This is a genomic window from Ekhidna sp. (genome assembly GCF_040220215.1).
Classification (GTDB): domain Bacteria; phylum Bacteroidota; class Bacteroidia; order Cytophagales; family Cyclobacteriaceae; genus Ekhidna.
On record NZ_JAVJTR010000016.1, the window covers coordinates 633,783 to 691,453 of the forward strand.

At 40.0% G+C, this 57,671-nt stretch carries 56 protein-coding genes (2 of these 56 cut by a window edge); 18 read left to right on the forward strand and 38 right to left on the reverse strand.

Going from position 1 to position 57,671, the window contains the following annotated elements; genetic code table 11:
- Positions 1–813 carry the 3' portion of a lysine--tRNA ligase gene (lysS, locus tag RIC88_RS11550; protein ID WP_350217687.1) on the forward strand. The gene continues 906 nt to the left of window position 1, outside the view, so 813 of the gene's 1,719 nt are visible here — the last part of the coding sequence; the start codon falls outside the window, past its left edge; the stop codon is at positions 811–813.
- 461 nt (positions 814–1,274) lie between these two features.
- On the opposite strand, the gene RIC88_RS11555 is transcribed toward lysS, so the two are convergent.
- The gene (locus tag RIC88_RS11555) at positions 1,275–1,691 is read right to left on the reverse strand and encodes a DUF1801 domain-containing protein (RefSeq protein ID WP_350217688.1); all 417 of its coding nucleotides are present in this window, start codon (positions 1,689–1,691) and stop codon (positions 1,275–1,277) included.
- A 74-nt stretch (positions 1,692–1,765) separates the two neighbouring features.
- Positions 1,766–2,143 (reverse strand): nuclear transport factor 2 family protein, encoded by a 378-nt coding sequence (locus RIC88_RS11560; RefSeq protein ID WP_089356895.1) that lies wholly within the window; start codon positions 2,141–2,143, stop codon positions 1,766–1,768.
- 238 nt (positions 2,144–2,381) lie between these two features.
- Between RIC88_RS11560 and RIC88_RS11565 the strand changes: the two genes are divergently transcribed.
- Positions 2,382–3,254 carry a DUF6268 family outer membrane beta-barrel protein gene (locus tag RIC88_RS11565; protein ID WP_350217689.1) on the forward strand — a complete coding sequence of 291 codons (873 nt, stop codon included), beginning with the start codon at positions 2,382–2,384 and terminating at the stop codon, positions 3,252–3,254.
- Positions 3,255–3,390: 136 nt separating this feature from the next.
- Here the strand turns inward: RIC88_RS11565 and RIC88_RS11570 are convergent, their stop codons facing one another.
- The 3 genes from RIC88_RS11570 to RIC88_RS11580 form a co-directional block, all read right to left on the reverse strand.
- The gene (locus tag RIC88_RS11570; RefSeq protein ID WP_350217690.1) at positions 3,391–4,530 is read right to left on the reverse strand and encodes a lycopene cyclase family protein; all 1,140 of its coding nucleotides are present in this window, start codon (positions 4,528–4,530) and stop codon (positions 3,391–3,393) included.
- Between the two features lie 71 nt (positions 4,531–4,601).
- Positions 4,602–4,847, reverse strand: coding sequence for a hypothetical protein (locus RIC88_RS11575; protein WP_350217691.1), 246 nt, complete (start codon positions 4,845–4,847; stop codon positions 4,602–4,604).
- Positions 4,848–4,851: 4 nt separating this feature from the next.
- Positions 4,852–7,254 carry a TonB-dependent receptor gene (locus RIC88_RS11580; RefSeq protein WP_350217692.1) on the reverse strand — a complete coding sequence of 801 codons (2,403 nt, stop codon included), beginning with the start codon at positions 7,252–7,254 and terminating at the stop codon, positions 4,852–4,854.
- Between the two features lie 242 nt (positions 7,255–7,496).
- On the opposite strand from RIC88_RS11580, the gene RIC88_RS11585 reads away from it, so the two are divergent.
- Both RIC88_RS11585 and RIC88_RS11590 read left to right on the forward strand, forming a co-directional pair.
- Entirely contained in the window at positions 7,497–8,537 is a 1,041-nt protein-coding gene (locus RIC88_RS11585; RefSeq protein ID WP_350217693.1) for a sensor histidine kinase, read from the forward strand.
- Positions 8,534–9,295, forward strand: a complete 762-nt coding sequence (locus RIC88_RS11590; RefSeq protein ID WP_350217694.1) for a LytR/AlgR family response regulator transcription factor — start codon at positions 8,534–8,536, stop codon at positions 9,293–9,295. The genes RIC88_RS11585 and RIC88_RS11590 overlap by 4 nt, the downstream gene beginning before the upstream one ends.
- 17 nt (positions 9,296–9,312) lie before the next feature.
- Here RIC88_RS11590 and RIC88_RS11595 read toward each other — a convergent pair whose 3' ends face one another.
- Complete coding sequence (locus tag RIC88_RS11595) at positions 9,313–9,795, reverse strand: lycopene cyclase family protein (protein ID WP_350217695.1); 483 nt, start codon at positions 9,793–9,795, stop codon at positions 9,313–9,315.
- 74 nt (positions 9,796–9,869) lie between these two features.
- On the opposite strand from RIC88_RS11595, the gene RIC88_RS11600 reads away from it, so the two are divergent.
- Complete coding sequence (locus tag RIC88_RS11600) at positions 9,870–10,568, forward strand: DUF3667 domain-containing protein (RefSeq protein WP_350217696.1); 699 nt, start codon at positions 9,870–9,872, stop codon at positions 10,566–10,568.
- Here RIC88_RS11600 and RIC88_RS11605 read toward each other — a convergent pair.
- From RIC88_RS11605 to RIC88_RS11620, 4 genes are all read right to left on the reverse strand, one after another.
- A complete protein-coding gene (locus RIC88_RS11605) occupies positions 10,565–11,311 on the reverse strand; it encodes a LytR/AlgR family response regulator transcription factor (RefSeq protein WP_350217697.1) in 747 nt (248 codons plus the stop codon). The genes RIC88_RS11600 and RIC88_RS11605 overlap by 4 nt on opposite strands.
- Entirely contained in the window at positions 11,308–12,327 is a 1,020-nt protein-coding gene (locus tag RIC88_RS11610; RefSeq protein ID WP_350217698.1) for a sensor histidine kinase, read from the reverse strand. The genes RIC88_RS11605 and RIC88_RS11610 overlap by 4 nt, the downstream gene beginning before the upstream one ends.
- Positions 12,328–12,336: 9 nt before the next feature.
- On the reverse strand, positions 12,337–12,750 hold the full coding sequence (locus RIC88_RS11615; RefSeq protein WP_350217699.1) for a hypothetical protein: 414 nt from the start codon (positions 12,748–12,750) through the stop codon (positions 12,337–12,339).
- A gap of 115 nt (positions 12,751–12,865) precedes the next feature.
- Entirely contained in the window at positions 12,866–13,546 is a 681-nt protein-coding gene (locus tag RIC88_RS11620; protein ID WP_350217700.1) for a hypothetical protein, read from the reverse strand.
- A gap of 148 nt (positions 13,547–13,694) precedes the next feature.
- Between RIC88_RS11620 and RIC88_RS11625 the strand changes: the two genes are divergently transcribed.
- From RIC88_RS11625 to RIC88_RS11640, 4 genes are all read left to right on the forward strand, one after another.
- Positions 13,695–14,027 carry a PadR family transcriptional regulator gene (locus RIC88_RS11625; protein ID WP_350217701.1) on the forward strand — a complete coding sequence of 111 codons (333 nt, stop codon included), beginning with the start codon at positions 13,695–13,697 and terminating at the stop codon, positions 14,025–14,027.
- A complete protein-coding gene (locus RIC88_RS11630; RefSeq protein WP_350217702.1) occupies positions 14,027–16,669 on the forward strand; it encodes an ABC transporter permease in 2,643 nt (880 codons plus the stop codon). Before RIC88_RS11625 ends, RIC88_RS11630 begins: the two co-directional genes overlap by 1 nt.
- 126 nt (positions 16,670–16,795) lie before the next feature.
- Positions 16,796–17,350: an HD domain-containing protein gene (locus RIC88_RS11635; RefSeq protein WP_350217703.1), complete on the forward strand. Its 555-nt coding sequence runs from the start codon at positions 16,796–16,798 to the stop codon at positions 17,348–17,350.
- A gap of 12 nt (positions 17,351–17,362) precedes the next feature.
- Positions 17,363–17,908, forward strand: a complete 546-nt coding sequence (locus tag RIC88_RS11640) for a DUF2911 domain-containing protein (protein WP_350217704.1) — start codon at positions 17,363–17,365, stop codon at positions 17,906–17,908.
- 47 nt (positions 17,909–17,955) lie between these two features.
- Here the strand turns inward: RIC88_RS11640 and RIC88_RS11645 are convergent, their stop codons facing one another.
- Both RIC88_RS11645 and RIC88_RS11650 read right to left on the reverse strand, forming a co-directional pair.
- A complete protein-coding gene (locus tag RIC88_RS11645; RefSeq protein ID WP_350217705.1) occupies positions 17,956–18,672 on the reverse strand; it encodes a DUF2490 domain-containing protein in 717 nt (238 codons plus the stop codon).
- Positions 18,673–18,716: 44 nt separating this feature from the next.
- On the reverse strand, positions 18,717–19,364 hold the full coding sequence (locus tag RIC88_RS11650) for an RNA polymerase sigma factor (RefSeq protein ID WP_350217706.1): 648 nt from the start codon (positions 19,362–19,364) through the stop codon (positions 18,717–18,719).
- Positions 19,365–19,366: 2 nt separating this feature from the next.
- On the opposite strand from RIC88_RS11650, the gene RIC88_RS11655 reads away from it, so the two are divergent.
- On the forward strand, positions 19,367–19,822 hold the full coding sequence (locus RIC88_RS11655) for a hypothetical protein (RefSeq protein WP_350217707.1): 456 nt from the start codon (positions 19,367–19,369) through the stop codon (positions 19,820–19,822).
- Between the two features lie 356 nt (positions 19,823–20,178).
- Here RIC88_RS11655 and ispE read toward each other — a convergent pair whose 3' ends face one another.
- The 9 genes from ispE to RIC88_RS11700 all read right to left on the reverse strand — a co-directional run bounded on the left by ispE (position 20,179) and on the right by RIC88_RS11700 (position 29,627).
- On the reverse strand, positions 20,179–20,967 hold the full coding sequence (ispE, locus tag RIC88_RS11660) for a 4-(cytidine 5'-diphospho)-2-C-methyl-D-erythritol kinase (RefSeq protein WP_350217708.1): 789 nt from the start codon (positions 20,965–20,967) through the stop codon (positions 20,179–20,181).
- 98 nt (positions 20,968–21,065) lie between these two features.
- Positions 21,066–21,878, reverse strand: a complete 813-nt coding sequence (locus tag RIC88_RS11665; protein WP_350217709.1) for an enoyl-ACP reductase FabI — start codon at positions 21,876–21,878, stop codon at positions 21,066–21,068.
- 130 nt (positions 21,879–22,008) lie between these two features.
- A complete protein-coding gene (recN, locus tag RIC88_RS11670; protein WP_350217710.1) occupies positions 22,009–23,679 on the reverse strand; it encodes a DNA repair protein RecN in 1,671 nt (556 codons plus the stop codon).
- Between the two features lie 26 nt (positions 23,680–23,705).
- On the reverse strand, positions 23,706–24,596 hold the full coding sequence (gene porD / locus RIC88_RS11675) for a type IX secretion system protein PorD (RefSeq protein WP_350217711.1): 891 nt from the start codon (positions 24,594–24,596) through the stop codon (positions 23,706–23,708).
- The gene (locus RIC88_RS11680) at positions 24,596–25,576 is read right to left on the reverse strand and encodes an alpha/beta hydrolase family protein (RefSeq protein ID WP_350217712.1); all 981 of its coding nucleotides are present in this window, start codon (positions 25,574–25,576) and stop codon (positions 24,596–24,598) included. The genes porD and RIC88_RS11680 overlap by 1 nt, the downstream gene beginning before the upstream one ends.
- A complete protein-coding gene (gene coaBC / locus RIC88_RS11685) occupies positions 25,573–26,763 on the reverse strand; it encodes a bifunctional phosphopantothenoylcysteine decarboxylase/phosphopantothenate--cysteine ligase CoaBC (RefSeq protein ID WP_350217713.1) in 1,191 nt (396 codons plus the stop codon). The genes RIC88_RS11680 and coaBC overlap by 4 nt, the downstream gene beginning before the upstream one ends.
- A 10-nt stretch (positions 26,764–26,773) precedes the next feature.
- Positions 26,774–27,106, reverse strand: coding sequence for a DNA-directed RNA polymerase subunit omega (locus RIC88_RS11690; RefSeq protein ID WP_350217714.1), 333 nt, complete (start codon positions 27,104–27,106; stop codon positions 26,774–26,776).
- Between the two features lie 11 nt (positions 27,107–27,117).
- A complete protein-coding gene (locus RIC88_RS11695; protein WP_350217715.1) occupies positions 27,118–27,933 on the reverse strand; it encodes an outer membrane protein assembly factor BamD in 816 nt (271 codons plus the stop codon).
- Between the two features lie 59 nt (positions 27,934–27,992).
- Positions 27,993–29,627 (reverse strand): OstA-like protein, encoded by a 1,635-nt coding sequence (locus RIC88_RS11700; protein WP_350217716.1) that lies wholly within the window; start codon positions 29,625–29,627, stop codon positions 27,993–27,995.
- A gap of 24 nt (positions 29,628–29,651) precedes the next feature.
- Here RIC88_RS11700 and tilS point away from each other — a divergent pair, with 24 nt between their 5' ends.
- On the forward strand, positions 29,652–30,953 hold the full coding sequence (tilS, locus tag RIC88_RS11705; protein ID WP_350217717.1) for a tRNA lysidine(34) synthetase TilS: 1,302 nt from the start codon (positions 29,652–29,654) through the stop codon (positions 30,951–30,953).
- Here the strand turns inward: tilS and RIC88_RS11710 are convergent.
- The 17 genes from RIC88_RS11710 to RIC88_RS11790 all read right to left on the reverse strand — a co-directional run bounded on the left by RIC88_RS11710 (position 30,946) and on the right by RIC88_RS11790 (position 49,299).
- A complete protein-coding gene (locus RIC88_RS11710; protein ID WP_350217718.1) occupies positions 30,946–32,877 on the reverse strand; it encodes a cation:proton antiporter domain-containing protein in 1,932 nt (643 codons plus the stop codon). The two genes, tilS and RIC88_RS11710, sit on opposite strands and share 8 nt — an antisense overlap.
- A gap of 80 nt (positions 32,878–32,957) precedes the next feature.
- Positions 32,958–34,682, reverse strand: a complete 1,725-nt coding sequence (locus RIC88_RS11715; protein WP_350217719.1) for a tetratricopeptide repeat-containing sensor histidine kinase — start codon at positions 34,680–34,682, stop codon at positions 32,958–32,960.
- 21 nt (positions 34,683–34,703) lie between these two features.
- On the reverse strand, positions 34,704–36,422 hold the full coding sequence (locus tag RIC88_RS11720) for an OmpL47-type beta-barrel domain-containing protein (protein ID WP_350217720.1): 1,719 nt from the start codon (positions 36,420–36,422) through the stop codon (positions 34,704–34,706).
- Between the two features lie 145 nt (positions 36,423–36,567).
- Entirely contained in the window at positions 36,568–36,759 is a 192-nt protein-coding gene (locus tag RIC88_RS11725; RefSeq protein WP_350217721.1) for a YwbE family protein, read from the reverse strand.
- On the reverse strand, positions 36,759–36,998 hold the full coding sequence (locus RIC88_RS11730) for a CBU_0592 family membrane protein (RefSeq protein ID WP_350217722.1): 240 nt from the start codon (positions 36,996–36,998) through the stop codon (positions 36,759–36,761). Before RIC88_RS11730 ends, RIC88_RS11725 begins: the two co-directional genes overlap by 1 nt.
- A gap of 48 nt (positions 36,999–37,046) precedes the next feature.
- On the reverse strand, positions 37,047–39,623 hold the full coding sequence (locus RIC88_RS11735) for an ABC transporter permease (protein ID WP_350217723.1): 2,577 nt from the start codon (positions 39,621–39,623) through the stop codon (positions 37,047–37,049).
- Entirely contained in the window at positions 39,610–39,939 is a 330-nt protein-coding gene (locus RIC88_RS11740) for a PadR family transcriptional regulator (protein WP_350217724.1), read from the reverse strand. The genes RIC88_RS11735 and RIC88_RS11740 overlap by 14 nt, the downstream gene beginning before the upstream one ends.
- Before the next feature lie 194 nt (positions 39,940–40,133).
- On the reverse strand, positions 40,134–40,556 hold the full coding sequence (locus RIC88_RS11745; RefSeq protein ID WP_350217725.1) for a hypothetical protein: 423 nt from the start codon (positions 40,554–40,556) through the stop codon (positions 40,134–40,136).
- Positions 40,557–40,841: 285 nt separating this feature from the next.
- On the reverse strand, positions 40,842–41,153 hold the full coding sequence (locus RIC88_RS11750) for a helix-turn-helix domain-containing protein (RefSeq protein ID WP_350217726.1): 312 nt from the start codon (positions 41,151–41,153) through the stop codon (positions 40,842–40,844).
- Positions 41,150–41,491 (reverse strand): type II toxin-antitoxin system RelE/ParE family toxin, encoded by a 342-nt coding sequence (locus tag RIC88_RS11755; RefSeq protein ID WP_350217727.1) that lies wholly within the window; start codon positions 41,489–41,491, stop codon positions 41,150–41,152. Before RIC88_RS11755 ends, RIC88_RS11750 begins: the two co-directional genes overlap by 4 nt.
- 343 nt (positions 41,492–41,834) lie before the next feature.
- Complete coding sequence (locus tag RIC88_RS11760) at positions 41,835–42,311, reverse strand: hypothetical protein (RefSeq protein ID WP_350217728.1); 477 nt, start codon at positions 42,309–42,311, stop codon at positions 41,835–41,837.
- A 361-nt stretch (positions 42,312–42,672) separates the two neighbouring features.
- A complete protein-coding gene (locus RIC88_RS11765; RefSeq protein ID WP_350217729.1) occupies positions 42,673–44,208 on the reverse strand; it encodes an NFACT RNA binding domain-containing protein in 1,536 nt (511 codons plus the stop codon).
- Between the two features lie 50 nt (positions 44,209–44,258).
- Complete coding sequence (locus RIC88_RS11770) at positions 44,259–44,621, reverse strand: four helix bundle protein (RefSeq protein WP_350217730.1); 363 nt, start codon at positions 44,619–44,621, stop codon at positions 44,259–44,261.
- Positions 44,622–44,648: 27 nt separating this feature from the next.
- The gene (locus tag RIC88_RS11775; protein ID WP_350217731.1) at positions 44,649–45,410 is read right to left on the reverse strand and encodes an MBL fold metallo-hydrolase; all 762 of its coding nucleotides are present in this window, start codon (positions 45,408–45,410) and stop codon (positions 44,649–44,651) included.
- Positions 45,407–45,682: a hypothetical protein gene (locus RIC88_RS11780; RefSeq protein ID WP_350217732.1), complete on the reverse strand. Its 276-nt coding sequence runs from the start codon at positions 45,680–45,682 to the stop codon at positions 45,407–45,409. The genes RIC88_RS11775 and RIC88_RS11780 overlap by 4 nt, the downstream gene beginning before the upstream one ends.
- Positions 45,672–46,046, reverse strand: a complete 375-nt coding sequence (locus RIC88_RS11785) for a response regulator (protein WP_350217733.1) — start codon at positions 46,044–46,046, stop codon at positions 45,672–45,674. The genes RIC88_RS11780 and RIC88_RS11785 overlap by 11 nt, the downstream gene beginning before the upstream one ends.
- Positions 46,039–49,299 (reverse strand): PAS domain S-box protein, encoded by a 3,261-nt coding sequence (locus tag RIC88_RS11790; protein ID WP_350217734.1) that lies wholly within the window; start codon positions 49,297–49,299, stop codon positions 46,039–46,041. Before RIC88_RS11790 ends, RIC88_RS11785 begins: the two co-directional genes overlap by 8 nt.
- Before the next feature lie 129 nt (positions 49,300–49,428).
- Between RIC88_RS11790 and miaA the strand changes: the two genes are divergently transcribed.
- From miaA to RIC88_RS11825, 7 genes are all read left to right on the forward strand, one after another.
- Positions 49,429–50,343 (forward strand): tRNA (adenosine(37)-N6)-dimethylallyltransferase MiaA, encoded by a 915-nt coding sequence (miaA, locus tag RIC88_RS11795; RefSeq protein WP_350217735.1) that lies wholly within the window; start codon positions 49,429–49,431, stop codon positions 50,341–50,343.
- 35 nt (positions 50,344–50,378) lie between these two features.
- Positions 50,379–51,662, forward strand: a complete 1,284-nt coding sequence (locus RIC88_RS11800) for a glycosyltransferase family protein (protein ID WP_350217736.1) — start codon at positions 50,379–50,381, stop codon at positions 51,660–51,662.
- Positions 51,655–52,662 (forward strand): Gfo/Idh/MocA family protein, encoded by a 1,008-nt coding sequence (locus RIC88_RS11805; RefSeq protein ID WP_350217737.1) that lies wholly within the window; start codon positions 51,655–51,657, stop codon positions 52,660–52,662. Before RIC88_RS11800 ends, RIC88_RS11805 begins: the two co-directional genes overlap by 8 nt.
- Positions 52,655–53,497 carry an N-acetylglucosamine kinase gene (locus RIC88_RS11810; protein WP_350217738.1) on the forward strand — a complete coding sequence of 281 codons (843 nt, stop codon included), beginning with the start codon at positions 52,655–52,657 and terminating at the stop codon, positions 53,495–53,497. The genes RIC88_RS11805 and RIC88_RS11810 overlap by 8 nt, the downstream gene beginning before the upstream one ends.
- A complete protein-coding gene (murQ, locus tag RIC88_RS11815) occupies positions 53,490–54,302 on the forward strand; it encodes an N-acetylmuramic acid 6-phosphate etherase (RefSeq protein WP_350217739.1) in 813 nt (270 codons plus the stop codon). The genes RIC88_RS11810 and murQ overlap by 8 nt, the downstream gene beginning before the upstream one ends.
- A gap of 198 nt (positions 54,303–54,500) precedes the next feature.
- On the forward strand, positions 54,501–57,236 hold the full coding sequence (locus RIC88_RS11820) for a TonB-dependent receptor (RefSeq protein ID WP_350217740.1): 2,736 nt from the start codon (positions 54,501–54,503) through the stop codon (positions 57,234–57,236).
- Positions 57,237–57,319: 83 nt separating this feature from the next.
- Positions 57,320–57,671: the 5' portion of a hypothetical protein gene (locus RIC88_RS11825; protein ID WP_350217741.1), read on the forward strand. 218 nt of this gene lie beyond the right edge of the window; 352 of the gene's 570 nt are visible here — the first part of the coding sequence; its start codon is at positions 57,320–57,322; its stop codon lies beyond the right edge, outside the window.

The following is a 57,671-nucleotide window of genomic DNA, read 5'->3' on the forward strand; positions in this document are numbered from 1 at the left end:
GTGGCGATGGATTTGCACGGAGATACGAAAGTGCAGGTAGGGGACAATGTGATCAATTTCCAAAGACCATGGAAGCGATTCACTATGTTTGAGGCGATCGAGCATTTCACAGGGATTGATATCTCTGAAATGGATGAAGCGGAGCTTCGAGCGACAGCAAAAAAATTAGAGGTGCCTTTGGATGAAACTATGGCTAAAGGCAAAATTATTGATGAGATCTTCGGTGAGAAATGTGAGCCATTATTGATCCAGCCGACATTCATCACGGATTATCCGGTGGAGATGTCTCCGCTGACCAAGAAGCACCGATCCAAGGAAGGGTTAGTTGAGCGTTTTGAAGCAATCTGTAACGGAAAGGAGATCATGAACTCCTACTCGGAACTGAATGATCCGGTGGATCAGCGTGAGCGCTTTGAAGAGCAACTGGAGCTTGGAAAACGGGGAGACGATGAGGCCATGACGTTAGATGAAGATTTCCTTCGTGCGTTGGAGTTCGGAATGCCACCAACGGCTGGCGTTGGTTTGGGTATCGATCGACTCTCAATGATCATGACCAATTCGAATTCTATTCAGGATGTATTGTTCTTCCCGCAGATGCGACCGGAAGTGAAATCCAAAGCAGTGGAGCTTGAAGGTGATGAAAAGGCTGTGTTCGAAATGCTGGAGAAGGAGGGAAAAGTTGAGTTGAATACGCTAAAAGAACAATCAGGTTTATCCAACAAGAAGTGGGATAAGGCAATGAAAAAACTGACTCAGGGAGGGTTCGCAAATGTGAACAAGACGGAGGAAGGCTTGTTTGTGGAGGTGGTTTAAACCAGTGCACTTTCTAGTAGAGTCATTCCCGAAGGTAATCTATTGTCTTATTGATGATCCTGTTTATTTGTCATAGACTCCCTTCGGGAGTGACTTTATCTTTTACTATGTCATTTCGAACCTGAGGAACGAGGGTGAGAAATCTCCCATTTTGAGATTCCGGTCTTTGTCGTTCCTCCAAAATCTGAATGACGGTAGTAGGGCAGAATCATAGAGAAGCTGAAAGAATTTTCTTGCTCATGGGGACTCTTACTAGACCATATTCCCTTGCGAACGACCTCAGGAGTGAGACTTGGGAATCTCTTTCGACTTATTATATTCATTTAATAGATTCCCATGACTCGGATAGCTGCGCTATCCTCCCAAGGGAATACAGAGTATAGGGTAGCTGATATCTTTAATGGAAGTAAATCCCCCTTTGAAGGGGGGGTGCAGGGGGAAATGTGGAAGGCAGGGGGATGTCACACTCCCAACCCCAACAGCGGCAACTTCTTCACTTTATGGTAAGTCAGGGCTGCTTTGATGCATTGCTTCAATTCCTTTTCAGGTACTTCGTCATCTAACTTAAAAACGATGGCACGGGTAGTTTCATAATTGAATAGGTCACCATACGCCAGTTGAAAGGACGGAACCAACTTGCTAGTACACTTAAAGTACATGGCATACTGATCAGGCTTCTTCTCTTTCCAGTCGATGCGGATGGTGCTGCCATGTTTGGTGAGGTAGCTAGGCTCTCCCCATTTCAACGTTTCTTCCAGATCGGTGATCTCGATTTCTTTGGCCGTTTCCAGGATGAGTTTGCGTAGATAAGCTACTTTTTCTCTGGCTTGGGGAGGATAGGAGGAGAAGGTGGATTGGACAGTGGATTTGTTGGTCATTTCATCAAATATAAAGAGCAAACAAAAACCGCCATCCCTGACGGTTCATGTCTTATGATTCTTTCGCTGCGAGATTATGCAAACTCAGGCATAGGTGTGTAGAAGAATTGCTCCTTCACCACCTTTCCATCGTTCACCTCATACACGCAAATCTCATCCATATTGATTGGTTGATCCATGCCTTTTAAAGTCACTTTGGATTTCATGGTCATGGAGAAGAAATTTTCAGCTACGATAGGATCTGAAATTTCACTCTCATGAAATTCAGTTACCATACCATGCCATTCTTCTGCTTTTTTGGCAATGGCATCCAGTCCCTGAACAGTGCCCCAGGCACCACCTTCCGGTTCTATGCTTTTGATATCAGGTGAATAAAACTTTTTGATGCATTCTTCCCACTTCCCCACTTTGCACATGGCTACAAATTCGTTGGCTACTTCTTGAGTTGTCATGATTTTTATCTGTTAGAGTTAAACATGACCCAAAGAAATTAGTTAGAGTGACAGCCCTATGTCACTGGTGTTAAAATATATCGTCACTCCGAGGTTTGAGATGAAAATCGAAAACTGAAGGAGTCCCCTGATCTGGGGATTCCTTCAGCTTCGTCCTGCCTTTTGAGGCAGGCAAGATCAGATTTCGGAATGACGTTTACATCCTGTTTATTTTAATTTTGCGATCTTGGCGGATTCTATGCGAAAACTGCTGGTAATACTCGCTTTAATTACTTTCCATTTTGGTCAGTGTCAGTACCTGGATTTGGCAAAGATCGAATATGCCTATTTACCTGGAGACAATGCAAACTTCGAGTATCAGCGGCAAAGGGTATTATTCAACATTCCCTTCAAGCTTAAAAAGAATTCTTACTTTTTTGCGGGGCTTGATTATAGCAGTATCCAATTCAAGCATAGAGAAGAACAGGATTCGTATAATAAAAACAACGCTGAGAATTTCAAATCACTCGGCCTGAACTTATCATATACTTTTCAAATTAATGATGACTGGATTTTTGGTGCTCAAATCTCTCCATCATTCAACAGCAACCTTGAAGGCAGCCTGAAAAGAGAAGACTTGCTTGTCTCGGGCCTTATCGTTTTTGTGAAGGATAAGAAAGATTCAGCAAGCGTGAGGAAACCTTTTCGGATCATTACAGGAGTATATTACAACACCAATACACGTTTGCCATTCCCGTTACCATTTATCAGCTATTATCGAAAGTTTCGTCCAAAGTGGTCATACACGATAGGTGCACCATATTCGAATCTTCAATATCATTTAACTGAAAAGCATCGATTAAAAATTTACGCTGAAGGAGATGGGTTTAATACCAGTTTACAAAATGGTGTTATCATCAATGATAACCAATTGGCAAATCGGTTAAGGATGTTTTTGATTTTGACAGGCGTGCGATACGAGTACAATATTGCTAAGCATGTAGAATCGTATATAAACATCACCCGAACCGTATTTTCGGATGTTCAATTGCGGGACGGAAAGGAAAATGTCTTTATCCCGGCCATCGATGATGCGATGCTTTATCGTATTGGGGTGAGGTGTAAGATTTGAATATGCCCTTGAGGGGTTCGGAGAATATAAACATCCCCCTTCCATCTCACAGTCCTGCGCACCCCCGAAACGCCGGACCGCCTTCAAAGGGGAATTAGGTACAGGCATTCGATATCAAATATTTTAGATTCTGCCTTTATTTGAATAAAGTATTCATAAACGCTTTCCAAAACTGTGGTCGGTTAAGTGAAAACATCACTTTCATATCTTCAGTCAAGCTACTTTCTTCATCCAGGAATCGGAAAACAGACTGAATATCAGGCTTGGTGTAGAGTCTGGTAAAAATCTCCTCTCCCAAATCATTGCGAGAAGAAAGAACGTTCAGAAAAATGGAATCATACATTCGGAACCTTGAGTTGGCAATTCCTTTCTCCGGTCGCTTTCCTTTCTTTATGTTTTCTACCATCATCGTCGAGTACCGGTCTGCATTCTTAAAGGAGTATCCTGAAGAGGGGCGAACCCAGCCTCCTGCTGTTCCGATCTTGGTTAAGTGTTTTTCATGATATTTATGAAATGGAAAATCTGACATGGGGATTAGTCCCTGTTCTACTTCTTCTACTTTATATTCAAACAAGTTTAAATAGGTTGCAATGTATCTTCTAAGGAATTTGTCATATTCATCGTCCATCAAAAGTTGATCGTTGAACAACGTGAACTCTACCAGTGCTTCCGTTTCAGAGATAGGAAGAACGTAAGTGAAACTGGTGCTGTCCTGCCATTTCAAACGATAGTCCATCATGGTGAAAGTCTCAGGATCAAACGTTGGTTTTTTGGTTTTCACAAACCAACCCTTGAAATGCTGAATGAGTGAGTGATAGTCATCCTGCTTTACATGAAAAGCTGGCGGAATCCGACTGTCAAAAATGTGATCAGCATGATAGTTTACAGAAGACCCTTTTATGTCCTGATCGTTTACTTCAACCACCTCATCCTTCACCCACTTTACATTTTCGGCTTTTGCAAGCTCACCTTTCGCGTGCGAATAGAAATTAGCCGATCTCACCATCTTATAGCGATACGGCTCCAAGTCAAAATCAATGGTTTGCTCCAGGTTTATAAATAGACCCTGACCCCATGTTTTAGTAGCCAGCTGATCCCACATGGTTTCTCCCTGCTCCCAAAAGCACCACGTCCGATCATTTGTGGACTTTTCATCTTTGTCCAAAACCAAAATGGATTTCTCTTTAAAAAACGGATCGCGAATCATCTTTAGTAGTAGCTGGAGCCCGGCAGCTCCTGCACCTATGATCGCATAATCGTATTGTTTTTGATGCATTTGGGATAAAGATAAAGAGCCTTGCAGAAGCAAGGCCCTAAATCCACCAAACTATACTTCAATGAAAAAGTTTAATGATCTAACTCTGAGCACTCATAGCCTATTCTGTCCAGTAGCACAGCAATGTTCTTATACGAAAGCATATATACCTCTACCTTGAGTACGTGTTCCCAATCATCAATATCCACAGTCCATCTTTTGATGCAATTTAATTTGCTGAATGCCTGACTGACCTTTTCAACATCTGCAGTTGTCCTGATGTTAGTTTTAAGAATCAAAGTATTTATTGAATGTCTTGAGCGGGTAAGCGTTTCCATATTCCTAAAATTGAATTCTGTACATAACATCCGGGAAGAAGCCGATCTGTTCAACCGTATTGACCTGATCTGTGACTTCATTGTATCTTCTCACGAATTCGTTTTGTCGATTAGTCACATTTTGGAAGTCCACAAAGAACTGATGAGAGACTTTTCTTCGGTTTAATCGAACACCAAATTTCACATCCCATCTAAAGTACTCACCGTATCGCTGGCTATATGCGATATCGTCCATTCGAACTTCACGTCCGGCATTGCTTCTGGTCGCTTCAATATCGATAGGAGTGAAAGGACGACCTCCCGAAGTGGTAAGCTTGGTATCAAACGTCCATGCATTTTGACTGTTGGAACCGAACTTCCACTCTTTACCGAAGAGCATGTTTAAGACGTAATTGCTATTGAATCCAGTGCTGCGCTGAATACCGTCACTTCCTTTGTATTGGGATTCAAATAATGATCCTGTCAACAGTAAATAATAACTGTTACTGAAAAATTTTTCAAGGGTGATCTCCGTGCCGTAATTAAAGCCCGATCCTTCATTAACGAGTGAGCCTTCTTGCTCGAAGATGAAATCTGAGCCTTCATTAATGATGCTGTAGCTGCCCGGACTGGAAGTGACAGGTACATCAAATAATGACTGGTAATAAAATTCCGTTTTCAGTCTCCAACTAGGTCCTAAGTTGCGATCCAGGCCTAATACATAGTGATGGGCTTTCATAAAGTCCAGACCGACGTTTGTGGCCTCAGTAACACCGGGAGAAGTTTCTTCTCTATAGAAGAGGATAGGCGCAGGAATGGCTTGAGCGTGAAGCCCGTAAGCGAAGCTGATGCGCTGCACATCTGACTGTTGCCAGCTAATTGCTGCACGCGGCTCAGCTATGAATTTCTCTGTAAACTCATGATACTGGGTGTGAACGCCGAAAGTAGTTGATAGCTCATCTGTGATTTTGTATTCTGCCTGAGCATAATTCTGTAGCAAATTGTATTGCTCTTCTAAACCTACCTCTAGCAAGAAGTAATCTGGAATGGAGTCATTGTTATTATCCGGAATCTCAGCTCGGTCATCACGATTTTCACTGAACAGGTTCATGTCATATGTTTCATTCAGAAACCCGACACACAAAGTCCAATGCGAGTTGAATTTGTGGTTGAGGGTTGAGGTAATTGTGTACCGGTTTTCACGGTTGTCTACATTGATTGATCTATATGATTTAATAAGCTCTTCATTTTCATCCAGTATGCGGTTGTCCTGGGTATAAGTGTGCGCGTTTGTAGAAGCTGCCAGCGAGGTTTTTAAGTAAGTGTTTTGGCCAAATCTCAGCGTATTACTTACGCCCAGCAATCCAATTTCACTATCTACGAAAGCATCTACTGCCGGATCGGCAAAAAGATCATCTTCCTGGATTTCATCTCCTAAGAAATCAATACTGCTTTTGCCGCTAAATCCGAATAGTTCAAACCTTCCTAACTTGCTCTCACCCAGGTTCGCTTTGAAAGACAAATCCTGATAAAGTGGAACGGCAGATGTGCCAGTGGCTGCCAGACTTGCAATCCCGTATCGATAGGAGGTGACGAAAGAAGAATTATTTTCCTTATTGATCGGTCCTTCTGCCATAAATTCCAATCCTGAAAATGCTGACATCTGTCCGGTAAACTCAAATTTATCAGTGTTTCCGTTTCTAAACATAACATCAAATACAGCTGCATTTGCGTTTCCATATTCCGCCGGAAAAGCACCTGTTAGAAAGTCAGAGGTACGAAGCATGTTGGTATTTAGGGCATTCACAGGGCCACCAGTGGTTCCTAAGGTGTTGAAGTGGTTAGTTGTGGCAATGGGGATTCCTTCTATTCTCCACAGAAGACCCACAGGTGAGTTTCCGCGAACCACTATGTCATTTCGAGAATCATTTGTGGCACTTACACCTGCAAAAGAGGTTGCAAGTTTTGCCACGTCATTTCTTCCTCCGGAAAAGCGAGTGACCTCTTCTATGCTAAACGTTCGAGCACTCACCTTTGCCATTTCATTTATAGGTAAGTCTTTATCTGCATCTGTAGTGACAACCACCTCCTGAAGTCGCTCCACAGATTCTTCCAGTAAAAGATTGAGAATTACTTCTTTGCCGGAGGTTACAAGTACGTTTGGAACAGTTATGCTTTTATATCCTACATAGGTCACCGCAAAAGTTTGCCTACCTATAGGTACATCATCTATTCTGAATGATCCATCTACTTCAGTTATGGCCCCTTTGATAGGATCAGAATCAACCAACTGAATGGTGGCACCTATTAAAGGATACTCAGCCTGTGCATCTAAAATTGTACCTTTTACTGTTTGTTTTTGAGCCAGACTGACAATCGAGGTTAGGATGCCCAGTATCGTGATAATAATAGCTTTTAAGTTTTTCATTATTTTTTGAGTATTGGTTTTGATGCTAACCTACGGGGGAGGCGTAAGTCCGGAAATGCTTTTCGGCATGATACAGCGGATTACTTGGTTCAAATAGGTTAATGGAGGTCTGAACCGTATTTCTTTATTATTCATTAATTATATCGGGTTCGGTAAGGTTTATTCCCATTTCATCCCAGGTTTTATCTGGTTCACATGATTATCATTTTGCAGAGTGGTGTTCACTATCTTAATTCACGATAATGGGAAAACTGAGAGAAATACATATCCGCTGGATTGGAATTTTAATAGTGGCTGGACTTGCCACCTTAAATGATGGCGAGGATCATATGGCCGGTGAACCATTCTGGTTTCATTATTTCGTTTCACTTTGCTTTACTGCTGTTTACTGGAATGGGGCATGGGCTATTATCTATTTTTTTAGAAGAAAGTTTCCCGAGATCAGCAAAACCAAAAGAAGACTTTCGTTTTCGGGTTTAGGGGTCATTATTTGGATGTCCGTTGGAGGGATCCCCTTAAAAATGATATTTAATGTGGTAACATGGAAAGAAGTGTTGACCATCGAGGAGCATTTAAGATACTTGCCATTCAATTTTGTAATTGCTGCTGTGGTTTCCCTTTCTTATGAAGCATTCTATTTTTTCGAGAAGTGGAAAGAGCAGTTTCGTCTCTATGAACAATTAAAGAATCAGCAGGTGCGCACACAATATGAGGTACTACAGAACCAGATGAGTCCTCATTTTCTTTTTAATAGTTTAAATACCCTTACCACGATTATTCCTGAAGATCCAAATGCTGCGGTAGCATTTACAGAAAAGCTCTCTGAGGTTTACAGATACATTCTTCAAAATAAGGATCGTGAGCTGGTGAGCCTGAAAGAGGAACTTGATTTTGCGGAATCTTATCTTTTTCTGCTTCGGATGCGGTATCCGCACAACCTCAGTTTTCAATTCAATATTGACAAGAAGTACCTGGAACTGACTATCCCTCCGCTTACCCTTCAAATGTTGGTAGAGAATGCCATAAAGCACAATGTGGTCTCAAAAGCCAAACCTCTCCACATTGATATTTACATTGAGAATGGACAATCTGTGATCGTAAAAAATAATTTGCAGTTAAAAGGTTCACTGGAAAAATCGACAAAGACCGGGCTGGAAAATATTCGTAAGCGGTACAGTATTTTGGGAAACCGAAAAATAGATGTGATAACAAGTGCCAACAATTTTATGGTAGCTGTTCCTTTGATTGATCTATTGGAAGAAAAAGATTTACATCTGGTATGAGGGTACTAATCATCGAAGACGAAGCACCGGCATTTCGACGCTTGGAAAAGATTCTGGCGGAAATAGACCCAACAATTGAAATAGTTGAGGTGCTGGACAGTGTAGAGGATACTGTAAAGTGGCTCAAAAACCATCAACGTCCTGACCTTGCGTTGATGGACATTCAAATCAGCGATGGAATCAGTTTTCAAATTTTTGATGAGATTGAAGTAAAGTGTCCTGTTATTTTCACAACAGCCTTTGATGAATATTTGCTAAAAGCGTTCAAGGTCAACAGCATTGACTATCTATTAAAGCCTATCAAAAAAGAGGAGCTGGAAAAATCACTGGTTAAATACAAAAACCTACAAAACAGCTTCAGTCAGAATGGGCTGGATATGGCTGCTTTATTGAGTCAAATCAACCTCACCGAAACAAAATATAAATCGCGATTTCTGGTTAAACAGGGGGATAAAATGATGGCCATTCGGTCTGAAGACATTGTTTGCTTTCAAAGAAAACACGGAGTGGTACATATATTCACCAAAAATGATAAATCTTATTTGTCAGATTTCACCCTCGATGAGTTAATACAGCAATTGGATCCTCAGGTTTTCTGTAGGGCCAACCGACAGTTTATTCTTAATGCAAACTACATTTCCATTGTTCATAAATATTTTAAAGGCAAGCTTCTGATAGATCTGGATCATTTCAATGGTGAACAGATCCTAGTAAGTAGTGAAAAATCCACTGCCTTTAAACAGTGGCTGGATCAGTAATTCTCGAGAGGTTGGTATTACCTATCCAACCAACCCTTGAAATGCTGAATGAGTGAGTGATAGTCATCCTGCTTGACATGAAAAGTCGGCGGAATCCGACTGTCAAAAATGTGATCAGCATGATAATTTACAGAAGACCCCTTTATGTCCTGATCGTTTACTTCAACCATCTCATCCTTCACCCACTTTACATTTTCGGCTTTTGCAAGCTCACCTTTCGTGTGCAAGTAGAAATTGGCCGATCTCACCATTTTGTAGCGATACGGTTCCAAGTCAAAATCAAGGGTTTGCTCCGGGTTTATGAAAAGACCCTGACTCCATGTTTTAGTAGCAATCTGACCCCACTTGGTTTCATCCAGCTCCCAAAAGCACCACACCCGATCATTTGTAGACTTTTCATCTTTGTCCAAAACCAAAATGGATTTCTCTTTAAAAAACGGATCGCGAATCATCTTAAGTAAAAGCTGTAGGCCGGCAGCTCCTGCACCGATGGATCGCATAAACGTATCTTGTGTCCATTGACAGATAAAGCTACAATTAGTTTTATTTGTTCAATAGCTTATAAATTGAGGTTGTGAAATACCCCATCGAATCAGAAGAAAAACGAACCATTAATAGGATCACATTTCGTCAGTCTTTGAATGACTTTCTAAATGCCTTTAATGTGGAACGAGGATTGATTTATACTCTCAGGAATCTCTTTACAAACCCGGGTGAATTGATTCGAAATTACCTGGGTGAGGGCCGATACAAAGTAGTAAATCCATTTCGACTACTCATTCTGACCACAGCAGTCAGCCTTTTGGTAATGTATATAAGCGATTTTCAGGCAGTTTTCAACGAAATGGAAGAGGGGTTTAGTAAAGGGTTTGACAAATCAGAAACAGGCTATATCAATGAGATAATGTTTGACTGGTACAATCTTTTGCTTTGGATTTCGATACCCATTTTCGCACTCTGTACATTTCTTTTAAATAGAAAATCACAATACAATTACGCAGAGAATCTCGTTTTACAGGCATTTTATTTCAGCGGGATCAATTTACTCATGACTATCCTGATGCCGTTAAATTGGGTGATTGATAATGGAGTGGTATTTCTAATTGTCTTTGTACCAAGTATTGCCTTCTACTTTTATTTGATTTCATCGTTCTATCAACGAAAAGGAGTCTTGTTTTTGATCAAGAACATCTTGGGCTATTTATTGGCCTACCTTATTTATTCAGTTGTTTTAACGGCCATTCTTGGGTTACTTATTTTGAATACAAACTAACGATCCAGCCAATCTTTAAATGCCCGAACTTTTTCTCTACTCACAATGACTTGCTCACCGAATTCAGGTTTTAGTGAGATCAAAAGACGGTTGTTGAAGTACGAATCAATGGAGACGATGTGATCATCGCAAACCATCATGTGTCTGTTGATTCGGAAATAGCGATCCGGGTTCAATATTTTCTGCAAGTCATCCAATGAATGATCTATAATGAGCGATTCTCCTGTCAATGTTCTGAGATATGTAGTACTTGATTCACTGTAGAAATATGCAATTTCTTCTACCGGGACAGACTTAAACTTATGCCCCGTTTTTACAAGAAACTTCTTTTTAAACTCGCCTTGCAACTGCGATTTTAAGTTGCTCATTATGGTGTCAATATCACCCTGACTTCTAACCTTCCTCAGTTTTTCAATTGCAGATATCAGTTCTTCACTTTTTACAGGCTTTAACAAATAATCAACGCTGTTGTATTTAAATGCATCCAAAACATACTTATCAAATGCCGTAGTGAAAATCACATGCGGATATGTCTTCAACGAATCGAGCACATCAAACCCTATACCGTCACCTAATTGAATGTCAAGGAAAAGAAGTTCGGGACATTCATTTTTTTGAAGCCATTGAATGGAAGATTTAACCGAGTAGAAGGTTTGAACAACAGAAATAGAAGTATGCTCCTGAATCAGTTTGTTGAGCCTGTCAGCGGTTAACTTTTCGTCTTCAATGATGAGGGCATTCATGTGCTGGTCAAAGGTAGTCTTACTTGAAATATTTCATCATTGTCGGTGATCTCCAGCGTCCTGCCGGAAGCAAGTTGAAGTCTGTTGGATAAATTTTTCAATCCAATTTTTGTCCCCGGTGCAAGATTTTCCTTTTTCCTTTTAGGGTTAGAAACGATAATCGCTTTTTCTCCATCATTTGAAATGCAAATTTCCAGCGGATCATCCATCGAGAAATGATTGTGCTTAACCGCGTTCTCAACTAGCACCTGGATCGACATAGGAGGGAGTTGAAGATTTGAGTTTTTGATTGTCAGTTCATTTTTTATCAAGATTCCAGATTGATGTCTCATTTTCAATAAAAAGACATAGCTGTCAAGAAAATCCAGCTCCTCTTTGAGGTCTACAACACTTTTTTCATCGTTTTCCAGAATGTATCGATACATATCCGAAAGCTTTGAAATGAACTGAATGGCTTGTTTTGAATCATCTTCTACGAGTGAGGAGAGAACACTAAAGCTGTTGAATAGAAAGTGTGGATTTACTTGATTCTTCAGGCTTTCTAACTTGGCGGCAGCCAACTCCTTCTGAATCTGCTCTTTCTCCATGGCGCTTTTAATGGCATTTCTTACATACAGAATGATGATTTCATAAGCGATGATCAAAAGGGAAATAACGAAACCCTGAGCAGCATTGATCAGAAAACTTCCATAATAGTGTTCCGGGCAACAACTAATATATTGAAGGATATTGTCATAAATGTATGCGAATAAAAACACCAAAGGCAACATCAGAAGTGTTGCCTTTGTAGAAAGGATGTATAATCCTTTATTAGAATTTATACTTGTTTTATTGCTGGTAGCATAAATATAGCGAGCCACTATTTCCCATAGCGCAAGAATGACAATAACAGTATAGGCAAGCGAGATCCATGTTCCCTGATCCCAGTGAAATAACTCATTTCTGAAATCATCCCTTGTCAGCTTAAAAAAGAAGAAGACAAAGACAGCAATTGTAAACCTAAATCGGTACTTCATTCAGTAAAATTACTCTCCATCTTTCGATGCAACCGTTTTTGTCGGAGTAATATTAAAAGACAAAGTAGTCCCTGTAACCTGATGAGTTCCATTGGTTTTGGAAGAAACAATCGTGGTGTATTGACCCGGATCAACATCTTTTGCTGAAACAGTAACCACATAATGATCAACATTTTCAGTATCCTGTTTTACCTCAAAAGCTAAACCGGAGCTACTTCGAAGAGTAGGAATTAAAAATTCTGCTTTTTTTGCCATTCGGGACCTTACAATCCAAAGATCAAAGGTTGTCTCACTCTCTGCTTCGAGAGATATAGAATACTCTTGTGCAAAGATTTTAGCACCCTTTCTTGGTGCTTCAAAATTTTGGGCCATAGCTAATGTACCTAATAGAAGAAGGGTAAGGAATGTAATATGCTTTTTCATAATCGTGATCAGTTTGATTGTACAAATGACACGCTTATTCCTCATGATAGTGCTACTATTTTAGCTGGATTGACATGTTTTCTATTGAGTTGTGGTTTTTTCTAATTGAAATGGATCAGTCTTTTGATTTTATGCTTTCTAACAGGCTAAGAACCTGGATATTAATAGATTTTTTGCTTGCCTCCTTAAGTGATTCAATCATATGTCCAGGAATATTTTCATTTTTTTCCAATTTAGATGTGATTTCTAAGATAAGATTAGATAGATCAATTAAATCTCTATAGTTTTCGTATTCATTTTGACATCCTTGATTATATTCTTGGACGATTTGGCCTAAATCTGTCACACCAAATTCTTTGTCAAGAATGCGATTGGATAAAGTTTCACAGTCTCCCACAAACTCAGCTACTTTTTTCCTAAAACCTATATTTGGTACAATTAAAGTTTCGCCACCAACTTTAATCAAAACATTTGTATCAAAAGTATTTCCACCATCTTGTTTGATAGCGTAATGGCTAAGAAATCCTTTGTTAAGAAGTTTACCTATTATTTTTTTGTTATTGAATGTAATTGGTTGGTATATATCACCAGTAAGTGTAGCGCTAATTATTTGGTACGCTTTAAAATTCTCTTTTCCAGATTGTGTTCTGATAACCACTTCATCATAGTACCTTTCTTGAGTAAAGCTGATTTGTCCATAGATCGTATCCCTTTCCAATGTTACTAAAAAATCGCTCTGCGCCCTGGAGGTAAGGGGAATGATTAAAAAAGTTGTGATAAATATGATTGCTTTCATGAAATTATATACTTGTTATGGACGTGAAATTATAATATTTCAAATTGAATTAAATTTTTCATACAAAACATAAAAAAATAAAACCTTACGATCTTTCATTGCGTATTGATTTTTCATACATTTAATGAATTAATCAATTTTTGTAGAAATGAAAGGAACCAATCTTGGTGAATTTGAAGAGATAGTGCTACTCACAATCGCATCATTGATGTCCGAAGCATACAGTGTCAACATCGTAGATGAAATTGAGGATGTAACTGGTCGAAAGACAAAGCTTGGTGTTGTTCACGCTGTGCTCAAAAGAATGGAGGATAAAGGACTAATTACCTCCGAACTAGGTGAACCGACCAAAGAGCGAGGAGGGAGAAGGAAACGATTCTTTACGATTTCCCACACCGGCAAAGTGGCTTTATTGAAAGCCAAAGAGCAACGAGATAAACTGTGGGGCAAAATTCCTGAACTTGTTTTTCAAGGTTCCTAATGAAGGAGGAATTGAAAGGCCCACCTCGATGGATGGATAGAATCATTGAATTCTATTGCCGCAAAGATCTGCTTGAAGATTTGCAGGGGGACTTACATGAGTATTATTTCAGAAACCTTGAGAAGAGTCGGAAAAGGGCTAATCTGATTTTCCTTCTGGATGTGTTCAAATTCTGCAGACTATACACCATTCGAAAACCCAAACTAATAGGACAAATGACATATTTTAATTTATTGGGCAACTACTTCAAAACCAGTGTGCGAAGCATTGCCAGAAACAAGCTCTTTTCTTCAATAAATATTGTCGGGCTGGCAGTATCTATGTCAGTAGGGCTGCTCATGATCACTTACATAGGTGAAACACTCACTTTTGATGAGTTTCATGAAAAGAAGGATCGGATTTACCGGGTAACATCAACATATCAAAGTGTATCCAACGACGATCCATTTGACCTGGCATCAACCTCCGTTTTTATTGGGGAAAAACTGCGAGAGCAGTATACCGGATTTGAAAAGGTGCTGATCATGCGACGTAACTTCTATGCAGATATTGCCAAAGGGGAGAACATCATCAATGTGAAGGGGATTTATTCAACTCCCGAATTTTTTGATGTCTTTTCTTTCGATTTAAAATCCGGAGATCCTGCTACTGCATTAAAGGAGCCTAACTCAATTGTCCTGACAGAAAAAGCAGCTAAAAAGCTTTTCATTGATGAAGATCCGGTCGGCCAGATAGTAACAGCAGGCGAGAAATCATACACAGTCACAGGATTGATGAGTGAAGTTCCGCAAAACTCCCACCTCCAATTTGAAGCACTTGCTTCTTTCTCAACTTTGGAAAAGGAACATCGGGACGATGAGAACTCTACCTTTTTTACATGGAGAAGCATATGGATGAACTATGTCTATCTACTGCTTGATGAAGGAGTAAGACCGGAGCAAATCAATCAGAATTTAGCTGAAATAGCTGCTGAAGAAAATGCGAAGACTGACAGATATACGATCACACATGAGTTGGAGAGTCTGCTGGATATTGTTCCAGGTAGGGATTTATCCAACCAAATTGGCCCCAGCATCAATTGGGAAAATATCTACCAGCTGCTTGGCTTGACTTTGATCATCATTTTATCAGCTTGCTTCAATTACACCAATCTGTCAATAGCGCGAGCATTAAGAAGAGCCAAAGAAGTAGGCATAAGAAAAGTGGTAGGCGCATCTCAAACCCAGGTGCTCATGCAATTTGTTTTTGAGGCGATTCTAATAGCTGTTTTCTCCCTGATTGTTGCCGGGGGATTTTACCTGCTCATCAAACCGGAGTTTGTTTCGTCAGTTGTGGATGAGGAAAACATAGGCATGCAGTTTAGATGGATGCATCTTTTTTATTTCTTGCTTTTCGCTGTTGCGATAGGGTTTGTTTCCGGAATCCTGCCATCTCTGGTTTTATCAAAATTGAAGGCCATTTCTATTTTAACAGATGTCACTAAGCTTAGGCTATTTAAAGGTGTGAATCTGCGAAAGGTGCTTATCGTATTCCAATTTGCTATCTCGATGGCCCTGATAATAGGTGCTACCATTACCTATCGTCAATACAATTTTTCCATCAACTATGACCTTGGTTTTACTTCCGAGAATATTTTGAATATGGAGCTAATTGGTAATGATTCTGAAATTTTGATGTCAGAGCTTTCCAAACTTCCTGAAGTGAAGGACATATCTCGCTCAGGAATGATACCTAGTACAGGAGAAATATGGGGGGATGAGTTGAAATACAAGGATCCAATGGATTCAGTATCCATTTATTTCAATCATGTGGACAAGAACTACTCAAACATCCATGAAATGAAATTTTTGGCTGGTGGAACATTCCCTTATGACTTAAAGGAGGAGGGTGAAGATCCTAAATTCATTGTCATTGACCGGATGCTTTTGGAACGATTTGGTTTTGAAAAGCCGGAAGACGCACTCGGGGAGATTTTGTATTTACAAAGAAGGGTGGAGGATGATGTGCAAGTACAGGTTACAGGTGTCATTGAAAATTATCAATATCAAAACCTAGCAAACGATCCTAGACCTACTGCTCTTTTGCAAGGGGCTAAAGGGGATTTTCAATATATAAATATGGTCATTAGCTCTACTGATATCATTGGCCTGATGGATAAGATGGAGGAAATATGGACTGATGTAGAAAAATTGCATCCATTTACTGCAAGTTTTATGGATGATCAAATCCAGTCTTCATATGCCCATTATAAAGTGATGTTCAGGATATTTACTTTTCTGGCGATACTGGCTATTGCCATTTCTACAATGGGATTATTGGGGATGGCTGTTTTTACTACCGAAACGAGAATAAAAGAAGTGAGCATTCGCAAAGTACTGGGCGCATCAGAGCAAAACCTGATCATGATTTTATCACGAAGCTTCATGATCATGCTCTTCATATCGGCAATCATTGCGATTCCATTTACCTATTTCTTTTTCACAGAATATATTCTGGGAGAGTTTAAGAAGCGAATTGATATTGGCCCGACAGAATTACTTCCTGGGGTTCTTTTGATTTTCCTGATTGGCTTTTTGACCATTAGCTGGCAAACGATAAAAGCCGCAAAAACCAATCCAGCGGATATGCTGCGGGACGAATGATTTAATTGGTGAGCTGAATTTTCTCACCAAACAGCGATTTCTCCCTCTTCGGAGAGGGTAGGGAGAGGATTACGAAAAGTCGTTTGGGAGAAAATTCAATTTCTGAGTACCTATAGAATCTATTATTTGTATTTTCATGGAATGGACAGAAAAGAAGCAAGATCCATTCTGGAATCAATGACCGAAGGCGACAGCCTCCTTCGCCACGCCAGAACTGTAGAGCTGGTGATGGAGGCATATGCTCAAAAGTTTAATGAAGATGCGAATGAATGGGCAATCACCGGGATGCTTCATGATGCAGACTATGAAAAATACCCCGATGAACATCCTAATAGAGTTGTGGCAATGCTCCGAGAAAAGGGAGAGGAGAAGATTGCCCACGCGATCTCTGCTCACTATACAAAATGGAATGTGCCTTATGAGACTACTCTGGATAAGGCATTATTGGCTTGTGATGAGCTCACGGGTTTCATTGTAGCTTGTTCACAAGTGAGGCCGGAAGGAATTGAGACCCTTACAGCTAAATCAGTCAAGAAAAAGCTGAAGCAGGCCAGCTTCGCCGCAAAGGTGGAACGGGATGAGATAGCATCCGGTGTTGAGATGTTAGGTGTGGATATAACAGAACACATTAACTTTATCATAGACGTCCTCAAGAAAAACAAAGAGGAATTAAACATCTAAACCGACCTTATTATGAAAAAGAAAATATTGATTGGAGTTGGAATTGTGGTTGTACTTATTGTGGCAGCTATTTTCTATTTGAACAATCGCAATAGAACCCTAAGCCCTCCGGGACAAGCTATTGGCGCAATGAACGGTGATACCGTATCAGTAGAATATTCCAGACCTTCTGTGAGAGACCGACTGATTTTTGGAGAGGAAGAGGAAGGAGCATTGCAACCATTTGGAGTTTATTGGCGATTGGGAGCAAATGAGCCTACGCTCTTGAATGTAAACTACGATTTTATGTTCGGCGATGCGCAAATAGAAGCCGGAAAGTATGTGATTTATGCCATCCCTAGAAAAGGAGAGATGGAGCTTAGGCTCAATTCAGATCTAAGATTTTGGGGCTATTCCGAGCCTGATTATGAAAAGGATTTAGCCACAGTAATCGTACCCATGAATCAAAGTAATCATACCGAGCAGTTTACCATTTCAGTGGAAAGCTCAGCTTCCGGATTCGAGTTGATATTCAATTGGGGTAAACAGCAATGGAGATTGCCATTGGAAAAGCAGTAAATTCAAAGTTGTCCCGCCACCTAGAGTGGCAGGACGATTTTTTTTATCTAAAAATCGTATTGGAAAGTAACTTGTAAGGATGGGTGTCTCTCAACTATCCCATCACTACTGGCATGCTGATGCAAGTATGCCAACTGAACATTTCCATTACCTACATTGCGTCCAAAACCCAGGTATATCCAGTTTTGATTATATGAGGCCTGTTTAAACTTGCTGTCAGCAGATACCCACAGTTCATCAAAGATGTGGATGAAATAATCTTCTGAAATTGGCTTTCTCAAGGTCAGACGGTATCTAAAACGATTACTGAAGTTATAACCGTCTCTCTCTATAGTCCCTCCTGGTGGCCTTTCAATTTGGTTGCCCTGATAACGATGCTCCATTCGGTATCTATGAGAAAGTGTCGTTTTCCCAAGTGATTGATTAACTGTCACTTGTTCCCAAAAGTTGTGCTCCGGGAGTGTTGCAGGTAGAGGATATTTGCCGTAAGGCTCAGTACTGATGTATGAATAGCCTGCTGTGTAAATCACACTCTCACCAGGCTTGAAATTCACAAACGGTCGAAGTATAAATTGTTTTTGGTCGCTAAACCAATCTGTACGTCGGATATGAACCTCATTCCCAACCGTCCATTTCTCGTTGATTTCATAATGATTCAACAAAAGGAACCAAAACTCCGGATCACCGTGGGTTTCTTGTGATAGGGTTTCTTTTGGTAATAGAAAAATGGCCGCAAAAGCCAGGGTCAGTAAACGTAATTTCATTTGGCGATTTTAGTGAATAAAATTAGAAGGTCAACAAGAACCAATCAAATTAAATTCATCACCTTGTTCGTCAAAGCGTCACATTTTTTGTTCCCAAACTCATAAATATCAGTGGAAGCAGATAGTTGATAGAGCTTGTCTTTGATAAGCGATTTAGCTCTATGTATACGGACTTTCACGTTCGATTCGGTGATCTCGAGGCAGTCACTAATTTCCGCAATGGACATCCCCTCTACTTCTTTCATGATATAGGCAGATCGATATTTCTCAGCCAGTGAGCCAATAGCCATCTCCAGTGTCTGTTTTGCTTCTGTCTGCATATATTTTAGTTCAGGTTGTTGATTTGACTGAAATTGAGATTCCTTCACCTCGTGGATGGAAACAACCTTCCTGGATTGATAGATTCTTTTCAATGCTTTATTGATGCCGATGCGAATAAGCCAGGTAGAAAACTGTGCTGACTGTCTGAATTGATCCAGTTTTTCATAAGCGGTGACATACGTGTCTTGCATGACATCCACCACTTCATCATGGTCTGTGAGGTATCCTCTCAGTACCCGATAAAGTTTTTGGTTGTTTCTCCTCAAAAGGATTTCAAACAGCCCTTTCTCACCGGAAAGTACTTTTTGTATGACCTCTATATCCTGCAAAGGGCTAAAGGGCGGGGTAGAAGAAATTTGAACAACTCGCATAATTGGTCTTTCCACTTAGAGCAGAGATTCCCGATAAAGTTACAACGGATGTAACCTTTCTTTCGGTTTTTGATCCAACCGCCAAACAAAATCTAAAGAATATGGAAACGACAGTGAAAAATGTATTTAGCCTTTTAAAGTATACGTATGGACTGGTTCCTATCGTGGCTGGTTTGGATAAGTTCACCAATATTCTCACCGACTGGAGTCAGTACTTGAGCGAAGGTATGATCCCAATGGAAGCAGGAACTTTTATGATGATTGTGGGAGTGATAGAAATTATTGCGGGAGCATTGGTATTGACCAAAACCAAACTCGGTTCATTAATCGTTGCTGCCTGGCTGATATTGATAGCCATAACGCTGCTGATTAGCTGGAGCTATGTGGATGTCGCAGTTAGGGATTTAGTGATGGCGATAGGCGCTTATAGCTTATATAAGCTTTCTGATCATGCCTAGAGGAAATGGTGGCGAATTTCATCCAAAATTTTAGATTGCTTGATCAAAACCTTTCTAATTCAGCAATGTCTTAAATGTTAAGCGATTTTATACTTATAGTTGTAAGTAACGTGAGTTTGGGATAAAAACCAACAAAAAACCTATCTTAATGTCACTCAGAGCCTTTTACAGTTGGAAAATGGGAGGGAAATAGGCGTGGAACCCACCTTCCGGACGGACAGGTCTTTCCAATTCGAAGAGATTCCATGCCTGTCTGCCGACAAAGGCAGGGGTTCCAACCCAAAATCAGCTCAAAGAGCCTCTGAATGACGGTTTTTTGTTGAGTTTTTTTATGCTTACATCGAACTCACGTTAACTTATAAAGCCAATAATCTCCAAGCTGCATTCATAGCCTTTCCTTCAAACACCCCAAAAACCGTACTCCCACTACCGGTCATAGAGGCATAAATAGCTCCACCTTCATATATTTCCTTTTTCAGTTGGGCTATCTCAGGATGGTTAGGAAAAATAGAAGCTTCAAAGTCGTTTTTAAGGGAGTCTCTCCATTGGCCAACAGGAGTTTTAATCAATTCAGAAACCGATATTTCTGGTTGCTTTGGGATAACGCCTGCATAGGCTTCCTTAGTGGAGATATGAATAGCTGGATTATGAATGGCTAAATAATATCCGGATAAATTCAGATCAATCGGCTCCAAATCTTCTCCTCGTCCTTTGGCTATGGATGATTGGTTTTTAATGAAAAAGGGACAGTCGCTTCCAAGCAGCAAGGCGTAAGTTTCAAGCTGCAAGTCGGAGAGACCGAGCTCAAACGTATCGTTCAGCATTTTTAATGTAAAAGCGCCATCTGATGAGCCACCGCCCAGCCCGGCTCCCATAGGGATATTCTTGAGTAAATGAATTTCAACAGGAGGGATGTCAAAGTCAGCTTTAATTAGTTCGTAAGCCTTGACGCATAAGTTAGAGGAGGAGTCTCCGGGGATATCAAGTCCATAGCTATGAAAAGCAAAAGAAGCTGCCTCTATCACCTCCAGGCAGTCGTGCCAGGGGATGGGATAAAAACAGCTTTCAATGTTGTGGTAGCCATCTTCCCGTTTGCTCACAATGTTGAGTCCAAGATTAATTTTTGCGTTGGGGAAGGTGATCATTTTATGTCATCCTGAGCCTGTCGAAGGAGACACTTCGGTAACCTGTCTACCGTCAGGCAGGTTCAGTGTGACACCTCTTTGAGGCTAAGTGAATACTGTTACTTACTCAACTCTTCAACCATTGCTTCTGTGATACCTGAAGAAGAAAATCCTCCATCATGCATCAGGTTCTGCATCGTTACCATACGCGTAAGATCTGAGAACATGGTGATGCAATAATCCGCACAGCTCTCAGCATCTGCATTACCAAGCGGAGACATTTTATCTGCATAGTTGAAGAAAACGTCAAAGCCTGGAACACCTGATCCGGCAGTCGTCATTGTTGGAGACTGAGAGATGGTGTTCACACGCACTTTCTTGTCACGACCCATGCGGTAGCCGTAGCTTCTGGCAATGGACTCCAACAATGCTTTAGCCTGTGCCATATCCGAATAGTCTGGGAATGTACGTTGTGCTGCGATGTAAGAAAGTCCGAGGATTGATCCCCACTCGTTCATTGCATCCAGTTTTTCGGCCGTTTGCATCATCTTATGAAAAGAGAGGGCGGAAACGTCCAATGTTTTTTGGAACCAGTCGTAGTTTAGGTCACCATAATCTTTTCCTTTTCTCACGTTCGGACTCATTCCGATGGAGTGTAGCACGAAATCGATTTTTCCTCCCAGTGTTTCCTGAGATTTGTTGAAAAGGTTTTCCAAATCTTCCAAAGAGGTGGCATCTGCTGGGATAATTTCCGCACCACATTGTTCACCCAGCTTGTTGATTTCGCCCATCCGCATAGCGATAGGAGCATTTGTCAACGTAAAAGTTGCTCCTTGTTCGTGTGCTTTTTCTGCGACTTTCCATGCGATAGAGTTTTGATCCAGTGCGCCGGAGATGATTCCTCTTTTTCCTTTAAGTAGATTATTTGACATAGTATTTAGTTTCAATTATAATGATTTCTGAACCTATCTGCCGTCAAAAGCAGGCATGTTTCAGTTCCAAATATATTCCAGTAAAAATAGACCCTGACTGTTCAACGACGGAAAAATTCAAGGTGACACCTTAATTTGATTGTTCAGGGGTCATTTTTAGCAACTCCTTCGCACTTTCTAAAGCTGAAGCTCCCGGGTTTTCTCCGCCTATCATTTTGGCAATCTCTGTAATCCGATCTTCGTTAGCTAGTTGTTTTATCCTGCTGACGGACCGCTCAGAACTGTGATCTTTATAAACATAATAGTGAGCGTCTCCACCCGCAGCAAACTGTGGTAAATGACTTATGCTTATTACCTGATGATTTTGAGACATGTGCTTCATCATTCGAATCATCTGAATGGCAACCTCACCGGACACACCTGTGTCTATCTCATCAAAAATGATGGTAGGCATAGCGGTCTTATCAGCGATCAAATATTTCACGGCAAAAATTAATCGCGAAAATTCACCTCCGGATGCTACCTCTTTGAGCTCCTGTGGTTTGATACCCTTGTTTGCGCTAAATAGCATATCAATAGTATCCAGACCTTTTACAGAAGGCTCAGAAGGATTTACCCGGATTTCTACCGTTCCGTTTTCTATGCCAATTTGATGAATGAGTTTCTCAATCTCATCAGAGAAGTTGAGCGCTGAAAGTTTTCTGGACTCGGTGAGCTTTTCACCTTTTGCCCTCATATCCTTTTCAGCAGACGCTAGCTCATTCTGTGCTTTGGCAATTTCATTGTCAAGATTGGCAACCTGGCTAAGGCTTTCATCCAGTTCATCTCTAATGGTAATCAACTCCTGAACGGTAAGCACACTATGCTTTTTTTGAAGCCTGTATAGTAGGTCCAGCCGATCCTTTAACTCCTGGATCTTTTCCGGATCATGTTCTACCTTGTCCTGTATCCGCTGCATTTCATTGAAAATGTCAGAAAGCTCAATGGATGTACTCTCAACCCGAGCACTTAAATCCTCCAGATCTTTTGAAAAGGATGCGATGGAGTTGATCAATGATTTTGATTCGGTTAGCTGCTGAATAACAGCCATCTCAGACTCGTCAAGTAAATGAATGATCTGAGAAAGTTTTAGTTTAATATCCTCCGCATTCTCCAATACTTCCAGATCAGTTTCCAGCTCTTCCTGATTTAGTTCGTCAAGGTTTGCTTCGAGTAATTCATTCAGCAAGAACTGCTTATAATCTGCATCTTCTGCACTCTGAGCTGCCAGAGATTCTAGTTTCTCAAGATTCTTTTTAGCCTTGTTATAGGTTTTAAATGCTTCCGTATATGAAATGATCCATTCCGGATGTGCTGCAAAAGCATCAAGTGCATTTAGCTGATAGGTGTTACTTCCTAATTGCAAAGATTCATGTTGCGAATGGACATCCATCAATTTTTCGCCGATAGCTTTTAGTGCGCTAAGATTGGTAGGGGTATCATTTACAAACGCTCGTGATTTTCCGGATGGGCTAATTTCCCTTCGAATGACGCATTCGGTATCATAATCAAGCTCTTCCTGCTCAAATATCTTTTTCAAAGAGTAAGAGGAGATGTCAAAGACTCCCTCTACGATACATTTTTGAGCTTCATCAAGCAGGACTTTTGTATCTGCCCGCTTTCCAAGTAATAGGCCTACCGCTCCTAGCATTATAGATTTACCAGCGCCGGTTTCCCCCGTGATGATATTTAATCGGGGAGAAGGAGTCATTTCCAAATCCTGAATGAGGGCGTAGTTCTTTATCTGTAGCGACTTGATCATAAATGGGTCACAAAGATATTCAGAGACTACTCAATCAACGACTTATATTCATCGGTTCTTGAAGGGTCGATGTTGCTAAGTAAATTATAGGCCTGTCTACGTGTAGCCAGGCTGGATTCGGAGAATATTTGTTGTAACTCCCCTGACTTGGCATCCATAAAACTGATCGTGAGAATAGATCTTGGACGTGCCCTGTTTGCTTTTTGAATTTCCGATAGTGCAGCTAAAATATTTTTCTCCGCCTGCTCCCGATCATCAGCCATAATGTCAAGCCCATTTCTATGATAAGTGAACAGGGCTTTTCGGATCGGTTCCAATTGCGGGTTCTGGACATTTTCAATCAGCCAATACCTGTTCCGTACACTGTTAAACTGTTGCCAGCCAGGGAAATTCGTTTGTTGGGCATTGTTCACAATTTTAAAAGCATTTTGAAAATGAGACGCACCACCCAGTTCAGAAAATGTATCATAATCGAATCCGATGATCATATATGCATAGTATGCAAGCAGGGAGGTGATGTTGCTTGTAAATGTGTTTTCATTGAACCGGAGGGGCTGGGATTGAAGGTATTCAAAATCCCAATCTCTATCAGCGAAATTCATAATGACAGATTCATAGCCAGTTCCATAAACCGGACGACTGGAAAGGATTTGCACAGACGCTTTAAACACCCCGATGCTCGGCATTTCAGAAATGGTAATAACCAGGTTGCAGTTAATAACTTCCTCTTCCTCAAACGTATCATTGGTCCATTTGGTGGTGTTGAGAAACTGTGCAAACTCGGTTTCCATTTCAGTAAAAATGGCGCGCTCTGTTGTTTGTACTTGCTGGGCGTTTACAATCACTCTGCAATTGAGTTCTTGACCAAACGAAGCAGTTGACAGCAATAATCCTATAGCAATTAGAGTAGTTTTCATTAGTTTTTCTCAAGCCAGTTGTACCAATCTTCCGCAACTTTCTCCCAATTATTCACACCATAATCAACATTCCCCTGCATATCTACCGGAAAGAAATTATGATCAGTTCCAGTATATTCACTAAAATCTAAATGTTGATTGTTGGATCGAATTGCTTCAATCTGAAGCAAATCAATAAATGGAGTGTTTTTGTCTTTACTGCCATAAACAATAAGTATTGGGATTTCCAAACTCAAAAGGATTTGATTGGCTTTTTGATTAAATGAGTAAGTCGATTTATTGGAGTCTCCACCATTTTCATTGAAGTCATCGCTTGGGTTGAGAACCGCTTCCTTAAATTTCTGAAAAGTCCCTTGAGTATAATTCAAAGAATCTTCTACATCTCTTATTTGTCCAAGAGTTCTCAAAATTCGACCATATGGATTACCTGACGCATATATAAGATGCGTTATTGATTCATTTTTATCAGCCATAAACGCACCTACCGAACTGCCTTGTGAATGTCCGCTTATAATGATTCTCGTTGAATCGACCCAATCTTCTTTAAGAAGTTGGTCAAGTACGTAGTTATTCCTGTCAACATAATACTCGAGATAATCTCTTGTTAAGAAGTCCTTTGGAATGTCTCCATTTTCATCCAGATAGATATGTTGATCATTTAAATCTTCAGGATTTGTAAAAGGTGGAATGAAGGCTTTGGAAAAAACTATGATGTGATATTTCTTTCTTAATGAATCATTTCGAAATGGGGGTAAGAAAGGCTGATAACCGTATTCAGATTTGACCCCAATCGGTCGTGCGAGACTCCCTTGCAAAAAAACTAGGAGTGGTTTTTTCAAATATTCTTCACCTGATTCACTAATGATGAATAAGTCTACAGGGTCGCCATTGTAATCAAACTCCATAAGACGACAACCTTTAGATAGTTCCTGGCATATCCCTATAGTTGAAAAAAAAAGTAAAATAAGATATAATCTCATTTAAGGTTTTTAATTACATAATCAACAATATCCCGCGCCACCTCGGCCTTACTCTTCAACTCAAATTTGTGTTCGTTATTGTTTTTGTCAAAGAAGGTCACCTTGTTGGTGTCTTTTTGAAAACCGGCCCCATTGTCATTGAGGGAGTTTAAAACTATGAGGTCAAAGTTTTTTTTCTTCAACTTCTCTTTTGCATTGATCTCTTCATTATTGGTTTCCAATGCAAACCCTATGTGAAACTGGTTTTTCTTTTTCTTCCCAAGATCGGCAGCAATGTCCGGATTTTTAATAAGCTCTACTTGAAGGGAGTCTTCTTTTTTCTTAATCTTTTCTTTAGCCGGATTTTTAGGGCGATAGTCCGATACTGCAGCTGAGAAAACCACAATATCAGCCTTGCTATGCCTTTTTTGAGTTTCTAGTAGCATTTCTTCTGCGGAGTTAACTTTTACAATCTCTCCGCTAGAAGGAAAATTGGTTGCAGGACCTGAAACCATAATCACCTCTGCGCCGACTTCCTGAAATGCTTTTGCAATAGCAGTCCCCATTTTGCCTGAAGAATGGTTTCCAATGAAACGTACTGGATCTATTGCTTCGAAAGTGGGACCGGAGGTAATGAGTACTTTTTTGCCTTTCAGTACTTCAGAGTTAGCGAACTTTTTTTTTACGATCTCTAAAAGCTCTTCAGGTTCGGCCATTCGGCCCTGTCCGGAAAGGCCGCTAGCCAGCTCACCATCACGAGCTTCAATGACCTCATTTCCAAATGACTGAAGTTTCTTTAGGTTATCCTGAGTAGTAGGATGCTGATACATATCAAGATCCATCGCTGGTGCAACCATTACAGGACATTTGGCAGAGAGGTAGGTGGCCAATAAAAGATTATCACAAATTCCGTTTGCCATCTTACCCAGTGTGTTAGCGCTGAGCGGAGCAATGAGCATAAGATCTGCCCACATTCCCAGTTCTACATGGTTGTGCCATTCACCACTTTGCTTATCAAAATATTCTGAGTAAACCGGATTTTTAGAAAGAGTGGCAAGTGTCAGGGGGGTGATAAAATCTTTGGCACTCTCGGTCATAATGACCTTCACTTCAGCACCTTCCTTTACAAGTAAGCGCACAAAAAAAGCGGTTTTATAGGCCGCAATAGACCCACAAACCGCTAATAATATTTTTTTACCCGCCAACATGGCGACTAATTTATGCTAAATCCGAACGAGACTCGTCTTCTTCTTCGGGTAATCTGAAATTTAATTCACCATTCAAAAACTCTTCGATTGCCATAGTGGTTGGCTTAGGCATACGCTCATAAAATTTTGAGATTTCAATCTGTTCCCTGTTTTCGAAGATTTCTTCCAAATTATCCACTGAAGAAGCAAATTCAGCAAGTTTAGCGTTAAGCTCTTCCTTTTGATTTGCGCTGATTTGTCTTGCTCGCTTAGCGATGATCACCAAAGACTCATACAAATTGCCACTAGGCTCAAGGATGTCCTGATTGTCTCTGGTAATGATTGAAGAATTAATGTGCTGCATTTCGCTCCTTTTTAATTTGAATCCGCAAATTTAGTTATTTCTTCGATGCTTTCACTATAAAATTTCTCGGCATCTTTTATATATTTACTATTTGGGTATTTATCTATAAAAGTTAGGTAATAATCGATGGTGTTTTGAAAACGCTCTTTTTGCTTGGAATAGATACTTTCCTTAGCATAGTCGAAGGCAGTTTCTATTCTCAAATAAGCAATTTCTTCATTGTAATCTGAGTCTGGGAAATCGTCAGCAAAATTGTCATAAACCACTAATGGAGCTTTGTAGCCGCGTAATTTTCGCAGTTTGTAGTACAGTTTACATTGTTCATAAGCTTTCTTTTCAAGCTTTTCCTGCATGTCATCGATGACCCTGTCAGCTTCGGGCGCGTATTCTGAAGAAGGGTATTTATTGATGAAATTCTGCATTGCAGCTACTGCTTCATAAGTGACCGTTTGATCCAGCTGATAATCCGGGGATTGTAGGTATAGGGAATAAGCATGCATGTAGGCAGCCTCCATTGCATATTCTGACCTTCCGTAGATTTTTACAAACTCATCAAAGTGATGGGCACTAAGAATATACTGTTTTTGATGATAGTAACTGTAAGCCAGATAGAAGTTCCCAAGTTCGGCCTCTTCAGTACCTCGTATTATTGGAAGAATATCTTCAAATAAAGTGATGGCTCGGTGATAATCCTTTTTTTCATAGTAGGCTATAGCAGCCTCGTATTTAACATTCCAATCACCACTTTTTTGAATCTTACGAAACTTGCTGCATCCAACAGTGCTAACCGCAACGATCAACAAGAAAAGTATTCTGATTTCCCTCATAATTTTTTAATAGGTCGGCAAAACTAAGGACTTATACCTTAAACGGAAACAGTGAATGATCAATCACCATTCTTCTTAAGGGATTTTAACAATTCTTTCCTTTTTTCGGTTGCTCCTTCCAAATCTATCATCTCATTAGGAGGCAGTTTAGCAGGCTCGTCTTTAGGGATGAGAAGTGAATTCATGTCAGAAATCAAATCCGAAAGCTCCGGCCTTTCGGCTCCCCTCCACTTAAAACCACCTAATTTTTGAACATCCTCGGTTAATTCATGTGGAGGTATAAACCTCGCTTCGGGTTTTATATAAAATGAGATGTTGTCTAGCTGTTCGTCTTTGAAGCGAATGGTCATATCGCTGCATAAAATACGATTCATCCCAAGGGTGATGATGTTGTTGGGATCGTCTTCGTCTAGGACATAGTATATGCTCTCGCCATTGCCGTTTACGTATATCCGATCAATCTTAGATTCTACAAAGTGAGCCTTCATTGTTCTTCCTTTTATCTGATTATAATTTTGAAGGGTATCTTCAGTCGCTAAAAAAGCACTTTGTAGAAGAGACATGGTTTTGATCTCTTTTTCCGTGACCTCCATAGCTATTGTATCTCCTTCCAGCTGGTTATTCAGGTTCCAGAATATAGGATCAGTATAGAAGTAGAGAAGAGAGTCCTGCAGAAAATAAGAAGCTGAATCTGCTAAACCTTGTAAATTCCGTTTCCAAATCCGAACATTGTTGTACGCCAGAATTCGTTTGGCAGAGTCATATTCGCTTTCGATAGAAACCAAGGTGTCGGCAGCTAAATACAAGGTGTCATTTTGAAGGAACCTTCTCATTAGGGCATTACCATAAACCTTACTTATGCCATTCGCTTTGTCTGCGTATCCTTTATCTCCGGTAATCACCACATCATCCTCTTTGGAGGTCAGCTTCACATTTCCTTTGGCATCATAATATTTTTTCAGGTCATCAAAAAGAAGCTGATCACCTTCCATGTAGTAGTCGGTTGTCTCAACGGTACCATCGATGAATTCTGATTGTTCAATTTTGGTACGGAATGTACCCCCTTTTGCATGCAGGATCGATTCGTCCTCGGTTATAATTGTGGTTTTACCTTCAGTAATGGCAATTTTTGGAATTGTGTTGTACCTAAGAGTGTCCGATTTCAAGGTATAATCCGGTGCTTCCAGGACAACATTGTTCCAGAATAGCGCATATTTCTGCAATCCATAGTAATACCCTGTCTCACTGGTTAGCACATTAACCGAATCCTTTAGCTTACCACCATTGTAGTAATTTCCAATTTCGGTATCCATATTATAATCAAGGAATTCGGTTGTTAAACGTTGATCACCTTTTGTGTAAACCACATTTCCGCGAAGTTTAGATGTTCTATCCTGCCCATTATAAACAAGCTTTCTTGAGGTAATGGTAACTGAATCATCTATGATTCTCACCTTACCAAAAGCTTCCATCACATTGTCTTTCACATAGTAATAGGAGCTATCACAATACATGGTTGTAGTTTCCTGTGCAAACACCACATTGCCGATCAAACGTCTGATTTTTTCACCGTTTTTACGAAATTCGAATAAATCATCAGCTTTGTATTTGATCCGATCTACTTTTTGGGCGTTTGCACCAAAGGCAGATAATAGGATCATGAAAACAAAAGTGGTTTGGACTAACTTCCGCATACGGCAAAATTAACTGATCGAGTTGTGCATTCTTTACAAAAACAGTTCCATGATTACATTCATTCCAATCATTTGATTGAGAAAGATGAAAAAGTACTCTTAGCGGTGAGTGGTGGGCTCGATAGCATGGTTATGGCCAGGCTTTTTCTTGATGAAGGAATTCCGGTTTCATTGGCCCACTGCAATTTTGGCTTAAGAGGTGATGAATCGGATGCAGATGAAGCTTTTGTGATGAAATGGGCAGATAATCATCACATTAATTGTTTTGTAAAAGCCTTTGATCTTGGATCTGGATCTATTCAGCTTAAAGCAAGAAATGCACGCTATGAATGGTTTAGTGAGCTGCTTTTAGAATACAATTTCAACAAGATTGCCACTGCACATCACCTGAATGATTCTCTGGAAACTGTTCTGATTAATTTATCGAGAGGAACCGGGATTAGGGGTTTAACAGGAATATCAATGCATAATGATAAAGTAGTTCGTCCATTGTTATTTGCTAGTAAGGAGGCCCTTCACACCTATGCGATGGATCTGGGTGTTGAGTGGCGAGAAGACTCTTCCAATCAAAAAACAGATTACGACCGAAACTTAATTCGCCATGAAGTCACGCCTGTGTTGATGAAGTTAAATCCTTCATTGTTTCAGACTTTTAGTTTGACGAGTGAACGAGTAAATCATGCAAATGATATTGTGAATTTGAAAGTGGAGGAAATTGTGAATCAATATTTACACCAGGAAAAGGATGGCTGGAAGTTGGATTTGGATTGGATTTCAAATGGCTCAGACGAACTAGTTTTAGCGGAAGTCCTGTCATCATTTGGGGTGAATTATGTCACAGCCAAAGAAATATTTGAAGCACGGGGAAAATCCGGAAAAAGCTTTCCGGTTGAGAATTGGCTTATCACTATGGACCGCTCAACCATTTATTTTGATCCGAATGATGATTTAGATTTTGATGAGTTGGTTATCGATTCAGAAGGGGAGTATAAGGTAGGAGAAAGAATATTTGAAATTTCTAAAATAGATAAAGCTGATGTTCAATTCAATTCTGAATATGAAGGTTTTTTTGATTTGAAATCTTTAAAATTTCCTATTAGAATCCGGCCATGGAGAGAAGGAGACAGGTTTCAACCAATAGGGATGAAAGGAAATAAGAAAGTCAGTGCTTTCTTAATTGATGAAAAGATTCCAGTAAGCAAAAAGAAAGAAATTTTAATTCTTGAAAGCAATGGTGAAATCGCCTGGGTGGTTGGTCACCGCATAGCAAACCCATTTAAAATCACAGGTCAGACTAAGCAGGTGCTAAGCGTGACTGTTAGCTAAACTTTTGCTGAACTTCATCCAGACTTTGATCTGACCCAACCAGAGTGAGAGTATCACCTAATCGCAAACGAGTATATCCGTGAGTGATAATTACATTGGAAGATCTCATAACTGAAAGAATGATTACATCTGAAGGTAGTCTTAGCTCACGAAGGGTGATACCATGCAGGTCATTATTGCGGAGTACAATATCTCTGGAATCTTTACCTTTTTCCATACCCAAGATGAGTGAAGTAGCCTGAGGGGATCTTACGAAGTGATCCAGCAGACTAATCATAGCAGACGAAGGATCTACGATACGAGCATCGTAATTTTTAAAAGCCTCAAGGTTTGTTGGATTGTTAATCTGAACAATGATATCTCTTGTGCCAACTTCTTCGTAAACAAGCCTGCAAATTTCCAAACTCTCTTCATCTGTGAGCATACTTACAATTGCATCATACTTTGAAGCTTGAACTTCCTCAAAAAAATCATTCGAAATTTTATTATAGTTCAGGATACGAATGTTTTCATCAGGGGAGAAAATGTCTGCCTCCTGAGTAGCAATCTCAACAATCCATCCCTTGCTCACCAACTGGTTTGCGAGGGCTAAAGATTGATTACTGCTTCCAAAAATCAACGCATCTTTAACTCCATCATAAATTGGGGTAGCGGCTCTTTTTTTGTTTTCCCCCATGATGGTAATCGCTTTGGCGATCAAAGGAGGGCCAACTAGTTGATTGATGATGATTACCGAAATACAAAGTGTAGCGAAATCACCTCCCCATTCTGGAAACTGATTAGCAACTACTGTCACCAAACCCAACGCAACGCCCGCCTGAGCCACATACGGCATCCAACCAACCTGATAGTATTTGGCTTTATCCTTGTTGAGGGCACTTCCTGAGAATGAGCCGAGAATCACAGTAATCAAACGCACAACGAATAGAAGCAACGCCAAAACCCATACCTCTGACAACACCGACAGGTTCATAGAGGCACCAGTCAAAGTGAAAAAGGCCACATATACGTACAGACTTATGTCATTGAGTATTTTAAGAAACTCTGCCCTGTATTTAGTGTAATTGGCTATGTAAAAACTTGCAATCAGACAAATAAGAAGTGGTTCGAAATAGACTTCATGTCCAAATGTATTTGAAGAAAATTCTCTAAAAAAATTTGAAAAGGTATAATTGAGCAAGCCTAAGACCAGGATTAAAACCGTTTTAATATACTTTCTTTCGCCCCACTTCATTATTGCGTGAAGAAGCTTTCCCACAACATAAGCCAGACCGAACGAAGTGATAATTTCCAATGCAAGAAATACGAAATCCAGTACCTGAATTTTATCGGTGCTAAGAAGTGATTTTGAAATTGAAAGGACAATAGCAAAAAGAACCACTACAAAGAAATCTTTTGCCATGGTAACACCAAGCATTGTTTTGGTAAACGGTCCTTTGGCTCGTAGCTCAGAAATCACAGCTATGACAGATGCAGGAGATGGTGCTATGAAAAGAACGGAAATCAGCATTGAGACAACAACCTGAGCCTCCAACTCTAAGCCATTTGCAAAAGGCATTAGGTCAATAATCATGAAAACAAAGAAGGTACCAAGAATCATCCCCACCACACTCTGTACAATCGAGTGAATCTTTATTGTTCTTAATTTACTTCTCAACTCAATGAGGTAAAGTTCAGCGCCAGCTGCAAATGCTATGTAGGCTAGCGAGATTTCATTGATAAACCGAAGGTCTGTTTCAGCTGATGTAGGAATCAATCCAATGATATAGGGTCCAACTAGAATTCCAGAAAAAATCAGCCCTGTAATTAAGGGTAATTTGATTTGCTGAAAAAGTTTGGCAATTTGGTTTGCTGAAATGCTTACAATCCAAAAGCCGAGTAGCAGTAGTAAGGTATTTATGTGTTCAGAAAAAAATTCGCTCATCCTGACAATGATAATCAAAAACGTCAGGATTGTATTAGGTATGATTTAAACTTAAAACGCTGCAATGTATCTGGTGAGTCTTAACTTTCCCATTTTGGCAATTCCATGAAGAAAGTTGTGCCTTCACCCTCACTGCTTTCACATCGGATGGCCCCACTCATTGCTTCAATGTATTTCTTTGAAATGCATAAGCCTAGACCAGTAGATTCCATATCGCCGTTTTTCAATGGCTTGAAGGTTTCAAACAAGTATTTTTGATCTTCTTTGGTTATGCCGGGACCATGATCTTTTACAAAAATCTCAAGACTTTCCCCATTTGAAGCGACAGCACCAAGCTCGATCACTGAGCCGTTTGGAGAATATTTCACTGCATTGTAAAGCACATTTTCAATAGCTTGAGTAAGATAGATTCGGTCTCCCTTGACAAAGGAGTTGTCAGGAATATTACCCAAATCGAAAGAAATACTTTTTTCACCCGCAGTTAGGCTTTGTGACTGTGCGTTATCCTCCAAAACCTCTCTTACGTTAAGCTTTTCCTGAACTACGTTAAGCTTCCTGCTTTCAATTGCTCCTGCATCCAAAATTTTATGTACCATCTCCCGATAGCCACTTGAGGATTTTTTCAATACACTTACCAGGTGATTGAAGTCTTCGGGTAATTTGTCCTTGTATTGCTCAAGTATTTCTGACAAAGAAGTCAGGTCATTAATGGGTTTTTTCAAGTCATGAGCCACCATACTCATCATTAAATTCTTCTCTTTGTTTACAGCAGAGAGTTCTTCATTTTTAATGGAAAGGTTTTTCCCTTGCTTTTGAATCTCTTCTTTCTGCCTGGTTATTTGATCGTTTTGTTGACTTAGAAGAATGTTTTTCTTTCGTTTCTGTCGATATTGGAGATACAGTATAACTAAGAAAAGAAGAGTTAGAGACGTAATGATGATCAGCCCATTTCGAATCAATCGCTCGTTTTCCAGTTGGGCTTCTTGTTCTCTAAGAGTTACTTCGTTCAATTTCAGTTGAAGGCGCTGACGCTCAGTTATCTCCCTAGCTCTTTGTAATGAATCTTTAGCTACCTGCAGCTTTTGATTACTACTTTGAAGCTCCTGATCTGTCAGTGCTTTTTGACCGGCTATCACTGCGACCTGTCGCTCTGATTCTGCTTTGACCTTCTTTTCCTGCTCATCTCTTAGGAATCTGTCTACTGTAGAATACAAATCAAAAAACTCAATTGATTTTTCAGAATTACCAACAGACTGATAGCTTTCATAAAGTATACCGTAGCATCGTTTTGTCAAATTAAGGTTTTCCATCTCTTTGGCGATATCCAAAGCTTCAAGAGCTAGATTGATTGCTTCCTGGTTTTGCCCTAAGCTTTGACTTACTGAAGCCGCATTTATAAGCCCTGAAAGCACATGGTTCTTTTGATTCAGCTCTTTAGCAATGTCAATTCCACGATTAAAATCATTGAGTGCTTGCTCGTATTGCTCATTATCTATGCGTAGAAGTCCAAGATTGTAGTAGGCACTTTTTACGCCATTTCTATTATTTACTTTCTCATTGTATTCAATGGATTTCTCAAAATAGGAGATGGCTTCAGCGTACTTTCTATTGTCCCAATAGATATAGGCAACTTTCCCACAGATTCCTGCAGCATTGTCGTATTTACCCTCGTCCTGTGCAACTTTCAGGGCTTGCTCGTAATGAGTGAGCTGACTCTGAGTTTCTTCACTTAACTCCTGGGCTAAACACAAATAGGCGGTGTGTAAGAAAGCTACACATACGAGTACAGCTTTTCTATAGTTCATACTTCAAATTTAAGTCATTCATTAATCAATGTAGAACATTATGTCTTTCTGATTTTCATTGCCAAGCTTGTCCACAACCAGTACCGTTATTTTGTATGGTGTATCTTTTTTGAAGTTTTCGATCAGGCTTTTGTAAGGAAGTACGGGACCATCATTTATCTGATAACTGATTTTATCTAGTCCGGCATAGCGGTCAGTAGACGATAGGAACAAAACAACATGCGGTGGATAAACTTTCATTTCTTTACCCTCCACCATTTTTGATTTATTCGAATCGATGCTGAATCGACTAAACACTTCAGGCCCACTATTATCCACAATGCATATAATAGACTCAGTGCTGGAGTTGGATAGGTTGTCATAGCCATTGTACGTTACAGCATGAAATCCCTCTTCTTCAATTTTAAATGGTTCGCTATATGTAACAGCTGTGCCAGCATCTATCTGATAGTCAATCTCTTTGAACCCGGAATCATTGTCTGTTCCTCTTAAAGAAATCGCCGTTTCTTTGGAAATATATACTGTGTCTTTTACAGTGAAAGAAGGCCCTGAAAGATTGAAATTCAGGGATGGACCTGATAGATCTACATAGCTCAAAAGATTGTTTTTGTCAGAAAATTCAGTAGAACGAACCCTATTGTTCACATTATCCATTGCCAACACTTCAATATTAAGATTTCCAGATTGAGTCAGATAAAACGGAGCTTCATATAGTTTAAACTCTCCACCATTGACTGAATAGCGGATTTCTTTAACACCAGCTTTATTGTCCATGGCTACCAATTTCAGTTTCGTTCTACCGGAATAGTATTCTTTGCCGTTTGCAATGAATGTATTACCGATGATTTCATCGATAACCCGAGGAGCAGACTTATCTAAGTAGAAGCTATAAGTTTTCTTTTCCTCATTATTATCTACCATATCCACTGAGAAATAGGTAATAGTATGCTCACCTTCTTCCAATCCGGCTAAAGATATTGGCGAACCATATTCAAATGTTCTTCCTTCATCTATGGTATAGAAAGTTTTGGAAACGTTAGAAATTTTATCATTTGCATTTAGTGAAATGCTTGATCTGGATGAAACGATGTTTTCTGAAAGATCACCCTCAACCTCCATAGACGTAGTTGGTGCGCTATTATCAACCTGAATGGATAAACTTTTCTGTTCCTCTACATTCCCAACATTGTCTACCGCATAGTATTTCAATGAATAATTTTTTTCATCCATTAAAGAAATCGGAGAAGCATATTTTTGAAAGGGAGCATTGTCCAGTGAGTAATAAATGGACTCTGTTCCTGAAATTTCATCTTTTGATGTCAGAGTAATTGCTCCTGCCTTCAAAATGACTTTGTTATCTATGCTGGCACGCTTTTCCGAATCAAATGAAATACTTGAGGTTGGTGGTTTGCTATCGGCATAAAGTTCGAAGATTACCTCTTCTTTTGGGTAGATGGTTTTTTTGGTTTCCGGGTCTACTTTCCACGGGGTACGGATTGTATTGTAACCCTCTGAATCCAGATACATAGGACTACTGTATTTAGGGTCTTTTCCGTCAAGCACTTGTCCGCCTGATCCATCCGGGCTTGTGGATATACTTAGGTAAAGCGGAAGTTCCTTATTTACATAGACTTTCCCCTCTTCATTCTTGTATATTTTTTTATTATGATCAGGGATATTCTGCGCTGTAAGGTTGAAACAAAAGCATGCAATAATTGACAGACTAAGAATTTTTCTCATGGTTATTTTTGGTATAGTGACTAACTAGTTTCACTAATATATACCCTGAAATAGCCTTTAGAATTAATTATAAGACGGAGTGCATTATGCCGTCGATCAATCAGCAAATACAACAGCTAAGCTTTGGTGGCTTCACTCAAGTAAATCAGAATACTTGCTTCACCCTCCCGACTATCCCATCTTCCAGCATCACTTTTATCCCATGAGGGTGATTGGATGATTTGGTTAAAATTCGTTTGACGATTCCTTCGGTCAGTTCGCCGGATCGTTGATGATGTTTCTGAACTACAGCTACTTCAGAACCAATTTTAATATCACTTCTTTTTGTCCCGTCCATCAGGCTTTTAGTCTCATTTGGATCAACTTAAAAGAAGAAAAAACTACCCAGACAAAATTTACCGCTACGAATGGAAAGGCTCCATTCATGTATGCATTGTAAAGAAGGAGGATGGAACCAAAGAGATTCAGTAGGAGGTAGGCATTAGATTCTGCATGAATTTTCTGAAAGATATTAAGTGCAAATCCGATGAGCAGGCAGCCGGCCCCCAGCCAGCCAATTAGTTCGAGTGTATCCATGGATAAAATAGTTGAAAGCGAAAGTAGGGAGCTTTTGTGAAATGCACGCTACTCGTCTTTCAGGTATTGCACCGGATTGGTCTTTACTACTTTTAAAACCTGAGATATAATGGTTATTAATGCAATTGAAATTGTAATAACCACTGTTGCACTAATAATGCTAAATCCGAAATCCACATGATATGGATAGTTTTCAAGCCATTTCCTGATCATCATATTGCCAATGGTTAGCCCTCCGATGAGCCCGATGGCGATGATAAGAATAAATTTCCTTGTGAACACGCTGTAAAGACTGCCAGCTTTGGCTCCCAATACTTTGCGAATACTGATCTCTTTTAGTTTTTGATTGAGTTGCAAACCTACGATCCCCAACAAACCCATGGCAGCCAAAAAGATGGACACAAAACATCCTGTGGCTACCAATTTCATCATTCGTTGTTCCTGTTGATAGGCACTGAGATATACATCTTCCAGGTAGCTGAATTCAAACGGAAATGGGTCAAAATATTTTGCCCACACGGCTTCAAATTTGGCTTGATCGAAAACTGTACCTTCGCTCAATTTGAAATACACGGACTGCAAAGGATAGGCAGGAGCCTGATAAATAACCAATGGATCTACGGTGCTTTTTGCAGATTCGAAGTGGTAGTCTTCTACTACCCCAATGATTTTTGGATTCTTCAGGTCTCCGTACTCAAAGGGAACAATTTCCCCGATCGGGTTTTTCAATCCTATGTTTGAAACAAATGATTCATTTACAAGGATGGCCTGTGTTTGATCAGATCCAATCTCCTCATCAAAATTTCTGCCTTGTAAAATTTTGATATCCAGTAACTCCATAAGGTCATTATGAATACGCAAGTGTTGAACATCAAACTGAGTTTCTCCTTTCATTCGCGTACCATTATACCCGGAGATGGTGGCCACACTGGCAACCTCTGGCATACTGGCTAATTCTGTTACGAAGGGTTTAATCTGGCTTTCTTCGCCCTGGATGTAATCCATATACACTACATCATTGTAGTCTACTTTGGTGTCGAAGGAGGTCAGATATTTAATTTGATGATTTAAGGTCAGCATCCCGGCCACAAGTACAGTGGCAATAGTGAACTGGATGGCAAGCAAGGACTGGGTAATCCATTTTCCAGCCCTGATTTTTTGTTCTCCTTTGAGGCTTTTGATAATGGAAAATCGCGAGAGAACGAATGCCGGATATAGCCCACTAATAAATGCTACAGCTATTAAAATCCCGATGGCACCAATCAAAAAATTGACATTCGTCAGGAATGTAATTCCGTAATCCTTCTGCACAAAAGCAGAAAAGAAAGGGAGTAGTGCAAGCATAAGGATAAATGCCAGCACCCCTGACAGCAATGAAGATATAAATGATTCAGTAATCAGCTGACTAAAAATGGCTGCTTTTTCTGCACCTATTACTTTTCTCAACGCCACCTCACGTGCACGATTGATGTATAACGAAATATTAAAGTTTGAATAGTTGATCATGGAAATGATCAAGCAAAAAAGCCCAATGCCTGCGAATAGCTTTATTAGTTGTGTGTTGCCACCTCGTGAGATTCCATTGTAATGCCCATACTCTTCGCTGAGGTGTATTTCCGTTATCGGCTGAAGTTTCAGACGAACGGACGCATCATCTCCATCTGGTTCATTCTCCTGGTGCAGCTCATTCATTTTAGCTTCAGCAATTGCCAGTGCTTTTGGGTCTTTTAGCTTGACCAATGAATTCATGTTGATGTCAAACCAGGTAGTTAGTCGACGTTCGGGAGCATTCGCCAGATAGTTTGCATAGGAAATGATCATATCTCTTCGGACGGAGGTATTTTCGGGTATATCTTCATAGACACCACGGATGATAAAGTCTTCAAACTCCTCACCTCGGATAAGTGAAATGATGGCTCCCACAGCTTTTCCGCGAAGATCCAGTTTACCGGCCAGGCTCTCGGAAATAATCATGTCATTGGGTTGATCAAAAGCAGCTGCTGACCCTTCAAGAAACTGAAGATTTAAATACTTTACCATTTCCAGATCTGCCATCATCAGGGACTGTCCCAAGGTTTCTTCACCCTTCTTTATCAGCCCGTAATCTGACTTGAACCTGGCAATGCTTTCGATCTCAGGTATTTTTTCTTCAAACTGAATGGACATGGCATTAGAACTGCCACCGATGTAGTGAACATCATCCCCACGTTGAAAATCTGAAACAATTCGATAGAGCCGTTCATGGTCAGGCAGATGCTTGTCAAAACTCATTTCATCATTGGCATAGAGGTATGCCAGCCAGCAAAAGGAAATCCCCAGTGCCAGCCCAAGGATGTTTAGGGTAGAATAGAGTTTGTGTTTTTTCAGAAATCTCCAGCCGGTTTTGATATAGTTGCGATACATCATGAGGTATTGATTTAAGTAGTTTGTCGGTTTGAGCGTAGAAAATCGGAGGGATCGTATGACTTCAAAAATAAATAGCCAACGGGCACGTTTTAACCCTTTTTTCTCCACACGCCAGTGAAACGCTTCATGGAGGTCGCCCTGAAGTTCTTCCACTAAATGGGAAGCGCAAAGCTTTTCAATTAGCCAATCGGCCCATTTTGGTGGATTAGATGGTGACATATTGAAGGGATGGTTTGGTTACTCCGCTCCAAAGTTTGGATTTCACATCGTTCAGTTCGCTCACCAACTTGTAAGCAGTAGGTGTGGCCCAGTAGATTCTTTTTCTTCTTCCGCCTCGCTCGGCAGTAGGTGCCCCGAATTCCGAACGCACCCATCCTTTCTTTTCCATGCGTTTCAAGACCACATGAATGGCCGGAATGGAAATGTTCTTCGCAAGGGCATCTTCATATTCTTTGGCAATGTCTACACTATTGACCTTCTCATTTCTGAGCAAAATCATGAGCACAATTTCTTCAAGCGATCCAATTACTTCCATTAGATTAATAAATGTTTAAGTTATGAATACGAATATGATTAATAAATGTTTAAGTTATGGTTGGAAATTGAAAAAAGGTAAGCGGCCCTTCTCTGACAGAAAGCACTCAGGCGCATTCTTGCTAGTACCTGTTACAGAGTCGTTTTATATGTCTATGCTGATAGTTACTTTACCATGGAGGATTGTGGAATTGTTTATTGATATAACTCCCAGGGTTCGTATGGTGAAATGTCTAAAACCATTTTTATTTCTCTTTGGCTTGGATGATTAAGGTTAGGTGCGATCATACGCCAAGTTTCAATTTTGGAATCCATTAGATCTATAACGATTAAATGCTCATTGGGAGTTAGGCTTTTAAATTGCGCCAAACTCTGATCAAGATTTTTCTTTTCTGAATATTTAATTCGTTCACCTGTTGCATATTTAAATACGTATCCGCTACCCTCATAGTAGGGCGAGATATCTTGGTGTTTGATATCGTAAAATAAATAGACAATTACTTCATCATCAGCAGGATATAGGTTAGTACTCTGATATGGATAATCATAGTAGACGCTCACGTCAAGAGAGTACAGAGGTTCATCATAGTCATCTGTACAGGAGTGAAGAGTCGTCAAGAATATTAATAATAAGGTATACTTTATAAAGTTCTTTCCAAACATGATCTTTAGCCATGCTAAGCGGCGGATGTCCGAAACTTGCTAGGTAACGATAAAAGTAACGAAGGTGCACCATCCGTACAAACTTTCAGAATGCGACACCCAAAGAAAGACATTCGCCAGAAGCGCAGGAAAAAGTAGAAAGCAATGAAACTGGCAGAAGGTGTACCAAGTGGGCGAGTACTACAGTAGTAGGCAGATGGGCAGTAGACATCTGCCGACTTAGCGATTGTTACACACCGTTTACGCCACGTTTATTCTATTATTCAGCATCTTAACGTTGAAGTTTACCTTGGCTTCAAGAGCGTTGAATACTTTGAGAATCGTTTCGATAGTTACGTTCCCTGTGTTGTTCTCAAGTCTTGAAATCTGGGCCTTCTTCACTCCAATAAGTTCACCGAGTTGTTGCTGTGTTAGGTTACGCTGCTTCCTGGCTTGTTGGATCATGTCTCCAATCAGTTCCAATTTGAGTTCAACGTCATACTGTTCGCGTTCAGGAGTTCCGACCTTCCCAATCAAGTCGTCTTTTGTTTGTTCAAGTGTATATCGTTTCATGACTCCTTATTTTTAAAGTATTGCTGTCTAATTCGTTCAGCTTTATCAATTTCTTTTTTGTCAACCTTGCTTGTTTTCTTAACGAATCCATGAGTTGCAAAAACCAGCGTCTCAGTTTGTTTGGTCTTATCCCAGAAGGCAAGCAAGCGATATTGCTTTCCTGAAAACAAAGTCCGGAATTCCCAAATCTCTCCGTCAAGCTTCTTAAACAGTTTAGGATCGGTATGAAATTTAGCCCGATCCATATTCTGAATAATCTTCTTCCGGTGCTTGACATCAAGTTTTCTAAGAAATTCATAAGCCTGTTCAAGGAGTTCAACCTGAAATCGTTGAATCATCAAGTTTACATTTATGTTAACTTCGCTAAGCTAAAGAAAGTTTCGTTGAAAGTAAACTTTGTTGTTATGTTTCTACGACCTGAAGAAGATGGTGTTTAACGCCCAGATATGGCGCTGTGGCCTCCGAGCTTTATTAATAGCGATGAAATTAGCGAATCTGCCGGTGCATTCAAAGTATCAAACGAACACTGCGCCATACAGATAAAGAAAACTCCCACAAGTAGAAGTAAGTAGAAAGCACTTCAGATTCATGGCGGCAGATAAGCGGGATGTTCAGCAGGCACTTGGCAGACAGCTAAGTAAGGCCATGCGCTATATCGTATGTTAGCAATAGTATTTCGCTTTACGAGCCAACGAAGTTCCACCAGCGTTCATGCAGTTGGCGATAGTCTTCAAGTTCCAGTTGGTTTGAATGTTCATCAAATATTCTAAACTCAGGAGAGTTGAATCGGAGCTTGAGAATTCCACCGTCAATGTCTCCATATCCGTTGCAATGAAGGTTATGTACACCATCGACAATTTCAAAACTTTGAGCACTTAGTTCCAAGTTGGGCAATTCGTTGACCTGCTTAGTTGTGAGATCATTATATTTCCAATGACCATTTTGATCTTTCTCGTTAGTGTTCACATAATACGTACATTCAATGAGTTGGCAGTTGTCGAAAGTGAAGTTGAGTTTCATGAACGGTTTTTCTGGATCGTTCATTTCGTTCCAGCAGTTCTCGAACCCAAGAGTTAGTTCCGTTCCTTGTTGTTCAGCACTGACAAGTTCAAAGTCGTGAAAGGTTCCAATTACATTGTTCAGGTTCTCTATGCTCACTGCCAATTATTGCTAACTATAATGTAACGAGCACAAACCCGTGCAAATCGTTATTATTGAATTGGTTTATGACGTTCAAGTGGAAAATTAAAGGATTTGAAAATTATTTGGTAAGTAATGAAGGATATATCATTCGACGGAGCTATGAAACTTCACATCTCCATTTCAAAAATGCGCGATTTATTAGTCATAATTCAAGAAATCAATTTCGCCTGTGGCGTAATGGTAGACAAGAGATTTGGAGCAAGCGCCAATTAAGAAATGTATTGGAACCCATCAAGCCAATAGAAATAGCTGATACTTGTAAATTGAAAGACATCCCTTTTTAGACATTCGTTTCGTTAACGGTGATTTAGAGTTATCAACCGAGCGTCTTCGGCTCCACCATCACCACTTCTTCTTTTTCCACAATGACTTGTCCTGCTGGAGCACCTTTCATTTTCCGTACGAATTTCTTCTGGGTGTAGATGACCGGACAAAGGGTGTCGGTTTTTCTTTTCGAGTTTGCAGCAGCCAGGGCTGCTGCTTTCTCTATGATGTGGGTAGGAAAGTTTTGCCCCGGTTTTTGCCTTACTACCACGTGTGATCCTGCTACATCTTTTGCGTGCAGCCAAAGGTCGTTTTTGTTAGCTACTTTCAGGGTCAGTTCATCATTGGCTTTTGCATGTTTACCAAGCAATATCTGCCAGCCATCCACTTCAAATTCATGGTAGGGTAGGTGCTCTTCTTTTGACTTTTCTTTTTGCGTCAGCCTATGATCTTTCAGGTACTTCCTAAGCTCTTTTGTATCGTCCAAATCCTGAAGGTGTAGAATTTGCCTGCTTACCTTGTCAATGAGTTTTTCCTTCGCTTCTATGTTTTCCTTCAAGGCATCTATTTCCTGATGTCGGTTCTTTGCTTTTCTATATAGGTTCTCCGCATTCTTCTGAGGACTCAGCTCCCGATTGAGTTTGATTTCTATGGGTTCATCGTTGTAGAAATCATGCAGTACGGCTTTTATTAGGCCTGTTTGAAGACTGTTGAGGTTCGCCATCAAAATATTGGCTACCTCTTCAGGGCTCCTTGATTTTTCAACCTGATCAAGTTTACTCCGTGTTTTGGAGATATAGCTCTCAGACTTTTTGATTTTCTGCTTCAGCTTATTGATTGCGTCCGTTTTCTCCTTGTCAAAATAAAAACTTCGGACGGTTTTGTTATACAGCCAGTTTGCAGCGGCAATTGCACTCTTTGTTTTTTCATTGCTTGTTTTGATCAAACTGAGAAATGGTCCTTCATGAAGATAGATTGTGTTGCTGTCAAGCTCCTTTAGCAGAAGTTCAAATTGAGCCCATTTTTCCTGATCAGGGATTTTGTAAAAATCAGTTTCTTCTAAATGTATTTTGACTTCTTTGCCAAGTGCCGGAATTAACTGAAGAGGATCGTATCCATGCTGTGAGAAATTTTCCTGACTGACCACAATCTGTTTGTTTAGTTCGGAAGGAATAATTTCAAAATCCGGACGAAGGTTTTTGCGAAAGAGACTGACAATTTCATTATTTCTGGCGTGCACAATATTGGCTCTTCGGCCATGCATTTTAAAAATCAGTGAATCATCGTCAAACTGAATCTGAAATGAGCGTTCAAATTGGAAGACATTAACACCGGTTACTTTTTTGTCCAAAAGATCTGAAAAAAGATCAACGCTGTTTTTTCCTGCACGGGCAAAATCATCCGGAAAGGAGAGGAGGGAGACGTTTGGATCCAGATTAGCCCGAATATGAAACTCCTTTTCACCATCCCCAAAACCAAGAATTAACTCATCCTTATTTTGAGAGAAGCACTCAAGCAATGCTAATCCTTTTAGCTCTTTTTCAAGCTCGGGTGCAAGTCGTTTTAGGAAGAAGTAGTTATGGAACATGCTGGTTGCTCGTTTTTTGGTTGCTGGTTGACTGGTTGCTAGTTTTTTGGTTATTTCCAGCTTGACTCAACGTATTGAATGAACTTATTGATTTTCTTTCCTAGTTGATCATAGGCAGTTTTTAATTCAGTAAGTGGCTCACTTTTGAAATGGATATCGCTAATCATGTCAAGTTGGGAGGTAGTTTCGTCACAAGATGCTTGAGCATAAACCAGAAACTTAATGAAGTCATTTTTATACCTTCTTCTTCCATATCCTTCTACAATATTGTCCTTTATGCTTTTGCTTGCTCTCCTAATTTGGCTGCCTTGCTCATATAGTTCATAAGACGGAAGCTTAAGACTCATATGGTGAATTTGGATTGCCAACTGATAAGCTTCTTTGTAAATATCTAAATCTCGATAACTTTTCATGTATTGAAAATAACCAGAAGCCAACAACTAGATAACTAGCTGAAGTCCATCCCAGGCAATCTCCACATTCTCCGGCAATTCCTTTGAGACATCTCGGTGAGATCCCATAAAGTGCCCAATATGCGTGAGGTATCCTTTTTCGGGCTTTAATTCTTTCATTAGTTCAACTGCTTCTTCGAGGTTGAAATGACTGATGTGCGATTTCTTCTGAAGGGCATTTAACACCAAAACCTTTGATTCTTTGATCTTCTCCTTCTCCTTTTCAGAAATATGATTGGCGTCTGTGATATAAGTAAAGTCCCCAAAACGAAATCCCAGAACCGGGAGTTTATGGTGCATTACTTCAATTGGAATTATTTCTTTTCCCTCAATTTGAAACGGCTTATTCTCAATAAAATTGACTTCTACCTTCGGTACACCCGGGTAGCCATCGTCTTCAAAAATGTATTCAAATTCTTTGTTTAACCTACCAACCACAAATTCTGTAGCGTAGATGGGCATATCTTTTTTCTGCAAAAAGTTATAGCTACGGATATCGTCCATGCCAGCCACATGATCTTTATGTGCATGTGTGAATAAGACTGCATCAACCTGGTCTATTCGTTCGCGCAGCATTTGCTGCCGAAAGTCAGGCCCGGTATCCACGACGATATGGATTCCCTCAAATTCAACATAAATGGAGGAGCGGAGGCGATTGTCCCGGTAGTCAAGCGAGGTGCAAACGTTACATTTGCAACCGATCACCGGGATACCCTGTGAGGTACCTGTTCCCAAGAAAATGACCCTCACAACTGAAGTTGATTATTGGTGATTTCCGAATAAAGTTTTTTGTTATTGTCGCTCAGTTTAGAGCTATCCACTTTGATTGACCTTATGATTTCAATCAAACTATTGACCTTTCCTTCCAGCGCGAAAAATTTATTTACGACTGCAACCTTGCTTTCATTTAAAATACAGTAGCCGGATTGAAAATTTCCTTTCTCGTACCGAAGGATATATTCAGTCTCAGACATGATGTCTTCCAGTTTGTTCAAAAAGTGATTGGTATACTTAATTGTCATTCGTATATTTTTTCACCATCTCCACCACCGAATCATAATTCAAAGGTTTGGGAATGAAAGCATTGATCCCGACTTTCTCAAAATCTTCCATGGTGTAATTGTTGGCATTCCCTGTAATGGCTACAATTGGAATGTTTTTATTGTTTCCTTCCAAGCTTCGAATTTGTCTGGCACATTCCATACCATCCATTACAGGCATATGAATATCCAGCAGTACCATTCCGAAATCATCTTTTTTTAATAAATCAATCACCTGCTGTCCGTTTTTTACGGAGGAGATTTCATAGTTAAGTTGTGATAAAATCTTCTTTGTCAGGTTTTGGATTACACTGCTGTCTTCAGCTACAATTATTTTTTTACTCATCGGTGACTAATAGGTTTTGGCTGCTTTCTTTAAATTCCTGGAACAGGGTCTTTAAGACCTGCACATCTTGTTCTAATCCCTCAAATTTATTTTCTTTTAATCTTTTTTCAATATAAGCGGCTTGTTTAGATAGTTTTTCGACACCTAATGTGCCTGCATTTCCTTTCAAGGTATGCAATTCACCCTTCATTTGCTCATAATCTTTAGCCTCCAGAAAAGTTTCAGTTTTAGAAACCAATTCTTCTGCTTCTTCTTCAAAATCTATCAAAGTTGCTTCAATTAGCCCCTGTCCGCCATACTTTGCCAGCTGATTGAGTGTATTTTGATTAATGGCAAGATCCTCAGCTTTTTCTACTATAGCATCAATGGAAACTTCTATAGGCTTGAAATCTACCCATTTTTTGATTTTCTCGATCAACATTTCCGCCTTTATAGGTTTGGCTAGATAATCATCCAACCCTGCTTTGAGGAATCGTTCACGATCTTCTTCCATGGAATAAGCTGTCATCGCAATAATGGGCGTATTGGCTCCAAATTCAAGCTTTCGCACCTCCCTTGTTGCTTTAATCCCATCCATTTTGGGCATTTGGATGTCCATGAAAATCAGGTCAAATGTACCTTCTGATACTTTTTCAATCGCATGGAAACCGTCAAAGGCTTCCTCGACCAGGCAACCGGATTTTAGCATGATGCTGCTGGCAACTTTCCTGTTCACATCATTATCGTCAACCAGCAATATTCTGGGTTTTTTCCCGGTGAACTCTTTGGTGAATGGCTTGTCTGGTTGCGTTGTTTTTATCTGGTCTTCAGAAACTTCTTCCCCCATAAACGTAAACCAGAATGTGCTCCCCAGCCCTGGGGTAGATACCACGCCAATTTCACCCTTCATCGATTTTACCAGTTCCCTGGAGATGGCCAACCCAAGTCCAGTGCCGCCAAAGTTCTTGGAGCTGCTATTGTCCAACTGATGGAAGCTTTGGAACAGGCTTTTCTGATCTTCCTCAGAGATTCCGATTCCAGAATCTTTAATGGCTACTTTAAAAACAAACTGTTTACCTCGCTTTTTAAGTAGCCTAATGCTCATATTGATATTGCCTTTGTTCTCGCTGAATTTAATGGCATTGGAGGTTAGGTTCGAAAGGACCTGAATCAGCCGGGTTTCATCACCGAGAATCCATACCGGTATCCGGTCATCAATATGATAGTAGAGGTTGTTGTCTTTTGAAGATGCCTGCTGGGAAAAAAGATCGTAGACTTTTTCTATTGTTTTGACCAAATGGACTGGCTGTTGTCGCAGATCCATCTTACCGGCCTCAATCTTGGATAAATCCAGGATGTCATTTAAGATATTTAGAAGGGTTTGTGATGATTTATTGATCGTTTTCACATATTCAGACTGTTCGCCATCCAGACTTGTGCTTGCAAGCAAGTCTATCATACCTATGATCCCATTCATAGGTGTCCTTATTTCGTGGCTCATATTGGCGAGGAACCGTTCTTTTATTTTCAACGATCGTTCAGCCATTTCTTTTGCCCGCTTCAACTCTTCATTCGTTTTTTTAAGTTGGGAAATATCCCTTGCTACCCCCTCAATTTCCACCGAACCATCTTCTTTGTTTATTAGCCGGATGTTGAAAAAGAACTGAAGTTTTTCCCCATTAACAGTCTTAAGTGTTCCTTCTACGTTCCTGATCCTACTTTGCTTATTGATCCTTTCGCCTATTTCAACTACCTGCTTTTTCTGGTCAGCATATTCCAAGACATTGGTGTTGATCACGTTCTTGGGTTCATAACCCAGTACTTCCTGCACAGATGGGCTGATCATTGTGACCAGCCCTTTAGTATCACATCGAAAATAAATATCCTGAAACGACTCGAAAATGGTTCGGAACTTTTCCTCGCTGGCAATAAGGGCACTTTCAGATTCTTTCTTTTCGGTTATATCATTGGCGATTATGGATAGCTCTTCTATTCTTCCGTTTGGGAGAAATATGGGGTTGACAAACACCTCCCGCCAAACCATCTTTCCTGACTTGTCCAGATTGTTGGTTTGAAAATTGACAAACTTGCCGGTGAAAGCTTGTTCATACTTTGCGATCCAAAATTTTTTAATATCCTCGGTAAGGAGATCTTGTGAGACTTCATTGATGCTGGTGCCAATTTTTGGAGAGGCCCCATAGTATTTTTTAAAAGCAATTTCGTAGTTCTGATTGAATGAGGTGAAGCGAAACTTTCTGTCAACCGACCAGATCTCGTGTGTACTACTATCGAAGATCGCACCGAGTGTAGCAGCTTGATTTTCAATCTTTTCTTCCTTGTGCTGACGCTCCATGGCCAGACTGATTTGGCCTCCAATGTAATCTAGTAGTTCAAGGTCTTTGTTGTTAAATGCACTTTGATCATTATAGCTACATATGGACATTACACCCATTTCCGATCCGGTCTTTATAATAACTCCCAGCCATATCTTAGGAATTGGATCTTTGAATTCCTTCCCAATTTGTTGGCTTATTTTTTCTATTCCATCCTTGTAGATAATTAATGATCTGTCTCGCTGAACAGTATAGTCCATCAGGGAGTGATCCACATCATGTGTGAGGTCTTCTTTCTCTTCTTTTTCATTAATCCTGAATACGTTCCTGTATTTCTTCCCCTCTTTTAGTGAAATGTGAAAGTTTTGGACCTTCAGCATCTGGTTTAGCTGATGATAGATGTTTTTATACAACTGTTCCAGATCATTCTCAGTGATGGTGATGTTTGCAATTTGATAATACAAGCTTTGAGCACTTTCCGCCCTGATTCGCTCCGTAATATCATAAAACACACATCTGTATTCCACCGGCTCATCATTTTCGAAAACAGAGGTCATTTTTCCGGTCACATAGATGTTTTTTCCGGACTTGGATATGAGCACGGTTTCAAAGCGTTCGAAGCGACTTCCGGCTGTGATTTTTAAAATGTTTTGGAGCGTTCCCCGCTGGTATTCATGATGAACAGCTTCCAGGAATTTCATGTCGGTGATTTCTTCCTCGGAATACCCAAGCTTTTTTTTCACAGCTTCATTGGCAAAGCGGATGTCCCCTGTTCTTTTGAATATTAAAATCAGGTCATTTGAATTATCAAATAGATCCTTAAGGTTCTGATTGGTCTTTTCAACGAGCGTATAATAATCTCGCTGCGTATTATCCAATTGCCCCTGTAGATTGGCAATTTTCTTTTTTAATTGTTCAATATCGTTTTCCGCCTCTGTCATATCGAGGGTTATGCCCTTTTAAATAATAACCACAAAACTACAATGCCACGTAAATTGCAGTATTGAATTTCTTTATGTACAAATGATGCCATAAGCATTTAAAATTAGGCATTTTAGCCCTTACAAATAATGGCTATTTCGAGCAAACCACTATTAATATCTATCGTAGGCCCAACGGCTGTGGGCAAGACTGACCTTGCTATTCGACTTGCTCGGTTTTTTAAAACTGAAATTGTGTCTGCTGACTCCCGGCAATTCTACAGAGAAATGAGTATTGGAACTGCAAAACCCTCCAAGGACGAATTGTCACTGGTTACTCATCATTTCATTGACTCTCATTCAATTAGTGAACTGTACAGTGCCGGAGCTTTTGGTCGTGATGCAATTAAAAAGATAGGGGACCTACATGGGTCTAATAAAATAGTAATTGCAGTGGGTGGATCAGGCCTTTATTTAAAAGGAATTTGGGAGGGTTTTGACGACATGCCTGAAATTGATCCGTCGATACGTGAGAAACTAAATAGGGAGTTTGAGACGAGGGGGCAGGAGCCTCTGTTAGAGGAGCTGGCTAAAAAGGATCCGGCATATTTTGAAACAGTGGATAGACAAAATACTCAACGGGTTATACGGGCATTGGAAGTTATCAGAGGAACAGGGCAACCATTTTCAACTTTCAGGAAGGCAGTAAAAACGAAAATGCCATATGAAAACCTGAAGATTGGTCTGAACATGGATCGTGAGAAATTGTTTGACCGAATTAATCATAGAATAGATATGATGATTGAGCAAGGTTTATTCGACGAGGCAGAAAGATTGCATCAATTTAAAGAACATAACGCATTGCAGACAGTGGGCTACTCCGAGATCTACGGTTATATGGATGGTGAATATGATCGCGATGAAGCAATAAGATTACTAAAACGAAATAGTAGAAGGTACGCCAAGCGGCAGCTAACCTGGTTTAGGAAGTACGAGGATATTCATTGGTTTGAACCTGATCAATTTGATGAAATCAAAGTTTTGATTGAAGAGAAGCTTCCATGAGTTGATAGTTTTATGTTGCTTTGCTCAGCATTTTTATGGATTCATCCCGCAAAATTTTAATTATCACCTATTACTGGCCGCCAAGTGGTGGAGTAGGTGTTCAGCGGTGGATGAATTTCGCACTTCAGCTCAAAAAAAAGGGTTGGGAGCCGATTGTGCTCACACCGGAAAATCCACAATTTGAAATCAAGGATGAAAAACTACTTGAAAAAGTCAAAGACATCCGAGTGGAGAAACTTACTATCTGGGAGCCTTTTAATCTTTTTCATAAGCTAACTGGAAACAAGAATCGGGAAAATGTGCAGCAAGGGTTGGTGTTGGAGAAGTCACAAAAGTCTGTCAAGGACGGCCTGATGGTTTGGATCCGAGGAAACTTATTAGTTCCTGATCCACGTGTTTTTTGGGTAAAACCGGCAAGCAAAAAGGCAATTGAATTAATCAGAGAGGAGGGAATTGAGACGATAATCACAACCGGACCTCCCCATAGTATGCATTTGATTGGAAGGAGAGTGAAGCGAAAGACCAACATCAAATGGTTGGCTGATTTTCGTGATCCGTGGAGTAAGTGGGATGTGATTCAAAAGCTGAATACTTCTTCTTTTGTAAAAGGCATTCATAAAAGAATGGAAAGAAGTGTAATAGCAGAGGCAGATATTGCCACCACAGTTAGTTCTCGTTTAGCTCAAGCTTTCGGAGGAGTCGAAGTATTGCATAACGGTATTACTACAAACAAAGGCAAAACTGAAGACAAGCAAAATATTTCGACTTTTACGATTGGATATTTTGGAATGCTTAACGAGCTTAGAAACCCCCGTCAGCTGTGGCATTTACTTGACCAGATATGCAGGGAAAATCAAGTGTTTGCAAACAAATTGAAAGTGCGGATTGGGGGAATAGTTTCTGAATCAATAAAGGCAGAAATTGCTGACTTGCATGAGTTAAAAAATCGAGTAGAATTCTTAGGATATTTACCTCATGAATCCGTTCAGGAGGAATATAGAAAGTGTGATGTTTTATTGTTGTTGCTAAACAAGTCAGACAACTCGAACTGGATATTGCCAGTCAAATTTTTTGAATATCTGGCAGCAAAACGAATGATCCTTGCTTTAGGTGAAAGGAAGAGTGATCTCGGAGATTTGATGAATGCGAAAGACATTGGTGAGATACTCTCATATAATGAAGTAGATGGTATTAGAGGTTTTTTGGAAGATGCCTTTGAAAATGAACGACGGCCAAACATAGCTGATATCAAGTCTTTATTGTTTCAATTCAGCCATGACAGACTTGTGGAAAAATTAGAAAAATTGATTGATGGATAAAATTCGTGTAGGAATAATAGGGTGTGGGCGTATTGCTCAAAGACATGCCAAACACATTCAGAATTTGGCCAGATTGATGGCGGTGTGTGATGTTAATGAGGAAAGGGCACAGGAATTGGGTGAAGCATATGATGTCCCATTTTTCACATCTGCAGATGAATTGCTCAAAAATGAAGAAATGGATGTAGTTGCTGTTTGCTCACCAAATGGCTTACATGCAGCACATACGATTGATTCATTAAATGCCGGATTTCACGTTTTATGTGAAAAACCAATGGCGCTTTCCTCTTCGGATTGTGAAGAAATGATCAAAACTGCTGAGCGATGTAATAAACGACTTTTTATAGTAAAGCAGAATCGATTTAATCCTGCTATTGAGGCGGTAAAAGAGAAAATTGACGCTGGCGATTTTGGCCGGATTTATTCCATTCAGCTCAATTGCTTTTGGAACAGAAATTTTGATTACTACAAGAAGTCTGACTGGAAAGGAACGAAGAACCTGGACGGAGGCACATTATTTACCCAGTTCAGTCATTTTATCGACCTGCTATATTGGATGATAGGAGATGTGGAGGAAGCCTCGGCGATGATTGAAAACTATGCGCATAAGGAAATTATAGAGTTTGAAGATACAGGCGTTGTTTCATTAAAATTCAAAAATGGAGTTTTAGGTACCATTAATTACACTGTCAATTCCTTCGCAAAAAACATGGAGGGCTCCATTACCATTTTTGGTGAAAAAGGTACGGTTAAAGTTGGTGGACAATACTTGAATAAACTTGACTACCAATCTTTTGAGGGGGAAGAAATCGGAGAGTTGAGAGCGGGTAACCCTGCAAACGAATACGGAGAATATCAAGGAAGTATGAGTAATCATGATCGGGTGTATGAAAACCTGATTGATGTGCTTCAAAAAGGTGGAAGTATAGCCACGAATGGTCTGGAAGGTCTGAAAACCGTTGAGATCATCGAAAAAATTTATAAAGCTGCAAATGGGTAACCGAAGCTTCATAGTAGGCGATGCAGGAGGAACCGGAACACAGTGGAGGGTTGTGAATGATAAGGATATCAAACAATTCGAGACAGTAGGTTTCAATGCATACACACACAACCTTGATGATTTAAAAACAAGCATTATTCAAACATTTGGAGGAGAAATTGATAAAAACACACCAGTCTTTTTTTATGCCGCCGGTATAGATACCAAGGAGCAGAAAAAATCTACAAAAACTTTTTTGGCCACTATTTTCGGTGAAAGTGTATTTGTTGAAAATGATCTGGTAGGTGTTGCAAGGGCACTCTGCGGCAAAGAGGAGGGGAATGTTTGTATACTGGGTACAGGATCTAATGCCTGTTTTTACAATGGATCAGTAGTGAACAAGGTTAGTGCATCTCTTGGCTATGTGCTGGGGGATGAAGGGAGTGGTGCTTATTTAGGAAAAAAGCTAATGATGGGCGTTTTTCGCGAGCAGTTTTCAAAGAGCATTATTCAAGCCTTCCAAAAGGAATTTGATCTTACATCCCATGATGTAATTCAGCGCATTTATCATCAACCGCGACCCAATCATTTTCTTGCTTCGTTTGGATCGTTTATTCTTCAACACAAAAATCATCCGGAAATCTTTCGTTTAGTCCAAAAGTCCTTTCATGATTTTTTCGATGCATTTTTTGTTGGTAAAAATCATTTAGCCGCACCATTTCACTTCTCCGGCTCAATTGCATTTCATTTTTCTGATATCCTGAGGGAAGTAGGGTCTGAGCGTGGCATTTACATTAAAAACATCATCCAATCACCGATAGCCGGATTAGTTTTATATCATCAAAAGTATGACTAAGAAGCCACTGACCGAATCCGATTCCCGCTACGATCATTTAGAGAAAATGAGCATTGGTGAATTGCTGACCAATATGAACAGGGAGGATCAAACGGTCGCTGTGACAGTTCAAAAATCCATACCAAAAATAGAAAAGCTGGTATCGGAGATTGTGTCACGGATGAAAAGGGGCGGTCGATTGTTTTACATAGGAGCAGGTACAAGCGGAAGGCTGGGGATTGTAGATGCATCTGAATGCCCACCCACATTTGGCGTGCCGCATGATTTGGTCATCGGGATTATAGCAGGTGGAGACGGGGCTATTCGTAAAGCCGTAGAATTTGCAGAGGATGACGGACAGCAAGGGTGGAAAGATTTACAGCAATATGACATTCAAGAAGAAGATACTGTGATCGGAATTGCGGCATCAGGACGAACACCTTATGTTATTGGAGCTATCACAAAATCAAGAAGTCAAGGCCTGTTAACAGGTTGCATCACATGCAATACAGAAACCGAACTGGCAAAAGCAAGTGAGCACCCAATTGAGGTTTTAGTGGGGCCGGAGTTCGTGACAGGGAGTACCAGAATGAAAGCAGGAACAGCTCAAAAACTAGTCCTCAATATGATCTCGACATCCACCATGATTCAGCTGGGGCATGTGGCTGGTAACAAAATGGTGGATATGCAGCTAAGCAATGAAAAGCTGGTAGAGAGAGGTGTTCAGATGCTAATGGGTCAATTAAACATTTCTGAATCTGAGGCCAAAAGCATGCTAAAAAAGCACGGCTCGGTGAGAGAAGCTTTACGACAATTTAATCGCTAAGTATAAGTTTAATATCAATTTTTACTTGCTTGAAATTTTCTTTAAATTGAAAGAGTAGCTTTCTTATAAACCAAATTTTGTTTGTTAACTATTTATTAATAGTGAATAAGAAAAATTTAAACCTAAAGGAAAGTGCTATCTCGGCAATAGAATCTACTTTTGCCTGACCTAAATATAAACCAAGTTAAAACAAGAAAGATGAAGAAAATTTTACTAACTATAACACTTGCTCTCAGCGTATTCGCGATGATGGCCCAGAGTGTTGTTACCGGTACGGTAACCGATGATTCCGGCGAAGGGTTACCCGGCGCTACGGTCCTAATCAAGGGCACACAAAACGGTACGATTACTGATGTTGATGGGAAATTCACATTGAATATTTCGGAAGGAACACCTCTAGTGGTGTCGTACATGGGATTTGAGTCTGTAGATGCAAGGGCTTCCAATGGAATGTCCATTACTTTAAAGCCAGGGACAAGTATTCTTGCTGAGGTTGTAATCACATCAAATGTGATTGATGTTGTGAAGGAGAGGGAAACACCAGTGGCAGTTTCTTCAATTTCTCCTTCTGAAATTTCCATGAAAGTTGGAAACCAAGAGTTTCCAGAGATTATGAACCGGACACCTAGTGTATATGCTACGAAGCAAGGTGGTGGTTATGGAGATTCAAGAATTACATTAAGAGGATTTGACCAAACAAATACTTCATTCCTTATCAACGGACAGCCTGTTAACGACATGGAGAATGGGCGAGTTTTCTGGTCAAACTGGCAAGGACTTACAGATATCGCTTCTGGTATTCAGATTCAAAGAGGTTTGGGAGCTTCAAGACTTGCGGTTCCTTCAGTCGGAGGCACTGTGTCTATTTTCACTAAAGCTGCTGAGCTTTCACAAAATGGAAGAGCATCTCAGGTGATTGGAAACGATGGCTATGTAAAGTCAACAGTTAGCTATTCGACAGGGAAAAATGATAAAGGATGGGCTTCATCATTTTTGATTAGCAGATGGAGTGGAGATGGATACGTATATGGAACAAAAGGTGAAGGCTGGACGTACTTCGCAGCAGTTGGATATGCTCCGGAGGATTCTGATCATGCCATTAATTTCTCATTCTTAGGTGCCGGTCAGTGGCACAACCAGAGAAGTACAGATGTTTCAATCAGAGATTACCAAAACTTTGGTGATGATAAAAAAGATGGTATTGACAGAAGATGGAATACGGATGCAGGTACTTTGAGAGGTGAGGAGTTTAACATGAGAAGAAACTTCTATAATAAGCCACTAGCTACAATCAACTGGGATTGGGAAATCACGGAAAAACTTTCATTAGCAACTTCACTTTATGGATCTGCTGGTCGAGGTGGAGGAACTGGTCCGAGAGGAAACAATTTCAGAAATGATGAAATTGATATTCTTCCTTTTAGAAGAGACTTGACAGAGCATCTTGAAAATCCAGCTAAGGGCTCTAGATTTTCAGATGGAACCATCAATTTTGATAATGTAGTAAGCGTAAATAGATCTACAACACTTCCTTACGGTGGAGATATCTCAGGATATCAGGGACTAAAAATCGGATCGAATGGATTCAGAGAAGATAGTGTCAACCGAGCAGTTTTGATAAGAAGAGCTTCTATGAACTCACATGATTGGGTTGGAGGAATTTCATCATTGAATTATGAAACAGAAAAATTTAAATATTCACTAGGTATTGATTTAAGGAAATACACAGGTTATCACTATAGGGTTGTAACTGACCTAATGGGACTAGATGGTTACTTCTCTGGAGGTAGCGGAACAAATGGAGATCAGAATAGTGCAGGTAAAATCATTGAAACAACTATTGATCCATCTCCTTTCAAGAACACTGGCATAAACGGACCAAAAATCGATTACTACAATATTGGTTACGTAACCTGGCAGGGCGTAAATGGACTAGTTGAGTACAGCGGAAAAGAGAATCTGACAGCTGTAATCCAGGGAGGGCTTTCAAATCAAGGATTCCAACGTGAGGATTTCTTTGATCAGGTAGGAAATCCATTATCTAAGAAAGAAGATATTATTGGAGGATATGTGAAAGGAGGAGCCAACTATAATGTGAGCGATAAGTCCAATGTATTCTTCAATGCAGGTTACATCTCTCGTCAGCCTAATTTCGACGCAGTATTTCCTGGGTTTGCTAACGATGTAAATCCTGATTTGCAGAATGAAATCATCAAGTCAGTTGAAATTGGTTACGGTTACTTAGGTAGATATTTAACAGTCAATGTGAATGCTTACAATACTTCTTGGGGTAATAGATTTATATCAAGATCTGTTGATGTAAGCGCTACAGAATCAGGTACAGCACAGTTCAATGACGTAGATGTATTACACCAGGGTATTGAGTTAGAAGCAACTTATCGTCCAATTGATAATTTAAAACTTCGAGGTATGGTGTCTATGGGTGACTGGAGATACACCAAGGATTTTACTGCGAATGTTTTTGATGACAATCAAAATAATATTGGTAGTACAACTCTTTATCTTAAAGATGCTAAAGTTGGCGATGCTGCTCAGTTTACTTCTTTTATATCAGCTGATTACAGATATAAGTTCATGAGCTTTGATTTAGGTTACAGATTTGTTGATAATTTGTATGCAGATTATAGTCTTGAAGATGATGCTTTTGCTGATCCTGATAACAAAGGAGCTCTTAAGCTACCTTCATTTGGTTTGGTTGATTTAGGTGCAACCGCAAGGTTCGATTTGTTCTCTACTAATGCATCATTCAGAGTTAATATCAACAACTTGTTCGATACAGTTTACATCGCAGAGTCGAATACAAACATTCATGCCGAAGCGGGTTCAGTAACATACAATGGTATTGATGTTACCAACTATGTTTGGTTTGGATTTGGTAGAACCTGGAATGCTACATTGAATATTAACTTCTAATTAAGAAGATAAATTCTAATCAAGACCCTGACCATTCGGTCAGGGTTTTTTGTTTCTATCTCCTCAGGTCTACCTTTGCCTTTGTGCATACCATTACCCCGTATGAGCGCTGGAATCAGTACTACAATTCCAGCTATGATGACCGGTCTCCCTTTGCGGGAAAGGAATACAATTATGAATTGTACTCCGAAAATATCTATGGCTACTACATTGATCCGGCCTGGGATTTCTTTGGGTCTGAGACCCTTTACATAAAAATCATTTTCGCGGACTATGATCTGGGATTTGCCGTCATTGAAATGATTGGTGAATGGAACGACGCATTGAATAATGACATCATGCAGTTCAAAAGAAACATCATAGAACACATGTCATCCTTTGGGATCAACAAGTATGTGCTAGTCGGTGAAAATGTAATGAACTTTCACGGGAGCG

Bases quoted from the DNA above. Each gene is read 5' to 3' on its own strand.
- RIC88_RS11630 (WP_350217702.1), top strand. From the start codon at position 14,027: ATGAAGGAGGAATTGAAAGGCCCACCTCGATGGATGGATAGAATCATT.
- RIC88_RS11715 (WP_350217719.1), bottom strand. From the start codon at position 34,682: ATGAACTATAGAAAAGCTGTACTCGTATGTGTAGCTTTCTTACACACC.
- RIC88_RS11690 (WP_350217714.1), bottom strand. From the start codon at position 27,106: ATGCAGCACATTAATTCTTCAATCATTACCAGAGACAATCAGGACATC.
- RIC88_RS11570 (WP_350217690.1), bottom strand. From the start codon at position 4,530: ATGCATCAAAAACAATACGATTATGCGATCATAGGTGCAGGAGCTGCC.
- RIC88_RS11585 (WP_350217693.1), top strand. From the start codon at position 7,497: ATGGGAAAACTGAGAGAAATACATATCCGCTGGATTGGAATTTTAATA.
- RIC88_RS11735 (WP_350217723.1), bottom strand. From the start codon at position 39,623: ATGTCACCATCTAATCCACCAAAATGGGCCGATTGGCTAATTGAAAAG.
- RIC88_RS11555 (WP_350217688.1), bottom strand. From the start codon at position 1,691: ATGACCAACAAATCCACTGTCCAATCCACCTTCTCCTCCTATCCTCCC.
- RIC88_RS11700 (WP_350217716.1), bottom strand. From the start codon at position 29,627: ATGCGGAAGTTAGTCCAAACCACTTTTGTTTTCATGATCCTATTATCT.
- RIC88_RS11605 (WP_350217697.1), bottom strand. From the start codon at position 11,311: ATGAATGCCCTCATCATTGAAGACGAAAAGTTAACCGCTGACAGGCTC.
- RIC88_RS11565 (WP_350217689.1), top strand. From the start codon at position 2,382: ATGCGAAAACTGCTGGTAATACTCGCTTTAATTACTTTCCATTTTGGT.
- RIC88_RS11785 (WP_350217733.1), bottom strand. From the start codon at position 46,046: ATGAGTAAAAAAATAATTGTAGCTGAAGACAGCAGTGTAATCCAAAAC.
- RIC88_RS11740 (WP_350217724.1), bottom strand. From the start codon at position 39,939: ATGGAAGTAATTGGATCGCTTGAAGAAATTGTGCTCATGATTTTGCTC.
- RIC88_RS11610 (WP_350217698.1), bottom strand. From the start codon at position 12,327: ATGAAGTACCGATTTAGGTTTACAATTGCTGTCTTTGTCTTCTTCTTT.
- RIC88_RS11620 (WP_350217700.1), bottom strand. From the start codon at position 13,546: ATGAAAGCAATCATATTTATCACAACTTTTTTAATCATTCCCCTTACC.
- RIC88_RS11750 (WP_350217726.1), bottom strand. From the start codon at position 41,153: ATGAAACGATATACACTTGAACAAACAAAAGACGACTTGATTGGGAAG.
- RIC88_RS11665 (WP_350217709.1), bottom strand. From the start codon at position 21,878: ATGTCAAATAATCTACTTAAAGGAAAAAGAGGAATCATCTCCGGCGCA.
- RIC88_RS11650 (WP_350217706.1), bottom strand. From the start codon at position 19,364: ATGCGAGTTGTTCAAATTTCTTCTACCCCGCCCTTTAGCCCTTTGCAG.
- RIC88_RS11810 (WP_350217738.1), top strand. From the start codon at position 52,655: ATGGGTAACCGAAGCTTCATAGTAGGCGATGCAGGAGGAACCGGAACA.
- RIC88_RS11595 (WP_350217695.1), bottom strand. From the start codon at position 9,795: ATGCGATCCATCGGTGCAGGAGCTGCCGGCCTACAGCTTTTACTTAAG.
- RIC88_RS11580 (WP_350217692.1), bottom strand. From the start codon at position 7,254: ATGAAAAACTTAAAAGCTATTATTATCACGATACTGGGCATCCTAACC.
- RIC88_RS11710 (WP_350217718.1), bottom strand. From the start codon at position 32,877: ATGAGCGAATTTTTTTCTGAACACATAAATACCTTACTACTGCTACTC.
- RIC88_RS11695 (WP_350217715.1), bottom strand. From the start codon at position 27,933: ATGAGGGAAATCAGAATACTTTTCTTGTTGATCGTTGCGGTTAGCACT.
- RIC88_RS11640 (WP_350217704.1), top strand. From the start codon at position 17,363: ATGAAAAAGAAAATATTGATTGGAGTTGGAATTGTGGTTGTACTTATT.
- porD (WP_350217711.1), bottom strand. From the start codon at position 24,596: ATGAAAACTACTCTAATTGCTATAGGATTATTGCTGTCAACTGCTTCG.
- RIC88_RS11820 (WP_350217740.1), top strand. From the start codon at position 54,501: ATGAAGAAAATTTTACTAACTATAACACTTGCTCTCAGCGTATTCGCG.
- murQ (WP_350217739.1), top strand. From the start codon at position 53,490: ATGACTAAGAAGCCACTGACCGAATCCGATTCCCGCTACGATCATTTA.
- RIC88_RS11800 (WP_350217736.1), top strand. From the start codon at position 50,379: ATGGATTCATCCCGCAAAATTTTAATTATCACCTATTACTGGCCGCCA.
- RIC88_RS11645 (WP_350217705.1), bottom strand. From the start codon at position 18,672: ATGAAATTACGTTTACTGACCCTGGCTTTTGCGGCCATTTTTCTATTA.
- RIC88_RS11575 (WP_350217691.1), bottom strand. From the start codon at position 4,847: ATGGAAACGCTTACCCGCTCAAGACATTCAATAAATACTTTGATTCTT.
- RIC88_RS11590 (WP_350217694.1), top strand. From the start codon at position 8,534: ATGAGGGTACTAATCATCGAAGACGAAGCACCGGCATTTCGACGCTTG.
- RIC88_RS11780 (WP_350217732.1), bottom strand. From the start codon at position 45,682: ATGACAATTAAGTATACCAATCACTTTTTGAACAAACTGGAAGACATC.
- RIC88_RS11770 (WP_350217730.1), bottom strand. From the start codon at position 44,621: ATGAAAAGTTATCGAGATTTAGATATTTACAAAGAAGCTTATCAGTTG.
- RIC88_RS11730 (WP_350217722.1), bottom strand. From the start codon at position 36,998: ATGGATACACTCGAACTAATTGGCTGGCTGGGGGCCGGCTGCCTGCTC.
- RIC88_RS11560 (WP_089356895.1), bottom strand. From the start codon at position 2,143: ATGACAACTCAAGAAGTAGCCAACGAATTTGTAGCCATGTGCAAAGTG.
- RIC88_RS11725 (WP_350217721.1), bottom strand. From the start codon at position 36,759: ATGGACGGGACAAAAAGAAGTGATATTAAAATTGGTTCTGAAGTAGCT.
- RIC88_RS11615 (WP_350217699.1), bottom strand. From the start codon at position 12,750: ATGAAAAAGCATATTACATTCCTTACCCTTCTTCTATTAGGTACATTA.
- miaA (WP_350217735.1), top strand. From the start codon at position 49,429: ATGGCTATTTCGAGCAAACCACTATTAATATCTATCGTAGGCCCAACG.
- recN (WP_350217710.1), bottom strand. From the start codon at position 23,679: ATGATCAAGTCGCTACAGATAAAGAACTACGCCCTCATTCAGGATTTG.
- ispE (WP_350217708.1), bottom strand. From the start codon at position 20,967: ATGATCACCTTCCCCAACGCAAAAATTAATCTTGGACTCAACATTGTG.
- RIC88_RS11805 (WP_350217737.1), top strand. From the start codon at position 51,655: ATGGATAAAATTCGTGTAGGAATAATAGGGTGTGGGCGTATTGCTCAA.
- coaBC (WP_350217713.1), bottom strand. From the start codon at position 26,763: ATGTTGGCGGGTAAAAAAATATTATTAGCGGTTTGTGGGTCTATTGCG.
- RIC88_RS11720 (WP_350217720.1), bottom strand. From the start codon at position 36,422: ATGAGAAAAATTCTTAGTCTGTCAATTATTGCATGCTTTTGTTTCAAC.
- RIC88_RS11765 (WP_350217729.1), bottom strand. From the start codon at position 44,208: ATGTTCCATAACTACTTCTTCCTAAAACGACTTGCACCCGAGCTTGAA.
- RIC88_RS11680 (WP_350217712.1), bottom strand. From the start codon at position 25,576: ATGAGATTATATCTTATTTTACTTTTTTTTTCAACTATAGGGATATGC.
- RIC88_RS11625 (WP_350217701.1), top strand. From the start codon at position 13,695: ATGAAAGGAACCAATCTTGGTGAATTTGAAGAGATAGTGCTACTCACA.
- RIC88_RS11790 (WP_350217734.1), bottom strand. From the start codon at position 49,299: ATGACAGAGGCGGAAAACGATATTGAACAATTAAAAAAGAAAATTGCC.
- RIC88_RS11755 (WP_350217727.1), bottom strand. From the start codon at position 41,491: ATGATTCAACGATTTCAGGTTGAACTCCTTGAACAGGCTTATGAATTT.